Source organism: Paenibacillus dendritiformis (assembly GCF_015845845.1).
GTDB classification, from domain to species: Bacteria; Bacillota; Bacilli; order Paenibacillales; family Paenibacillaceae; genus Paenibacillus_B; species Paenibacillus_B dendritiformis_C.
Genome location: NZ_LDIG01000168.1, coordinates 1 through 56,897, shown reverse-complemented (window position 1 = coordinate 56,897; position 56,897 = coordinate 1). Strand labels below are relative to the sequence as shown.

Annotated in this window: 41 protein-coding genes, 2 pseudogenes and 1 riboswitch; of the genes and pseudogenes, 3 read left to right on the top strand and 40 right to left on the bottom strand. The window is 55.3% G+C overall.

Going from position 1 to position 56,897, the window contains the following annotated elements; translation table 11 throughout:
- Window positions 1-166: 166 nt before the first annotated feature.
- From ABD76_RS17195 to ABD76_RS17095, 21 genes and pseudogenes are all read right to left on the bottom strand, one after another.
- Window positions 167-1,489, bottom strand: coding sequence for an IS4 family transposase (locus ABD76_RS17195; protein ID WP_197257525.1), 1,323 nt, complete (start codon window positions 1,487-1,489; stop codon window positions 167-169).
- A gap of 281 nt (window positions 1,490-1,770) precedes the next feature.
- Window positions 1,771-2,497 (bottom strand): annotated as a pseudogene (locus ABD76_RS17190) (ABC transporter ATP-binding protein); the annotation flags it as partial.
- A gap of 22 nt (window positions 2,498-2,519) precedes the next feature.
- A complete protein-coding gene (locus tag ABD76_RS17185) occupies window positions 2,520-3,311 on the bottom strand; it encodes an ABC transporter permease (RefSeq protein ID WP_197258448.1) in 792 nt (263 codons plus the stop codon).
- 5 nt (window positions 3,312-3,316) lie between these two features.
- A complete protein-coding gene (locus tag ABD76_RS17180; protein WP_197258447.1) occupies window positions 3,317-4,138 on the bottom strand; it encodes an ABC transporter permease in 822 nt (273 codons plus the stop codon).
- 100 nt (window positions 4,139-4,238) lie between these two features.
- A complete protein-coding gene (locus tag ABD76_RS17175) occupies window positions 4,239-5,291 on the bottom strand; it encodes an ABC transporter substrate-binding protein (protein WP_197258446.1) in 1,053 nt (350 codons plus the stop codon).
- Window positions 5,292-5,400: 109 nt separating this feature from the next.
- Complete coding sequence (locus tag ABD76_RS17170) at window positions 5,401-6,798, bottom strand: NCS2 family permease (protein ID WP_197258445.1); 1,398 nt, start codon at window positions 6,796-6,798, stop codon at window positions 5,401-5,403.
- A gap of 247 nt (window positions 6,799-7,045) precedes the next feature.
- Window positions 7,046-7,146: riboswitch (purine riboswitch) on the bottom strand.
- Between the two features lie 199 nt (window positions 7,147-7,345).
- Complete coding sequence (locus ABD76_RS17165) at window positions 7,346-8,026, bottom strand: stalk domain-containing protein (RefSeq protein ID WP_197258444.1); 681 nt, start codon at window positions 8,024-8,026, stop codon at window positions 7,346-7,348.
- A 282-nt stretch (window positions 8,027-8,308) separates the two neighbouring features.
- Window positions 8,309-9,847, bottom strand: a complete 1,539-nt coding sequence (gene guaA, locus ABD76_RS17160) for a glutamine-hydrolyzing GMP synthase (protein WP_197258443.1) — start codon at window positions 9,845-9,847, stop codon at window positions 8,309-8,311.
- Window positions 9,848-9,903: 56 nt separating this feature from the next.
- Window positions 9,904-10,185, bottom strand: coding sequence for a helix-turn-helix transcriptional regulator (locus ABD76_RS17155; RefSeq protein ID WP_242069616.1), 282 nt, complete (start codon window positions 10,183-10,185; stop codon window positions 9,904-9,906).
- A 103-nt stretch (window positions 10,186-10,288) separates the two neighbouring features.
- Window positions 10,289-11,535: pseudogene (locus tag ABD76_RS17150) on the bottom strand (extracellular solute-binding protein); the annotation flags it as partial.
- Window positions 11,536-11,660: 125 nt separating this feature from the next.
- Window positions 11,661-12,551, bottom strand: a complete 891-nt coding sequence (locus ABD76_RS17145; RefSeq protein ID WP_197258441.1) for a carbohydrate ABC transporter permease — start codon at window positions 12,549-12,551, stop codon at window positions 11,661-11,663.
- A gap of 35 nt (window positions 12,552-12,586) precedes the next feature.
- Window positions 12,587-13,510, bottom strand: a complete 924-nt coding sequence (locus ABD76_RS17140; RefSeq protein ID WP_338125129.1) for an ABC transporter permease — start codon at window positions 13,508-13,510, stop codon at window positions 12,587-12,589.
- Between the two features lie 259 nt (window positions 13,511-13,769).
- The gene (locus tag ABD76_RS17135; RefSeq protein ID WP_197258440.1) at window positions 13,770-14,042 is read right to left on the bottom strand and encodes a hypothetical protein; all 273 of its coding nucleotides are present in this window, start codon (window positions 14,040-14,042) and stop codon (window positions 13,770-13,772) included.
- 186 nt (window positions 14,043-14,228) lie between these two features.
- Complete coding sequence (locus ABD76_RS17130) at window positions 14,229-14,402, bottom strand: hypothetical protein (protein ID WP_197258439.1); 174 nt, start codon at window positions 14,400-14,402, stop codon at window positions 14,229-14,231.
- A complete protein-coding gene (locus ABD76_RS17125; RefSeq protein WP_197258438.1) occupies window positions 14,402-14,932 on the bottom strand; it encodes a hypothetical protein in 531 nt (176 codons plus the stop codon). Before ABD76_RS17125 ends, ABD76_RS17130 begins: the two co-directional genes overlap by 1 nt.
- Window positions 14,933-15,125: 193 nt before the next feature.
- Window positions 15,126-16,091, bottom strand: coding sequence for a substrate-binding domain-containing protein (locus ABD76_RS17120; protein ID WP_197258437.1), 966 nt, complete (start codon window positions 16,089-16,091; stop codon window positions 15,126-15,128).
- Window positions 16,092-16,183: 92 nt separating this feature from the next.
- The gene (locus ABD76_RS17115; protein ID WP_197258436.1) at window positions 16,184-19,546 is read right to left on the bottom strand and encodes a GH36-type glycosyl hydrolase domain-containing protein; all 3,363 of its coding nucleotides are present in this window, start codon (window positions 19,544-19,546) and stop codon (window positions 16,184-16,186) included.
- 111 nt (window positions 19,547-19,657) lie between these two features.
- Complete coding sequence (locus ABD76_RS17110; protein WP_197258435.1) at window positions 19,658-21,604, bottom strand: glycoside hydrolase family 3 N-terminal domain-containing protein; 1,947 nt, start codon at window positions 21,602-21,604, stop codon at window positions 19,658-19,660.
- A 338-nt stretch (window positions 21,605-21,942) separates the two neighbouring features.
- The gene (locus ABD76_RS17105; protein WP_197258434.1) at window positions 21,943-23,535 is read right to left on the bottom strand and encodes an extracellular solute-binding protein; all 1,593 of its coding nucleotides are present in this window, start codon (window positions 23,533-23,535) and stop codon (window positions 21,943-21,945) included.
- A 63-nt stretch (window positions 23,536-23,598) separates the two neighbouring features.
- Complete coding sequence (locus ABD76_RS17100; protein ID WP_197258433.1) at window positions 23,599-24,504, bottom strand: carbohydrate ABC transporter permease; 906 nt, start codon at window positions 24,502-24,504, stop codon at window positions 23,599-23,601.
- Between the two features lie 16 nt (window positions 24,505-24,520).
- On the bottom strand, window positions 24,521-25,393 hold the full coding sequence (locus ABD76_RS17095; protein WP_242069615.1) for an ABC transporter permease: 873 nt from the start codon (window positions 25,391-25,393) through the stop codon (window positions 24,521-24,523).
- A gap of 579 nt (window positions 25,394-25,972) precedes the next feature.
- Between ABD76_RS17095 and ABD76_RS17090 the strand changes: the two genes are divergently transcribed.
- Window positions 25,973-26,884, top strand: coding sequence for a serine hydrolase domain-containing protein (locus tag ABD76_RS17090; RefSeq protein ID WP_197258431.1), 912 nt, complete (start codon window positions 25,973-25,975; stop codon window positions 26,882-26,884).
- Window positions 26,885-26,970: 86 nt separating this feature from the next.
- On the opposite strand, the gene ABD76_RS17085 is transcribed toward ABD76_RS17090, so the two are convergent.
- The 10 genes from ABD76_RS17085 to tdh all read right to left on the bottom strand — a co-directional run bounded on the left by ABD76_RS17085 (window position 26,971) and on the right by tdh (window position 38,488).
- Window positions 26,971-28,602 carry an extracellular solute-binding protein gene (locus ABD76_RS17085; RefSeq protein WP_197258430.1) on the bottom strand — a complete coding sequence of 544 codons (1,632 nt, stop codon included), beginning with the start codon at window positions 28,600-28,602 and terminating at the stop codon, window positions 26,971-26,973.
- Window positions 28,603-28,644: 42 nt separating this feature from the next.
- Window positions 28,645-29,529, bottom strand: a complete 885-nt coding sequence (locus ABD76_RS17080; protein ID WP_197258429.1) for a carbohydrate ABC transporter permease — start codon at window positions 29,527-29,529, stop codon at window positions 28,645-28,647.
- 13 nt (window positions 29,530-29,542) lie between these two features.
- Window positions 29,543-30,532, bottom strand: coding sequence for an ABC transporter permease (locus ABD76_RS17075; RefSeq protein WP_242069614.1), 990 nt, complete (start codon window positions 30,530-30,532; stop codon window positions 29,543-29,545).
- Window positions 30,533-30,695: 163 nt separating this feature from the next.
- Window positions 30,696-31,862: a Gfo/Idh/MocA family protein gene (locus ABD76_RS17070; RefSeq protein ID WP_197258427.1), complete on the bottom strand. Its 1,167-nt coding sequence runs from the start codon at window positions 31,860-31,862 to the stop codon at window positions 30,696-30,698.
- Window positions 31,863-32,528: 666 nt separating this feature from the next.
- Window positions 32,529-33,014, bottom strand: a complete 486-nt coding sequence (locus tag ABD76_RS17065) for an isochorismatase family protein (protein WP_242069613.1) — start codon at window positions 33,012-33,014, stop codon at window positions 32,529-32,531.
- 48 nt (window positions 33,015-33,062) lie between these two features.
- Window positions 33,063-33,674 carry a helix-turn-helix domain-containing protein gene (locus tag ABD76_RS17060; protein WP_197258426.1) on the bottom strand — a complete coding sequence of 204 codons (612 nt, stop codon included), beginning with the start codon at window positions 33,672-33,674 and terminating at the stop codon, window positions 33,063-33,065.
- Window positions 33,675-34,046: 372 nt separating this feature from the next.
- The gene (locus tag ABD76_RS17055; protein WP_197258425.1) at window positions 34,047-35,252 is read right to left on the bottom strand and encodes an MFS transporter; all 1,206 of its coding nucleotides are present in this window, start codon (window positions 35,250-35,252) and stop codon (window positions 34,047-34,049) included.
- Window positions 35,245-36,021 (bottom strand): DeoR/GlpR family DNA-binding transcription regulator, encoded by a 777-nt coding sequence (locus ABD76_RS17050; RefSeq protein WP_197258424.1) that lies wholly within the window; start codon window positions 36,019-36,021, stop codon window positions 35,245-35,247. The genes ABD76_RS17055 and ABD76_RS17050 overlap by 8 nt, the downstream gene beginning before the upstream one ends.
- 214 nt (window positions 36,022-36,235) lie before the next feature.
- On the bottom strand, window positions 36,236-37,414 hold the full coding sequence (locus ABD76_RS17045; protein WP_197258423.1) for a glycine C-acetyltransferase: 1,179 nt from the start codon (window positions 37,412-37,414) through the stop codon (window positions 36,236-36,238).
- Between the two features lie 27 nt (window positions 37,415-37,441).
- Window positions 37,442-38,488: an L-threonine 3-dehydrogenase gene (tdh, locus tag ABD76_RS17040; RefSeq protein WP_197258422.1), complete on the bottom strand. Its 1,047-nt coding sequence runs from the start codon at window positions 38,486-38,488 to the stop codon at window positions 37,442-37,444.
- Between the two features lie 162 nt (window positions 38,489-38,650).
- On the opposite strand from tdh, the gene ABD76_RS17035 reads away from it, so the two are divergent.
- Window positions 38,651-39,217 (top strand): helix-turn-helix domain-containing protein, encoded by a 567-nt coding sequence (locus ABD76_RS17035; RefSeq protein ID WP_197258421.1) that lies wholly within the window; start codon window positions 38,651-38,653, stop codon window positions 39,215-39,217.
- 759 nt (window positions 39,218-39,976) lie between these two features.
- Here ABD76_RS17035 and ABD76_RS17030 read toward each other — a convergent pair.
- From ABD76_RS17030 to ABD76_RS16985, 9 genes are all read right to left on the bottom strand, one after another.
- On the bottom strand, window positions 39,977-41,035 hold the full coding sequence (locus ABD76_RS17030) for a LacI family DNA-binding transcriptional regulator (protein ID WP_197258420.1): 1,059 nt from the start codon (window positions 41,033-41,035) through the stop codon (window positions 39,977-39,979).
- A gap of 231 nt (window positions 41,036-41,266) precedes the next feature.
- The gene (locus ABD76_RS17020) at window positions 41,267-43,891 is read right to left on the bottom strand and encodes a transglutaminase TgpA family protein (protein WP_197258418.1); all 2,625 of its coding nucleotides are present in this window, start codon (window positions 43,889-43,891) and stop codon (window positions 41,267-41,269) included.
- On the bottom strand, window positions 43,854-45,173 hold the full coding sequence (locus ABD76_RS17015; protein ID WP_197258417.1) for a DUF58 domain-containing protein: 1,320 nt from the start codon (window positions 45,171-45,173) through the stop codon (window positions 43,854-43,856). Before ABD76_RS17015 ends, ABD76_RS17020 begins: the two co-directional genes overlap by 38 nt.
- On the bottom strand, window positions 45,170-46,324 hold the full coding sequence (locus tag ABD76_RS17010) for an AAA family ATPase (protein ID WP_197258416.1): 1,155 nt from the start codon (window positions 46,322-46,324) through the stop codon (window positions 45,170-45,172). The genes ABD76_RS17015 and ABD76_RS17010 overlap by 4 nt, the downstream gene beginning before the upstream one ends.
- Window positions 46,325-46,521: 197 nt before the next feature.
- Window positions 46,522-47,955, bottom strand: a complete 1,434-nt coding sequence (locus ABD76_RS17005) for a polysaccharide deacetylase family protein (protein WP_197258415.1) — start codon at window positions 47,953-47,955, stop codon at window positions 46,522-46,524.
- A gap of 342 nt (window positions 47,956-48,297) precedes the next feature.
- Window positions 48,298-49,641, bottom strand: coding sequence for an FtsW/RodA/SpoVE family cell cycle protein (locus tag ABD76_RS17000; RefSeq protein ID WP_197258414.1), 1,344 nt, complete (start codon window positions 49,639-49,641; stop codon window positions 48,298-48,300).
- Between the two features lie 5 nt (window positions 49,642-49,646).
- Window positions 49,647-49,979, bottom strand: a complete 333-nt coding sequence (locus tag ABD76_RS16995; RefSeq protein WP_168181677.1) for a PadR family transcriptional regulator — start codon at window positions 49,977-49,979, stop codon at window positions 49,647-49,649.
- Window positions 49,980-50,552: 573 nt separating this feature from the next.
- Complete coding sequence (locus ABD76_RS16990; protein ID WP_242069612.1) at window positions 50,553-52,829, bottom strand: DUF5704 domain-containing protein; 2,277 nt, start codon at window positions 52,827-52,829, stop codon at window positions 50,553-50,555.
- Between the two features lie 1,045 nt (window positions 52,830-53,874).
- A complete protein-coding gene (locus ABD76_RS16985; RefSeq protein WP_197258413.1) occupies window positions 53,875-55,092 on the bottom strand; it encodes an S-layer homology domain-containing protein in 1,218 nt (405 codons plus the stop codon).
- 401 nt (window positions 55,093-55,493) lie between these two features.
- On the opposite strand from ABD76_RS16985, the gene ABD76_RS16980 reads away from it, so the two are divergent.
- Entirely contained in the window at window positions 55,494-56,792 is a 1,299-nt protein-coding gene (locus tag ABD76_RS16980) for an IS1380 family transposase (protein ID WP_197253375.1), read from the top strand.
- The last annotated feature ends 105 nt before the right edge of the window (window positions 56,793-56,897 follow it).

Here is a 56,897-nt window from a genome sequence, read left to right as displayed (position 1 = left end):
CAATGTCATTAAGTTAAGCTCAAAGACAAGAGCGGAAATAAAAATGGAATCCGAAACGGCATGGGAAAAAGCCCTGTGCCGTTTGTTTTTGGTGCAAGCAAGGAAAAAGCGTACAGCAAACAAAGCGGACGGAAGATCCGCTTAAAAAATGTTCATATGAAACGAATTATGCTACTCTATAGACGAAGCTAACAACTGATTTGTAGCGTATTTTGCGCGTATTCTGCTGCCCTGGGCGAACGGGGCGAATCGGCAAAATGTTTTTGCGGATCAGTGCTTCAACATCGGGCGGGGGTTCATCGTGCCGTGAGCGCAGGAAATGTCTAGAAACGTGAACGGCAACCGTGAAGTTGACTTGGTATGAGTGCCGTTTATCCATTTGGGAAATGACGACGTGTGAGGTCATCATTTCAGCGAAATTGTACATGATCATTCTTGCGAAAATCTCTTGGGTGATGGACTCTCGTCTCTTTGCGTGAAAATTCGTCAGACCGACAGTGTACTTTAATGCCCTGAAAGAGGTTTCAATGCCCCATCGCCTGTTATACATAGACTTGATTTCATCGGGTGGGAAATCAGCGGCAGAAAGATTCGTAATGACGGTCTCATAAGCGCCATGAGGCAGGACGAAACGAACAACCCGAAAGGTAATCGGGTAAAACAAGTTCTCATGCAAATCCAAAAAATCAAATGTAGACGTGGAAGGAACGAACTTGTACATCTCGGGATTAGCCTTGACCTCTTTGGTTTGTTTTTTGGTGAGTGTCAGATGAACGTCCCTATCAAACTCTCCGCTAGAGGGCAAACGCAAGCCCGAAAGAATACCATTGGAATCCAAATCCTTTACCCGTATGACATAGTTCCACCCTTTGCGTTCAAGGTGCGCGAAATTGTTGTAACTTTCATAACCTCTATCGGCAATAACAATGGTTTTGCCCTTGATGGGAGAACGGTCAACCATAGCAGCCAGCGCCCTTCCCTCGTTGCACAACCTTCGTGGTTGAACAATGGCATCCACGTACAGTCTGTTGCACAAGTCATAGGCAGCGTTCAAATGCAGAAGGCTATAGCCTTTCGTGTTCGGTTGACTTTGAAAATAGGTGTCCGTGTCCGCAGAGTCAGTTGCGATATGTAAATCCGAACCGTCAACGGCAAGTAATCGATACCCTCGGTAGTCCTTGATATCCGTATACGATTGCGTAAATGCGTGAAACAAGAATTCCACAGCAGACGGCAGGATTTTATTCCTCTGTTGGACAAAAGCGGAAGTGGTTGCGGTGTTTACGTTATAACCTTGGGATTCCAGGAGTTCCTTATATATGCTGTTGCCCCCCATGGAGATCAGGAGTTGCATCACCGTTTCAAAGGATAGCTTTTTCTTTCGGGTAAAATCTTTTTCAGGGTTTTTGACATAAGGTGCTGGTGCGGCTGCCATTTCTCGTATGAGGGATGTCAGCGTTTCTTTTAGCGAATTCGCGTACTCATTCATTGGCGTAACCTCCTCGTTTTTTCAAGGGGCTTCGCCACACATATCCATCTACCTGTTAAGTCTTGATTTTCTTTTGAAACAAAAAAAAGAGCGGGCTATCTTTTTGATAACCTGCTCTTGTGCTTGATTATGGTTTCCGCGCCTTATCTTAATGACATTGTCGGGCCGGAGGGCGCCTTTCATCGCATCGGTGATCGGGTGTCCCGAGCGGTGGATGACCTGGAGCCGCACATTCCCTTCCCCTTCGAGGGTGATGACGTTGCCGTCCTGCTTCATGCTTCCGAATTCGATGAAGTTGTTGAACCCGATGAAGCGGGCGACGAATTCGGTGGCCGGGTATTTGTAGATGTTGGCCGGGGCGTCCAATTGCTCGATGATGCCTTTGTTCATGATCGCCACCTTGTCCGAGATCGAGAAGCATTCCTCCTGATCATGCGAGACATAGACGGTCGTAATGCCAAGCTGCTTCTGAATGCGCCGGATCTCGACGCGCATGTTGACGCGCAGATTGGCGTCCAGGTTGCTGAGCGGCTCATCGAACAGCAGCAGATCCGGCTCGATGACGAGCGCGCGCGCAATCGCGACGCGCTGGCGCTGGCCGCCGGAGAGCTCGCCCGGGAATCGCTTCTCGAAGCCCTTCAGATTGACGATCTCCAGCATGGCGAGGACGCGCTTCCCGATCTCCGCCTTGTCGACCTTCCGCAGGCGCAGTCCGTAAGCGACATTGTCGAACACGGTCATATGCGGGAACAGCGCGTAGCTCTGGAAGACGAAGCCGAAGTTCCGCTTGTTCACCGGCATCTTCGTGTAATCCTTGCCCTTGAACATGAACTTGCCGTCCTTCGCCTCCAGGAAGCCGGCGATGAGACGGAGCGTCGTTGTCTTGCCGCAGCCCGAAGGGCCGAGCAGGGAGATAAGCTCCCCTTCCTGAATATTGAGCGAGAAATCTTTCAAAATCGTATTTTTTTCATAAGCTACCGCTATATGTTGCAGGGATAGGTATTCCATGGTCGTCAGGCCTCCGTTTATGCTAGTTATTTTTCGTGAAGTAGGAGAGTCCCATCAGGCGCTCGATCAAGAACATCAGCAGGGCCGTCACGACCATCAGCAGCACCGAGATGGCGGCAATGGTCGGATCGAAATAGTTCTCGACATAGGTCAGCATCTGGATCGGCAGCGTGCTGACCCCCGGTCCGGTCATGAACACCGAGATGTCGACGTTGTTGAACGATTCGAGGAAGGCGAGCAGCACGCCCGCGATCAGTCCCGAGCGGATATTCGGCAGCACGACCGTGAAGAAGGTCTTCAGGCGGCTGGCGCCCAGACTCATGGACGCTTCCTCGACCGCATAATCGAAGTTCGACAAGCTCGATGCGATGACGCGAATGATGAACGGCAGCATCAGCACGATATGCCCGATTAACAGGCTGGTGTAGATCGGCAGTTGGAACTGGACGACCAAATATTTCAGCATCGTGAAGCCGAGCACGACGCCCGGTATCAGGATGGGCGAGATGAAAATCGAATTCAGCAGCCCTTTGCCCCGGAAATGGAAGCGGCTGAGGGCATAAGCGGCGGGAACGCCGATGAGAAGCGCAATCAGGTTCCCCGCCAGGGCGACGACAATCGTCACCTTGAATGTCGTCATGAACATCTCGACGTCGAAAATATTGCGATACCAGCGGAAGGAGAACCCCTCCGGCGGAAATCTGAGCACGGAGCTGTCTCCGAACGACGTAGCCATAATGATAAGCAGCGGCCCAAGCAAAAAGAGAAAGACGAGAGCCGTAAACAGGGCGAGTCCGCGATGTGTGTCCTTCATGTTCGTTACCCCTTCGGATTCAATTTGCGCGCCAGTTGGTTCATCAATCCGATGATGATGAACGTGACGACAATCATCACTGTGGCGATAATGGATGCCATCGTCCAATCATTGAGCGTCATCGCGTTCTGATAGAGGAACGTGGCGATGACGCGCTGCTTTCCGCCGAGCAACTGAGGCGTCGTATAGGCCGTCAGGCTGCCGACAAAGACGAGAATGCTGCCGACGATGAGCCCGGGCACGCACAGCGGTACGATGATGCTCATGAAGCCTTTGAGGCGCGAGGCGCCCAGACTCTCGGAGGCGCGCAGCAGATCGCCGTCGATGTTCTCCATCACTCCGACGAGCGAGATGATCATGAGCGGCAAGAACAGATGGATCAGGCCAACCATCATGGCCGTCGGGGTGTACAATATTTTCAAGGGCTCATCAACAAGGCCGATGCCGGTAAGCAGGTTGTTGACGATCCCGTTTTTGCCGAGAATAACCATCCAACTGAACGAACGGACAATCGCGCTCGTCAGCATTGGGAACAGCGCCAGGGCCAGCAGGATGCCTTTGACCCGGGCCTTCTTTTTGGAAATGTAATAGGCCGTCGGGAACCCGATAAGGATGCAGGCGGCGGTTGTTACGAGGCTGACTTCCAGGGTCGTCAGCAAGATTTTCAAAATATACGGATCACCGAGCAGCTTGACATAGCCTTGAATCGTGAATTGCCCTTCATTGAAAAAGGTGGACCCGATCGTCAGAAAGATCGGAATAATCATAAAAACGGTAAGGAACAGAAGTCCCGGCAGCAGCAGCGGCCACAAAAATCGTTTTTTCATAGGTCGTGTTCTCCTGTTGTCTTGGCTTGTAATCCGCTAGGGGGCATAAAAAAGAGGGTGCGTATTCCAGCAGCCCTCCCTACCTTCTATACATCCCGGCCTACTCGATCTCCCGGTTCCAGCGGTCGATCCATTCGGCCATCTCCTGATTCACCTTGCGCAAATCCAATGTCTTCAGGTTCTCGACGACGTCTGCGCCATAGGTCAGGCCTGCGGCTTGCTCTTCCGTCAAGGTGACGAGCTTGTTGGTCGGGGAATCGACCCGATCGAGCGCATTGGCTTGCTGCACCTCCTGGCTCAGATGCCAGTCGATGAATTTCTCGGCCAATTCCTTATTTTTCGATCCTTTGACAATGTTGACCGTGTTGAGCAGCGCATACGCGCCTTCCTTCGGCGTCACGAACTTGGCCGACGGCACGGCCTCCGACACGCTGCCGTAGAACGTATCCTGCATCGGCGCGATCACGACCTCGCCCTGCGCGAACATGTTCACGAGATCGGCCGACTTGGAGTAATATTTCACGACGCCCGGATTAATCTCTTTCAGTGCCTTGAACGCCGCGTCGGCGGCCATATCCATGCTGCCTCCATGCTTGGCGGCCATATCGATCAGCATCGGGCCGGTCGTAATCGTAATATTCGGCAGCGCGAGCTTGTTCTGGAACGCCGGCTTCCACAAATCCTCCCAGGATTCCACCGGCTCCTTCACCTCATCCGCGTTATAGGCGAGGCCGAGCTGCGCGACCGTGTGGGCCGGGCCGTAGTCTTGGCCAAGCGGGGCCTTGGCGATATCGTACAGGTTGTCGATATTCGGGATGTTCTTGCGATCGATTTTCTCGAATAGCCCTTCCTCGATGCCCTGCAGCGCGTAATAGTCGGACAAGTAGATCAGGTCGACCTTCGAGCTGCCTTGGCGGATTTTGTTGAGGCGGTCAGTGTTATTGCCAATCTCGGTGACGATCTTGACATTGTATTTCTTCTCGAACGGCTCATACAGGTTCTTCTTCATTGCATCTTCGGCAAATCCCCATGTCGAGATGACCAATTCCGTCGGCTTGTCCTTGCCTCCTTCGGCATTGTCGCTGCCGGAGCAGGCTGCGAGCAGCGTGCCCAGGGCAAGTAGCATAGCGAGAGTCGTTGCGAGTTTTTTCATGAAGTCAGTTCCTCCTGGATGCGAGTCTTGGATGAAGCCGATGATCGGCTGGTATAACGTCTGCTGCACGGACGGTGCCGCAAGCATGCCGCCGGTGCGCTGAATCTATTTAGTGTCCGCCCATGAACACGTAGCGGAGAATGACGAGGACGAACAAAATCCACATCAGCCAATGAATTTTATATTTCTGCTCGCCTTTGCCGAATACGTTCGCGACGAAGGCCAGCAGCACGTAGCCGAGAATGCCGAAGGAGATTCCGTTCGCGATGCTGTACGTGAACGGCATGAACGTAATCGTCATGAACGCCGGAATGCCGATAACGAGGTCATTGAAGTTGATCTCGCGCACGGCTTGCATCATCAGGACGCCGACGACAATCAGCGCCGCCGCCGTGGCCGGTCCCGGAATGAGGGCGATGGCCGGCGCCAGGAACAGCGAGAACAGGAAGCAGATGCCCGTCGTGACCGAAGTCAACCCGGTGCGTCCGCCGGCCGCTACCCCGGCCGAGCTCTCGACGAAGGCCGTCACGGTGCTTGTGCCGAGGACGGCGCCGCCGCCGACCGCGATGGAATCGACGAACATGGCCTTGCCGACGCGCTTGTTGCCTTCTTCGCGGTTCTTCATGAAGCCCGCGCGGTTCGCCGTGCCGACCAATGTTCCGAACGTATCGAACAATTCAACGAAGGTAAAGGTCAAAATAATCGATACAATGCCGACGCCCATAATGCCGGCGAAGTCGAATTCGAACACCGTCATTTGCGTCAAGTCAGGCACCCATTGAGCGCCCTGCAGCGAGCTGAAATCAATCAATCCCATCGGAATGGCAATCAAGGCCGTCCCGATGATGCCGAACAAAATCGCGCCCGGCACGTTCAAAATCATCAATACCGAAATGAGCGCCAGCCCGATAATCGTGAGCAGCACGTTCGGGTCGGTGAAGCTTCCGAGTCCGAAGACGGTCTCGAAGCCTTGCAGCGGCGTAAATACGCCCTTGGGCACGTCGTTCACCGCTTCGACGGATACCGACAGCAGGCCGCTGTTCTTCAAGCCGACAATCGTAATGAACAATCCGATACCGACGGTAATCGCATGCTTCAACGCGTCAGGCACGGCTTCCAGCAGCTTCTGCCGAATATGCGTAACCGTCAGCAGGAAGAACACGATCCCGGAAATGAAGACGGCGGTCAAGGCCATCTGCCATGTAATCGGGTGGTCCGAGCCGGCTGTCGATACGATAACCGTGGCGAAATAGGCGTTAAGCCCCATCCCCGGCGCCAGCGCGACCGGAAAGTTGACGAAAATCCCCATCGCAATCGTGAAAATTCCAGCGGCAATCGCAGTCGCGAGAAAGACTGGATACCATTCCATGCCCGTCTTGCCGAAAGCGGTCAATATGTTCGGATTGACGGCCAAAATATATGCCATCGTCATGAAGGTCGTAATCCCTGCCATTATTTCCGTTCTTACCGTCGACCCTTGCTCCTTAATTTTGAAGAAGCGATCCATGCGTTTACATCCTCCCCATGAACTGAATAATCTCTCTGTTCCGAGTAACCTGATCCCGCACTTCCCGCTTCCGCAGCACCTTCCCTCGAAAGGGACAAAAAAAGAACTCAGGAGATTCTCCCGAGTTCCGGCTGTAAGGTCGGCAAACTGCACCCGTTATTCGCCTGATCGCTGCGCCCATCCCTTGTCAATGGGAAAGCGCGCTGCGGGCAGGCAGGGCAGATCGTTCGGACAGACGCATGCGCAGTCCGGTGCCAAAATCCTTCGTAGCCAGATCATTTACGGTGATCTCGTAGAAACTCCCGGGCCAATTCCCGGGATTATACGAAAAAGAGCACGTATGAGGTTACGTACTCATTGTAAAGCTTGCACTCGAATTTTGTCAACGGTAAATCCGAACATTAATATGCCAACAATATAATTTGTTCGTGTTTTTATGTGAACGGGTGTAAATAAAAACGCCCTTGCCGCCACCGCGACAAGAACGTTCGCTTCCGCTAAAAGCACGCCCCTGGCAAGAAGCCCTGGGGAGCCGTTCATAATAAGCTTATCGATAAGTTCCCGTTACAAAAATTTTGCCTTTGTCGAATACAGGCGTCTTGCCTTCGATCCGGATGCTCTTCATTCCGCCGATATCCACGGAGATATCCTGGACTTTGTCCTGTCCCGACAGCTTGACATGCTTGAGCACCGTATCGTTGTCGTCGTATACTTTGACATTGATTTCGCCTTCTACATCGAGCACGAATACTTTCAAGTCCAGCTTCTGATATTTATTCTGCGGCTGGAGCTCGAACGACTTCTCCGCCGAGTTCAGATCATCGAGCACGACGCCCGAACCGTAATCGACTCCGCCCTGTACCGTATATTGCTTGTCTTTCGTCGACATCGCGGAGTAGCTGAGCTTGATCTTTTCGGAAATGATCGGTACCGTGGTTGATTTCTCACCCAGATAAATCATCTGGTTCTTGGCATCATACTCGACGGCCGTGCCCAGCGCATCGGCTACCGCCCTCACCGGAAGATAGGTGGTTCCGCCGTACATAATCGGCGCCAGCTTATTGCCGGCGCTGTCCTGGGCCTTCCATTCCTTGCCGTTCACCTGGAACTTGATGGACCAGTTGAGCTGCGCGCTAATCTTCTCCAATACCGGTGCGGCGCTGACGCCGGCGACAACGCCGAACGCCATCGCAGCCGCCGTAATCGTCACTATTGCTGTCTTTTTCATAACATGAGGCCTCCCTTGTCAATTCGTTTTCCGAATTCCCTTTTTGTTATCCATATGTATCCTTCTCAGCATATCGTTGGGCGCAATTTGCTTCAATTCTTAGCTAATAATCTGGTTCCGCAGTCATAGGAAAATGCTCCAATCGGCGGTGCGCGCCATCTCTGACTCCAACCTCTGAAGCATTCTTCTCGAACCAGGAAGCATCCCATTTCCGCACGAAAATGGAAAAAAAGCCTTCGTTCCACATGGAACGAAGGCGTATGCCATTGCCTTGCCTGCCTCTTACTCCCACTCGATAGTCGCCGGCGGCTTCGACGTGATGTCGTAGACAATCCGGTTGACGTTGTCGACCTCGTTCACGATCCGGACCGAGATTTTCTCGAGAATATCCCACGGAATGCGCGCCCAATCGGCGGTCATGCCGTCAATGGACGTAACCGCACGAATGCCGACCGTGTACGAATACGTACGGGCGTCACCCATGACGCCGACGCTCTTCATGTCCGGCAACGCGGTGAAATATTGCCAAATCTCGTTATCGAGTCCCGCCTTGGCAATCTCGTCACGCAGAATCGCATCCGATTCGCGAACGATCTTCAGCTTCTCCTCCGTCACTTCGCCAAGCACGCGAATCGCGAGCCCCGGTCCCGGGAACGGCTGGCGCCATACGATGGCGCGCGGCAGGCCCAACTCTTCGCCGACCTTGCGCACTTCGTCCTTGAACAACGCGTTCAACGGCTCGATCAGCTTGAACTTCATATCTTCCGGCAAGCCGCCCACATTGTGGTGAGACTTGATCGTCTGCGCGGTCGCCGTTCCGCTCTCTACGATATCGGTGTACAGCGTGCCCTGCGCCAGGAAATCGAACTCGCCCAGCTTCGCCGACTCTTCATCGAAGCAATAGATGAACTCATTGCCGATAATCTTCCGCTTCCGCTCCGGATCGGATACGCCGGCCAGCTTGCCCAAGAAGCGCTCGCGCGCGTCGATCTTGACCACATGCATGTCGAACTTGCCGACGAACGTCTCCATGACGCCTTCGGCTTCATCCTTGCGGAGCAGGCCGTGATCGATGAACATGCACGTCAGCTGATCGCCGATGGCGCGGTGAATCAGAGCCGCGACGACAGAGGAATCGACCCCGCCGCTCAAGGCGCACAGCACCTTCTTGTCGCCGACCGTCTCGCGAATCTCGCGAACCTTCTCCTCGATGAACGATTCCATTGTCCAGTCGCCGTGACAGCCGCACACCTCATACAGGAAGTTTTTGATCATCTCGTTGCCATGTACCGAATGGCGCACTTCCGGATGGAATTGCACCGCATAGAAGCGCTTCTCCGGGTGGCTCATGGCCGCAATCGGCGCATGCTCCGTGCCGGCATCGACGCGGAAGCCTTCCGGCAGCTCGACGACCAGATCCGTATGGCTCATCCATACCGTCTGGTTCGGCTCGAGGTTGCCGACAAGGCCGCATCCCGGCTGGAAGACGACTTCGGCCTTGCCGTATTCGCGCTTGCCTGCGCGTTCGACCTTGCCTTTCAATTGATGGGACATCATCTGCATTCCATAGCATATGCCGAGAATCGGAACGCCCAATTCATAGACGCCCTCATCCACCAGCGGCGAGTTCTCCTCGTATACGCTGGCAGGGCCGCCGGAGAACACGATCCCTTTCGGGTTCAGTTCCTTGATCTTGTCCACGGGGGTATTGTAAGGAATGAGCTCGCTGTATACCCCCAAGTCCCGAATACGGCGCGCGATAAGCTGGTTGTACTGTCCTCCGAAATCAAGGACGACGATCATTTCATGTGGCTTTGTCATTGCCGTGCCTCCCAAACCATATTGCTCATAATTATAACGAACCGACAAAAGCCGAGTCAATCCGCAATGCCGCCGCGAAAGCGCTCACTTTTTTGTTTCGCGCGATATTCGTGCGGAGTAATTCCTTCCAACTCCTTAAAAACGCGGGTAAATTGCTTGACATGCTCGTATCCGACGCGGCGGCTGATGTCCGCAATTTTGCGGTCCGTCTCCGCCAGCATCCGCTTCGCTTCCTCCAGCCGCACCTTTTTGACATAGTTCACGAAGCTGTCTCCGGTATGCAGTTTGAACGCCTCGCTGAAATACGTATAGCTGAGCGAGACATGATTCGACACCATCGCCATCGTCAGCGGCTGGCCGTAGTGTTCCCGAATATAGCGGATCGCCTCCTTCATCTCTTCCCGCTCCGAATGCGCCCGGCGCACGTCGGACACATAGCGGCTCCTTGCCGTCAATCGTATCGTAGGTGACGCCCTTCTCGCCCAGGAACATATCCTTCTGCCCTTCCTCGCTGATGAGATAGCTGAGAAAGCGGATGGCGCGTGCCTTATCCTTCACATCCTTCGAGATGAGCGTCACCGTCCATCCGGAGATGGCCGGGCCGGACAAGGTCGGCGGATCCAGCTTGGAATTGGCCGGGCCGTCGATCGCGATATAGACCGAGTCCGGATCCTTCTCGTACAAGGCCGCTTCCTGCGCGGCGAAGTCAGAGCGCTGGTACATCATCGCGAAGTAGCGGCCCTGCGCGATCTTCTCTTCCATCTGCGGCCGCTTGTCGATGAAGATATCCTTCGCGAGCAGCCCCATCTCGTTCGCCTGGCGGAACGTCTTCAGCCAGGCCGTATATTCCGGATCGGAGGTGCGGTCGTACAGCTTGCCGTCCTTCTCCATCGGAATGGCCAGGAAGTTCTGCAAATACCCTTCGAACGTGTAATTGCCGAATTCCGTGAATTCATGAACCCCGATCGGAATCAGCGGCTGTCCGTTGACTTCCGGGAACTTCTCCTTCGCCGCCTTCAGGGCGTTCAGGAAGCCTTCCGGCGTCCGCATGTCCGGCTTGCCGAGCGCTTCATACATGTCTTTGCGCACGACGAAGGTCTGGTTCGATACATATTGATCCCCGAACTTCTGGAAGTCCTTCGGCGAGGATGACGCGTTCGGATAGACGTATGTCTTGCCGTCCGGCTGGCGGTACCAGGACAGCTTCGCCGGGTCGGCCGCCTTCAGGAAGTACGGATCATACTGCTCCGCCAGTTCGTCCAGCGGCAGGACAAGGCCGCCATCGACCATCAGCTTGACGGCATCCTCCCACCAGCCGAGCGTGATGAAGTCGGGAAGCTTGCCGGAGGCGATCATCGTGTTCAGCTTCTCGTTCTCATTGCCTGCCGGCACGATGAAGTTGATGTCGACCCCGGTTTTTTTCGTAATATATTGAGATGTCGGATCAACCCCCCATTTGTTCGGGAACCAGGAGAAGTTCAAGTACCAGTCGAACGTAATCGGCGAAGTGTCCGCCTCCAGCCCGGTTCATCCGGAGACAGCTTCTGATCCGCCGCCTGCCCCTCCTTCGGCGCGCCGCTGCCCTGATCGGCCGTGTCCGGCCCCTTGGAGGCGCAGCCGCCCAGAACCGTCAGCGCCATCGCCAGGATGCTCACCCATAACAGAAGTCGACTGCCGCGCTTGCGCATTGTATCTACCCCTTTTTTTCAAAATATCGTACTTGTTCAAAAAACCGGGTCCTGCACGGCCTCTGCCTATTGGTTGATTCAGCTTTCATCGTTGATTAGTCGTTGATTCAGCTCTAGCCGCCGGTTCAGCCCTTAATCGAGCCGATCATGAACCCCTTGACGAAATACTTCTGCAGGAACGGATACACGATGACGATCGGCAGCGTCGTCACGACCATCGTCGCCAGCTTCAGCGATTGCGAGGTGACCGTCTTCGTGATGCCGCTCGGAGCCGCCGCCAGCATCTGGTTCGAGGAGGCTTGGGCGACGACGCGGTACAGGAAGGTCTGAATCGGCTGCAGATCGGTATGGTTCATGTAGATCATGCCGGTGAAGTAATCATTCCATTGATAGACGCCCTGAAAGAGCGCGATCGTCGCGATGACCGGCATCGAGACCGTGAGGACGACGCGAACGAAGATCGAGAAATCGCCCGCCCCGTCTATCTTGGCCGCTTCTTGAAGCCCGGCCGGAATCTCCCGGAAGAACGTCATGAAGATAATCAGATGAAAAAAATTGAACATCGCCGGAATGATATAGACCAGGAAGTTGTCCAGCAGCCCGATGTCGCGAATCCATAAGTAGTAAGGAATCAGCCCGCTGCTGAAAAACATGGTGAACGTCCCGAGCAAAATATAGATCTTGCCGCCGATCAGATCTTTGCGGGAGAACGCATAGGCGACCATCGCCGTAAAAAAGACATGCGTGGCCGTGCCGATGACCGTCTTGGCCACCGTTATGAGCATCGCCTGCATAATGCCGGGATTCGAGAAGACGGCGGCATAGTTCGAGACGCTGAATTGGCGCGGCCACCAATAGATGCCGCCCCGCATCGCATCGGTGCCGTCATTGAACGAATTGACGAGCACATACCAGATCGGATACAGCGTCAGGAAGCAGATGAACAGCATCATGACGATATTGACCGCGTCGAACGCCTTCTCGCCGGCCCGCCGCGGCGCGCGTGGAGATGACATGGATTTTCACCGCCTTCTGTCACGGGAATGTGTCGCTAGAATAAAGAAGTGTCATTGATTTTGCGCGAAGCATAATTCGCCAGCAGCAGCAGGAAGAAGGCAACAACCGACTTCATCAGATTGACCGCTGTCGCATAGGAGTACCGCCCGGACACGATGCCGGTCTGGTAGACGAAAATGTCGATCACATTGCTGGCGCTCTCGTTCAGCGAGTTGCGCAGCACCAGAATCTGCTCGAAGTTGGAATTGAGCACGCCGCTGACGGCGAGAATAAGCAGGATCGCAATCGTTGCTTTGATGCCCGGCAGAGTGACGTACCGCATCTTCTGAAAGCGCCCCGCGCCGTCGATGGTCGCGGCCTCATACAATTCCGGCGAGACGCCGGAAATGGCCGCCAAATAAATAATCGCGGACCAGCCGAGCTCCTTCCAAATGTCGGAGGCGATAAGAATCGACCAGAAATAATCCGGCTCCGCCAGGAAGTTCGCTGGCTCCCGGATTAGCTTCAACCCGAGCAAAATGTTGTTGATCACCCCGACATCGGACAGCCAGGTCGCCAGGATGCCCCCCAAAATGACCCACGACAGGAAATGGGGCAAATAAGAGATCGTCTGCACGGCCCGCTTGAAACGGAACGAGCGCAGCTCGTTCAGGAACAAGGCGAATAGAATCGGCAGCGGGAAGCCGATCAGCAGCTTGAGCAAGCTGATGCCGAGCGTGTTGGATAGGACATTCCACAGATCGTCGTTCTCCAGGAACTCCCGGAAATGATCCAGTCCGACCCAGGGCGCTTCGGCGATCGGCCGAACGATGTTAAAATTTTTGAAGGCAATGATAATGCCGTACATCGGGATATAGTTGAACACAATCATCCATGCCACGCCCAGGAGCGCCATCAACTGCAGTGTTCTCTGGGCCCCAAGCTTTTTCAGCCATTGGCGCCAACGTGAGGGGGGAATCTCGGGTGCGAGATGCCTTTCCGTCCCCGAAGCGGGCGATTCAACGAAAGCACGCGTTTCTATGATGTCGACCTCCTCTCTTTGGCCTCAGGCCTGTTTGTTGTAAGCACTTTCAACCCTCAATTGCTATTGTAAATCGGATTCCTATCGTCCATAAGGGCTCATATTTCGTATTGAGGGGCTGGTTTTTCGGATCTGGGGAAGGGGAAAAGAAAAAAGCAGGCCGCGAACGAAATCGCAACCTGCCTCCGGGGCATAATCAAAACCCGTGTAAGAGGTCGAGCAAAATAAGCCATGCAACAACAAATGCAAATGTGCCAGCAATGTAACATGAGATTTCCCTTGCTTTGTTTTCTTTCTTGAGCCGCAGAATAATTCCCTCATTGATAACGCCGAGAGAGATGCAGTTCAGCATCATGCCCATATACATCGATTTGTTCTCTTTGCTAAAAATCGCTGCCCCTCCTAAGAGAATAACCCCGACAATAATCAGATATTTGACAATGACATATCTATTTCGCGCAGCAGGCAAGATCCTGCCTCCCCCCTGATTCAAACTTTTCACCGGACAGTTGCAGCAGTCATTTACAATGATACCAAAATGAAGAATATAGAGGAATGCAGCATATCCTTATACCCATATTAAAAAGATCCGGCACGAATGCCGGACCTCCCATGTACCATGCAGGGGCAATATTTTTTATCTGATCCAAAGTGATTACTTCCGCTGGGCTATGATTTTGTCCGAAATCCGTCTACGAAGATACTCTTGCATGAGTCGATCGCGCTCTTTACGCTCCTCTTTGTTTTGCGGGGGGATTGCGAGAACTCCATTTCCCGCCTCAGACAGTTTTTCAAAAACATCCACCATTTCTTTGCTATCACTGGTCATTATGAATCACCCTCCCCGAAGTATTGGTTTACCAATTTTTTGGCCGCGCTAGTCTCTATGGTCATCAAATGCCCATCAATCCTTGCTGCTCCCAACTTCTCTTGATAGTGTTTAAACAGTTTAGTCTTTGAGGTAAACGCGATTACTCCCTCAAATCCACGTTCAAAACTGACCTTACAAGCAAAAGCGAATAAATGAGCCCCTACCCCAATAAAAACCTGGGAAGCAGACCCAATATTCCATGGAGCACTTTCGACAAGGAAAACGTCGATATAACCCTGTGCAACCTCTAAGCTGACAAGTCCCTGAATTTCATCGGAACCAACAACCATCAGCTTGTAAACAAGGCGGTTCGGTGCACAGTATTCCTTCTTCCAATCGAAATTAACCCAACCTTGCTTCTCCGTCAATTGCTTGAGGTCGGAATACTTCAACGGTTCAATGTTCGTCTTATATTCCTCGCCAGTTTCCCTGTGAATTAAACATGGGGTCAGTTCGTCAATGAGCGCTTCAATTTTCTCACGATTCATTTTCGCGGTTCCTCCCTTTAGTATAACATAAAAAGGAAGCACCTGATGATAAGCCAAGAGCTTATCATCAGGTGCTTCCTCGTTTCTCCCTACTTGATTCGGGTTCAAATCTACCAATTTGAATCAGAAAACATCTTTTTCGTAACAATCCTTTTCATCGTATCTTTGCCTGCCTCACACTCACAGAACCCCATCATCCCCTGCCGACGGACTCCCCTTCCACAAGCGTCACGTAAATCCGTTCATGCTCGACCTTTTCCCCGGAAATAATTTTGATGAGCTGCTCCGCGGCCAGCGCGCCCCATTTATGCTTGGAATAATCGATCGTGGCGAGACGCGGCTGCATGTAACGCGTCAGCTCGATATTGTCGAAGCCGATGACATGGATATGCTCGCCGATCCGGTACTCGGTATCGGCCAGCCGGTCGCACAGTCCGATCGCCATGTCGTCATTGAGGCAGAAGACGGCGGCCGGCCCCGTATATTCCTGGATAATTTGCTCTGCGGCACGCTCCCCGCCGCTTTTCTTGAAATTGCCCGGAATCTCGATCCATTCCACATCCTCGGCCCGGTTCGCGACCAGCTTCACGGCCTTCATCCGCTGATTGGAATCGTACGAGCCCTCGGGGCCTGTCACGACATAAATTTTCTTATGACCCCGCTCAACCAAATATTCCGTCGCCAGCGTCGCTCCCGCCTTGTTGTCCAGCAGCACCTGATTGATATTCGGATGATCCAGCTCCCGGTCCAGCACGACGATGCGGTGATTGCGGTCCGCGTATTGAATCAGTTCTTCGCTTGAGAATGTCTGGTCCAAAATAATGGCGCCGTCGATCATCCGCTCGGGGAGCATGCGATGGGACTGCTTGCCGCTGCACACGATCAGATCATAGCCCTGCGCGTTGCAGACTTCCTTCATTCCGTCGAGAAGCTCTCCGTATACATCCCCCTTGAAGTCCGTTAAGAACACGCCTACAATCCTGGACTCCCTCTTCTTCAATGTTCTTGCGGCAGCATTGGGCACATAGTTCAGTTCTCTGGCAATCGCCAAAATTTTAGCGCTTGTCTCGTCCGTCACTTTACTGCTGCCGTTAAGAGCATAAGATACCGTTGAAATCGAAACTCCGGCTTTTTTAGCGATATCCTTGATACTAACCACTTGTCCTCGCTCCTCCGTTGGTTCACCAGTCCTTCAATGCATCAATAATGAACGGTAATGTTAAACCTATTGTAGCATCGGCAGCGCCGCCACTACATAAAGATCTCGACTACGTTCCGATCCGGCTTCATCTCGGCCTCAAAGACATCCTTCGCCACGCGCAGGCCGCCCTGGCGATACGGATTGGATACCCGATCGGCATTCAGCGGCTTCCCGTTCATCACGACACGGCTGACCGCTCCATCCGCAATGCGATAAATAAAGGTCACCTTCGCCCCGGCGAAGCGGAAGTCGAACCGCATCCCGTCCAACCCGGCCGGAAGCACCGGATCGATCACGAGATCGCCGTTGTCCTGCCGGATGCCAAGCGCGTTGGAGATGAGCTGGTTCATATAGATTCCCGGTCCGCTGGAGTAGATTCTCCAGCCTCCCTTCACCGGAATCTCCCCTCCGCGCAGCGCGTCGATACGGGCCTGCGCCTCGTATCTCGTATTGAATTTGCCGTCGGAGCTGCTGAAGTAGGCATTGCTCTGGCGGAGCTCCGCGTTCGGCACGACCTCATGAATGCCGACCGGATTAATCATCTCCAATCCGTTCCATACATCGTCCGCATGTCCCAGCTTCGCCATCGCTTCCACATAGCGGATATGTGCATGCACATATTGCAGCCCGACCTCGCGTCCGAAGTTGGCCGCCTGTTCCGCCCGCTTGAAATGCGTGCTCACGCCGCCCGCGTATTGGGCCGGACGGTTCATCAGACGGACGCCGTCCGGGAAGAACAGCTTGTCCTTAATGAGGCGGTAATTGGCCTCGGCCTGCTCCGGCTCGACCAATTCCGCGATAATGCTGCGCGTCATCGGCAGCAGCCGGAATTGGATGCCGGTGTCCGTATCCGTCGGATGCAGCATCCGCTTCACATGCTCCGGATCCTCCATATAGAGGAAGCCCGGAATCACCTTCGTGTCCAGCATATACCGGTTGTAGTCCCGCTCGATGCCGGACGCCATCTCCCGCAGCTCGGCCGCAAGCGCTTGATCCGCCGGAAGCAGCGCGCGAGAGAGCTGGTTCAGCGCCTGGTACGTCAGCGCGACGGTCCAGCTGCTGACCATATACTTCTTCAGCTGCGCATTCGCCGGCTGGAGCGTGTCGTCCCAGTCCCCGTCTCCGTACGAGGACAGGTACGTATCATGCAAGAAATGAGTGCGGATATAATCGATTTCCTTGGCCGCATGCTCCAGTATCGTCGCCGTCCGCTCGGTGAAATCGAACCGGCGCTTGATGGTATAGGGAACCTTTTCCTCCAAAATACTGTAATCCCGGGTAGCCGTCAAATAATCTCCCAAAACTTTCAGCGGCCAGACAATAATGTCGCCGTGGCTCTCCTCCTGCTGGATGGCGAAATAGTTGTCGAACATGAACCATTGCGGCCAGTTGCCGTCGTCTTCATATTGATGGGAATAGACCATCTTCAAAATATCCCGCACCTGCTCGTATTTCTGCGTCGCCATGAAATATTCGACCGGTCCCTGACACACGTCCCGGGTTCCCCAGGCCGCGCCGCCATACTGCTCCAGCCCATGCGGAACCGCATAGTGGACAAGCATGTTATGCGTGTACCACCAAGCGAGGGCGTTCACCTTGAAAAGCTCCTCCGCGCTCTCGCCGCCGCGCGACAGCCGGAATCCGTTCATCGTCTCTCTGAAAAATTCGCGGTAGTCCGCAATCTCTTCCTCCATGCCGCGCGAAGCCCGGGCAGGCTCCTCTCCGTCCAGCCGCCCTTGAATCGTCAGCGTCCATTCCGGGCTCGCGCCCAGCTCCAGCGTCACGAGGGAAGCGTCGCCGGGACGGATGCCGTCGGCCAGCGCCGTCTCGTCGCCGACAGCGACATCCGCGCCATCCACCCACATGCGGTACTGCAGCTTCGGGTAGACGCCCGCGCTAAGCGAAGCGGGATCCGCGGAGAAAATCAGCTTGCCCTGGTCATTGGCCATCTGCACCGGCAGTTCATACTCATTGACATGCATCGTGACCTGATTGGTCACGAGATAACGGTACGGCTTGCCGCTCTCCGCGCGCACATGCAGGCGCACCTCCGGCGAATCCGCCGCCGTGAAGTTCGTAATGATAAACATGTCGTCTTCCGTCTTGTAATACCACCGTGCATAGTTGAATCCGAGTTCGAACAGCGATGGCATCGTCAGCAGCCGGTATGTGCCTTCCCGTTCCACGTAAATGCGCTGCCCGGCCGTCTTCGGCACGTTGAGGGGATTGCGGGCGTTGCTCATCATTTTGTTGAAATTCGTGTTCCCGACCACCACATGGGAATTGAACAGCCCGTACATATAGGAAGTGGTCGTCAGGACTTCGGCGCCCAGCTTCACGCTGCGGCCGCTCATCAAAATATGCCCGTGCGGGCGCTCGACAAGCAGTTCCTTCTCCTTTAGCACGATATGCTCATACGTGTCCGTGAAGAAGGCCAGCAGCCGCCCTTGCCCGTCGCGCTCCTCCTGGCGAGTTCGGGGGAACCGCGCCTTCACTTCCTCCTCCTTCAAGGAGAGGGTGCGAAGCGGCTCGCCAATCGCCGGCTTCAGGCGGACCGGAGGCAGCTCGCGCAGCGGCGACGCCGCGTCTGCGGCGGCAAGATAGACCTCCCAGGCCGCTTGTACCTCATCGCCATATTCCAGCTCCGTCACGGCGGCCGCATGATCCGGCTTGAAGAGGCCATAGAATACGAAGCGGGCTTCCCCGCTGAGCCGCACCGGCTGCGATTGAAGCGCCGTATAAGCGAATTCGTACTGATAGATAGCATTGGCCAGCTTGGCTTGGCTTAGGGCTGCCGGGACATTGGTCTCCTTATAGGAGCGGCCGAAAAATTGGAACCCGTCCGTCGAAAATCCGGCCGCGCCGGTCAGCGCGCCCTGCTGAACGTACGGGAACGCCCCGCCCTGCGGCTGGTTCTGGCGCGAGCAGACGACATACCCCTTCGCCTCGTCCTCGAATACGACGTGGTCGATATATTGCGACAGATACGCTTCATTGTTGCGCACGGCGCCGGGATCGGCGACGCCGATATCCTGGCCGTAGATGACGTCGATCACTACGCCGTCACCGCGCGCCTCGACGTCCCAGAACCAGACGCCCTGCTTCGTCGGCGCGAACGTCACCCGATACGCGACGCCTTCGGCCGCGCCCTCCCAGACGAGACGGCCTTCGCCGGCGCGAACCGAGCTCCCGGAATGAACGCCGAGCAGCGGGCAGGACCGGATGCCGGATTCCCCATGAATCCGGAGATACAGGTTGTTCAAGGACCCGTCAAGCGGGCTTGCCATCAGTTGATTGATCATTGTCCGGCCGCTTACGGCCTGGTACAGATCCCCGCTCTCCCAAAAGGTAAAGCGCAGATCGCCGGCTAGAACCTCAAGTTTGGACGTCTTGGATGCCGCTATCGTTGTCATGTGTGTGTCATTCCTCCCAGCTCTTGCATCGTCAATTGCGTTTCATCTATTGCGAATATTGCGAAAATATCTAATTCTCCATTAAATATGGAAAGCGGACGGCAGGCTCCGTCAGTTGGACCGGACCAGCTTGAACGTCTGCTCCGCCGTGTCCCGGCTGTTCGGCCCGACATAGACGCGGAACGTCCCCGGATCGCTGGCGCAGCGGAGATCGGAATGATGGTACCGCAGCTGCTCCTCGGTCACGGTAAAGGTCACGGTCTCGCTCTCGCCCGGCGCCAGCTCCACCTTCGCATAGCCCTTCAGCTCGCGAACCGGACGAACGACGTCGCCGGCGACATCGCGGATATAGAGCTGCACCGTCTCCACCCCGTCTCTTGTGCCCGTGTTCGTCACCCGGACGCTCACGCGGAGCGGCTGCTCCGGCGTCATCTCGCTGCCGGAGAGCGTTACCTCGCCGTATTCGAACGTCGTATAGGACAAGCCGAAGCCGAACGGAAGCAGCGGCTCATTCGGGCAGTCGATATACTTCGACACATAGCGTTCTTCCGTCTTGGCCGGATCGATAGGCCGTCCGGTATTCACCCGCTTCACCAGCTCAAGCTGCGCTTCCGGCAGACGAATGTCCGTCCGGGAGCCGCCTTCTCCGCTCATGGCGGATTCCTCGCCGAGAGCCAGCACGACGATATCGGCGCCCCGGGCCGCGGCCAGCGCCGCCTCGCATTGCTCCGGCGTCATGCGGCCGATGCCGCAGCCGGGCACGATCTCCAGCAGCCCGTCCTGCATCCGCTCGGCCAGGGCGTCGCCCAGCTTGACGGCGTCTTCCTTCACGCCGACGCAGGACCACCAGCCCAGAATATCTTCGCTGTTGGCGAACGGCCCGATAAGCGCCGCCTTGGCCCCCGGCCGCAGCGGAAGCACGCCGTCGTTTTTGAGCAGCACGCATGATTTGGCCGCCAGCTCGTAGGACACCTGTCGATGCTCTTCGCAGAAGAGCACCTCGCGTTCCCGCTCCGGATCCGCCCCGCGCAGCGGATTGTCGAACAGCCCCAGCTTCTCCTTCAACCGCAAAATCCGGAGCACGGCTTCGTCAATGAGCCCTTCGTCGACCAGACCGCTCCGCACGAGCTCCGGCAGATGCCGGACATAGCACGGGGTCATCATCTCGATATCGACGCCCGCGCGAATGGCCCGGTACGCCGCTTCGCGATCATCCTCGGCCGCGCCGTGGGCGATCATTTCCCGAATCGACGCCCAGTCGGAGATGACGACGCCGTCGAAGCCCCATTCCTCGCGCAGGATGCCGCGCATCAGCTTCTCATTTCCGGTGGCCGGAATGCCGTCGACGGTGTTGAAGGAGGTCATCACCATTTCGCAGCCCTCGTCCAGTGCCGCTTGGTAGGCCGGCAAATATGATTCGCGCAGCTGGCGCTCCGACATGTCGACTGTATTGTAGTCGCGTCCGCCCTCCGGCGCGCCGTAAGCGGCGAAATGCTTGACGCAGGCCGCGAGGCGGCCGGTGTCCTCCTTCAGATTGCCGCCCTGGTAGCCGCGAACGAATGCGCGCGCGAAGAGGCTGTTCAGATACGGATCTTCCCCGGTCGTCTCCATCACTCTTCCCCAACGCGGATCGCGCACGAGATCCACCATCGGCGCGAAGGTGACATGGATGCCCGCCGCCGCCGATTCTTTGGCGGCCACCGCCGCGCTCTTCTCCGCCAGGTCCACGTCCCAGGAGCAGCCGATCGCGAGCGGAATCGGAAATATCGTCTTGAACCCGTGCACGACATCCGCCATGAACAGCAGCGGAATGCCGAGCCGGCTTTTGCTTAAATAGGATCTCTGCACGTCAATGACCGCTTGCGCGCCCGACAGTCCGAGCACGGATCCGCTGGCGGTGACCATCGATTCCGTGATTCCCATCTCTTCCATTGGACCGGTAACTTGTCCTTCACTCGCTGCGCCTTCATGAAAATGAGCCGTAAGCTGCAGCAATTGCGCGACTTTCTCTTCCAACGTCATTTGCCGCAGCAGGGCGGTTAACTGCTGATTGTCCATATTCGTTCCTCCATTGCTTCCTTATATAAGGACGTGTTCATTTTTGCTTCCAGAGTGTAATCGGTGTTCAACCTTGAATCACTGGCAGATTCCTTCTCCTTTCTCAGGAACATGCATAACCGGAATGATAGAGATACGATCATCGGCGTCCAGCGATCCCGTTCATGCGGCGAGGGGAACCCTCCGCCGCGGAGTTATGCACATTCCTCATTCAGAAGAGCTGGACGGTGAAGCGAAGAACCCGGCTGCATGGGACTATCCTGCATACCGGGTTCCATCGACTCGGACCGCTGGCGAACGCCTCAGGCCAACTTCACTTGCAGCTACATGCGTATTTCTTATTGTTTGTTCAGTTCATCCAGAACCGGTTGGACAAGCGGCATTTTGCTGTCCACCCATTTCTTCCAGTTCGCTTCCAGATCGCCGTTTTGCAGAATCAGGTTCGTGTATTCCGACTCATAGTTGAAGGTCGCCTGATTTTTCGCTTTGGAATCGTACAGTTGAACCGTCCGATCGTACTCGGCCAGCTTGCCGCCTTCTTTGCCGAGCTTGGCTTTGTTCTGATAGTGAAGGATCGCTCTGTCGCGGTACTCCTTCTTGATCGCCGGGTTGATCATGCTGAAGTCGTCGCCCAAAAGGTACAGCCCCTCGAAGCGGCTTGGATATTTGTCTTCCAGAGACGTGCCTTCCGGCAGCAGGCTGACGAGTTCTTGGTTGTCGCCATACTTCCAATCCTTGCCTTCGAAGCCCATGTTGAGCAGCATTTGTCCTTCTTTGGACGTCGAATAGTCGAGCAGGTCCATGATGCGCTCGAATTTCTCCTCGCTAATGTTCGGCGAGAAAATAAGCGCGGACCAGAAATTGACTTGCTCCAGGTTGCGGTATTTGCCGTCGTCGCCAAGCACGATCGCGGTGTGAACGACATCGTCGCTCTCCACGCCGAGATTTTTCTTCATGGCCTTATCCACGTCTTGTCTGTACGATGCCAGACCGCCAAGGCTCGTAATCGCGGCGGTGCCCTTCACCCGGAAATTGTCGCTGCCTTCGCTGTTCTTCCACGTATAGAACTCCGGATTAAGCAGCCCTTCTTTGTATGCCTTCTGCATCAGCTTCAGACCGGTCAGCGTTTCCGGATCGGCAGGCCCCCAATGGTATTTGCCGTCCTCGCCTTTGTAGAACGCGGACTCGACGCGGGAGTGCTCGCTGTTCGGCATGATGATATTCGTCAGCGCATCGCCGGCGTTATAAGAGATCGGCACCAGGTTCGATCCGACCTTGCCCGGATCCTTCTCCTTCACCAGCTTGGCGAACTCCATCAGCTCGCTGGTCGTGTATACGTCCTTCAATTCGAAGCCGACCGCTTCCGCCCAGTCCTTGCGCATCGCGATAACGCCGATCTGGTTGACGAGGGGATCGGCAGGCTTATTCTCGTAGTAGACCGGCCGCGGCAGGATATAGGTGCCGCCTGTCAGCTCTTCCAGCTTCTCGCCCAGGCCCGTCAGCTTGTAAGCCGCGGCCACGTTCGGCCAGCGTTCCTTCCAGTCATCCGGGAACTTGTAGAGAAGCCCTTGGTCGATATAGTTCATCGCATCGCCGTGAATGTAGTTCCAGGTCGCGACGTCAGGCAGGTCGCCGGAGTTGATCCACAGCCGCAGCTTCTCGCCCCAGGAATCCCATTCGATGAAGTTGTAGTCCCAGTCGATGTTGAACTTGTCCATCCAGAACTTGTGGAACTCATTGTCGAGCTGGCCGTCTTTGAGCTGAATCGTGCTCGCCACGGAAATGGTCAGCTTGTCCTTGTAGCTTCCGTCGCCATCCTTCTCATTGCCGCCTTGCGCCTCCTGCTTCGAGCAAGCAGTCACCATCAGCATGACCACGCATAAGGCGATGGCCAGAACAGATTTTACCGACAGCTTTTTGTTCGTTTCCATTTCATGTCTCCCCCGTGATTTTAGATTTTTATTGAAAAATCCAGCTACCTCTATACGTATGAATCAGGTCTTGATAGCCCCTGTTAACACCCCTTTTGCGAAATGCTTTTGCAGCATCGGGAAGAAGCACATAATCGGCACCATCGTCACGAAGACCGCAGCCATTTTCATCCCCGTTGAAAAAGCTTGCTTGCCGACCGCATCGACGCTGGAAGCGTTCGAGGCGTTGGTTTGCGATTCGACAATGATCGTTCGCAATACGTTCTGCAGCGGGAGCTGATCCGCCTTGCGCAGGAAAATCATCGCGTCGTACCAGCTGTTCCAGTAGGCGACGCCGTAGAAGAGCGTAATGGTCGCCATAATCGGCGCCGCCAGCGGCAGGACGACGGAGAACAGGATTCTCCATTCGCCCGCTCCGTCCAATCTTGCCGATTCCATCAGCGATTCAGGCAGGCTCTGGAAGTAGTTCATCATCAATATCATGTTGAAGGCGCTGAAGCTGCCTGCCAGGATGACGGACCACAGCGTGCCTGTCAGATGGAGCGATTTCATAATCAGATAGAGCGGCACGATGCCGCCGTTGAAGATCATCGTGAACAGCACGAGGAAGAAGATAATCTTCTTGCCCGGGAACTTGCTTCTGCTGAGCGCGTAGGCCATGCTGCTCGTCAGGAACAGGCTGAGCGGCAAGCCTACGATAAGCAGCTTAAGCGTATTCCAGTACCCCGTCAAAATGCTTCCGTCCTCGAACAAAGCCTTGTAGGAAGCCAAGGTCGGATTTCTCGGGAACATCATCAGCGGATTATCGGCATATTCCTTCGGCGTCGAGAAGGAAATCATAATCACATTCCAGAACGGAATCAAAATCAATAAGGCGAATATCAGCAGCAGGAAGAAAATCACGTAATCGAGCGCCGTCATTTTTCCTATGCGGAACTTATGCTGCTTCTTGGCAGCTGTCTTGCTCATCCCTTGCACCCCTCTCTTATCGGAACAGACCGTCTCCGCCCAGCATTTTGGCCACCCTGTCCGCCAGAAGCAGCAGAATCATATTAATGAGAGAACGGAACAGGCTGACCGCGGTGGAAAACGAGAAGTCCGTCGAAGACTGGAACGTAATGCGGTAAATATACACATCCAATACTTCCGACACGTTCTTCGTCGCCGCGTTCGCCAGATTGAAAATCTGATCGAAGCCCGACGACATCAGGCCGCCCACCGACAAAATGAACATGATGGTGACGGTAGGCAAAATGTTCGGCAGCGTAATCCGGAACATCTGCTGCATGCGCGACGCGCCGTCGATCTGGGCCGACTCGTATTGATCCTGGTCGATCCCGGATATCGCGGCCAAATAGATGATTGCGCCCCATCCGGTCGACTTCCAAATGTCCGTAAGCAGCAGCATCGGAACGAACATCTCCACCGAGCCGAGGAAGTTGATCGTCGGCAGGCCAAGCAGCGCCAGGGCGCTGTTCACGAGCCCGTCATACGCCAGCACATTGATGACGACCCCGGATACGATAATCCAGGACAGGAAATGAGGGAACGTAAAGACCGTCTGGAAGATTTTTTTCGTCCGCCGCATCCGCAGCTCGTTCAGCATCAGAGCGAGCAAAATCGGGAACGGGAACTGAATGACCAGCTTAATAATATTGATGTACAGCGTTCTCCATAAGGCATCGATGAACGCCGGATCGCGAAACACGTACTTGAAATTTTCGAACCCGACCCACGGGCTGCCCCAGATTCCGAGATTCGCCTTGTAATCCTTGAAGGCGAGCGAGAGGCCGCCCATCGGCAAGTAGGCGAACAGCAGCAGCCAGATCAACCCGGGAAGAAGCAGCGTATATACCATTCTGTTCTTCCATATTTGCGTAAGCAGGCTTCCGAATTTCGAATGTCCTTTCCCATGTCCGTCTGGATCTAAAGCGGTGGCTTTCAAATTGCATCTCCTCTCTCTCCCTCGTTCTTGTCCTCACACAGGTGTTCGTTGTCATTCGCAATGTCGTTGAGCCGGTGTCTATCGTTACATGCGCCATATGTAATCCCTTTCATTTTCAAAAGTTTAAAAACATAGAATTCGCCTCTTGCAGCGGGTTCGCGCCTGGGAATCAGGCTGCCATTGGGGCGCCTTGCCCCTGTGAAAGCGATTTTTCGAATCGTTTCGACTAAATCATAGATCAAAAGTTGAAGTATAATCATTCTTGTTCCATTTTATCTATATATCTCCTTATATTGATGTAATAGGTCGCAAGAAAGCGCTTACCCCCTGCTCGTTGACATGGTATGAAAGCGATTGTAATATGATAAATAACAGCTTAGCGCTTTATTACGGAAACGTTTCTATTACGATTTACATAAGGAGACACCGCTCTTCCTGCTGGCGTTCCTCTCTGCATCATTTCGAAATCCAAAGGGAAAGAAGGACTGGATAATGTCTCATATCTTAACCGGTTTCGTACAGCGGGTAACCGAAAAAAAATTAAACGTGCTCTCGGCGCGGGTGCGGCAAGGCGGCCGTCTGGCCGCGCACTGGGATGCGGGCGAAGATATCCGCCGCGTACAGCATTCGGTCAGCAAATCATTCACCTGCATGGCGGTCGGACTGGCAATCGAGGAAGGGAAGCTGACATTGGAGACGACGCTGGGGGATGTGTTTCCGCAGCATGTGCGGGAAGGAATGGCGGACGCTCCTGCCCTTGAGCCCGGCCGCATCCGGTTGTACGATCTGCTGCGGATGTCCTCCGGCCATGACGCTCCGCCGCTGTGGGCCGACGAGAGAAAGTCGCTGCAGGAGAAGGACTGGGCCAAATATTATATGTCGCTGCCGCTGGACCGCCCGCCCGGCGAGCGGTTCACCTACAGCAGCGGCGACACCTTCATGATTTCGGCGATGGTGCAAGCCGCCGTAGGCGAGACGGTCCATCAATTTCTGACTCCGCGCTTGTTCGAGCCGCTCGGGATGGAGCGCGTCGAATGGGACACGTCCCCGCTCGGCGTCACGCTCGGATGCGCGGGGCTGCGCATCAGCAACGAGGAGCTGAGCCGCTTCGGACAGCTGCTGCTGCAGCGGGGCGCCTGGGAAGGCGAACAGCTCATCCCCGCGGAATGGATTGCGTTCGCCACGCGCAAGCATATCGACAATGAGGGCAGCATCGACTGGAGCCAGGGCTATGGCTGCCAGTTCTGGATGTGCACGCATGACGCTTATCGGGCCGACGGCGCGCACGGGCAGTTCTGCATCGTAATCCCCGGCCGCGATGCGGCGATCGCCATCAACAGCAACGAGGGGGATATGCAAAGCATCCTCGATGCGGTCTGGGACGAGATTCTGCCGCTGCTGTAATCGTCACCGTTTCATCACCGCTTCCTGCAACAGCAAGCCCCGTGCCGGACTGATCGGCACGGGGCTTCGATTCGGAATCAAGGCAATTATTTCGCTTTCACATAACGCTCATAGGCCGCCTGGTAAATCTCCAGATAACGCTTCAGATTCATCTTCTCCAGCTGCTGCACATAATTGTCCCATTGGTCGAATCCGACCGCGCCTGAAGCGAACTTATCGCGCATCTCATCGACATACGTATGAATATCCGTCTGAATGGTCGTCAGCTCATCCTGCTCCTCCGGCGTGAAGTTGAAGGCCGGCCAGACCTCGCTCATCGGAATCGAGCGCGGCTCCGCCTCCTCGGCGTTCTTGACCGACGATGGCAGCCCTTCCGCCCCCTTGAAGTACTTCTGCATCACCATGCCCGGATAATATCCGCCCGGCCAGGTAAGATATTGGCTGACCGCCTGATCCAGGTTCAAGCCGTCCGGATGGTTCGTAATCGCATCCAGATACTCGTATTCGCCCTTGTCATTCACTTTGTACGTCACGCCTTCGAAGCCCATGAAGAACATTTTGACCCCTTCATCGCTGTAGAAATGATCCATCCAGCGTATGGCGGCCTCCGGATTTTTCGCTTTGTCCGTCAGCACGAACATGCCGATATTGCCCAGCGGCGATCCGATGTTGGTCGCGGTCTTGTCGCCGTAAGGGCCTTCCAGCACCGGCATGCCGACATAGCCCTCCTGATTGTAAACGGCCTCCGGATTGACGCCGTCCAGGAACCCGTACACGCCGGCCGTCGCCTTGGACGTAAGGTCGGTGTCCTTCATCGTGAACGTCTCCGGATCGAACAGCCCGTCGGCGTGCAGCTTCGCGACATATTCCAGCAGCTCCTTGTACTGCTTCGTCGCCGGCACGAACCGGAGCTTGCCGGTCTCCGGATCGAGGTCGACGTTCGGATTCGCCGTCCCGTTCTTGTTCAGCCCGAACGAGCCCTTCAGGAAGTTGATCATAATCCAGACGCCCCGGGACCCCCACGGGATTTCATCCTTTTTCCCGTTGCCGTTCGGGTCGCCGTCCTTGATCGCCTTCAGCACCGCATGCAGCTCCTCCAGATTGGTCGGCGGCTTCAGCCCCAGCTTGTCGAGCCATTCCTTCTTCATCCACGGCGTCCCGTAGAAGAGCGACTTGAAGTCCGGGTCGAACACGGTCGGCAGTCCGTAAATGCTGCCGTCCGGCATCGTAATGCCCTGCTTCACAATCGGGTATTTCTCCATCAACGCCTTGAAATTCGGGGCATACTCGTCGATCAGCTCGTTCAGCCGCAGGAAGGTGCCCTGGCTTCCGTACTTGATCAGATCGCTCTTGCCGAAGGCGGAGGCGAAGAAAATCTCGGGATAGTCGCCGCCGGCCAGCTTGATGTTGCGCTTCTCCTTCAAGCTGTCGACCTGCACGGTCTCCCAGTCGATATGAATATTGGTCATCTTCTCGTATTCTTCCCAGAGCATCAGCTTGCTCCAGTCCGCCGAAGCATAGAACTTTGCGGCGAAGCCGGACATCGTCATCTTTTCCTTGGCGATCGGCATCCCTTCCATGTTCATCTTGGCGAGCCGCTCGTCGAGATTGCCGGCATCGGCTCCTCCTCTGCCGCCGCTTCCCCCGCATGCCGTAATCACCAGCGAGAAGCTCAGCAGCAGGCTCATCGTCGTCATCAGCCATTTTTTAGATTTCACCGCATTTCCCCCTTTTGCTATTGGTCTATCATTTTTGGCCGCTTACCCTTTCAGTGCTCCAATCATGATGCCTTTGACAAAATAACGCTGCAGGAACGGATACAGGACGAGCATCGGCAAATTCGCCACGACCAGCACCGCATATTTCAATCCCTCCACACTCATCTTCATCTTCACGGCCGATTCCGACGTCAGCTTGATCATGTCGCCCGAATCGCTCTGAATCAGAATCTCGCGCAGGATGAGCTGCAGCGGGAATTTGTCCTTGCTGGACAAGTAAATCAGCGCGTTGAAATAGGAATTCCAGTGGCCTACCGCGTAGAACAGCACCATGACGGCGATAATCGGCATCGACAGCGGCAGGACGATGCGCAGCAGCGTCTGCATATGGCTGCATCCGTCAATCATGGCCGCCTCCTGAATCTCGCCCGGTATCGATTGCTGGAAGAAGGTGCGCATAATGATGATGTTCCAGACCGCGACGGCGTTCGGAATCACCATCACCCAGAGCGTGTCGAGCATATTCAAGTTTTTGATGAGCAAGTACGTAGGAATGAGCCCGCCGCCGAAGAACATGGTGAATACGATCATGCCGGTAATCAGCCCCCGGCCGAGGAAGTCTTTGCGGGCGAGCGGATACGCCGCGCATATCGTCATGATGAGATTGATGGCCGTGCCGAGAAGGGTGTATAGAATCGTGTTGCCGTAACCAAGGAGAATGTCTTTATTCTGAAAAATTTTGGCGTAGGCGTCGAAGTTGATCTGCTTCGGCATCAGCCACATCTCGCCGCGCAGCACCGTCTCCGGGTTGCTGATGGAGGCGCTCAGGACAAAGAGAAGCGGATAGAGCACAATGAGCATGACCAGCGTTAACAAGACGTAATTGACGACATCGAAGATGCGGTCTCCGATGGAGCGTTCGATCATGGCAACCCCCTCCTTACCATAGGCTCGTCGTGCTTACGCGTCTTGCGATCGAGTTCACGATAATCAAGAGCGCGAAGTTTACGACCGAATTGAATAATCCGACAGCGGCGGAGAAGCTGTACTGCGCATCCAGTATCCCGCTGCGGTACACATAGGTGGAGATGACATCCGAGCTGGCAAGATTCAGGTTGTTCTGCATCAGGAAAATTTTCTCGAAGCCGACCGCCATGACCGTCCCGAGATTGAGGATCAGCAAAATAATAATCGTCGGGGCAATCGTCGGAATATTGATGTGCCAGATGCGCTGCAGCTTGCTTGCCCCGTCAATCGTCGCCGCTTCATGAAGCTGATGATCGACCCCGGACAAGGCCGCCAAATAAATGATCGAGCTCCAGCCCATCGTCTGCCACACATCCGACAGCACATACAGCGTCTTGAACCACTTCGCATCCGTCATGAAGGCGATCGGCTCTCCTCCCAACGCTACGATCAGATGGTTGACGATGCCTGTGCTCGGGTTCAAGAAAATAAACAGCATGCCGACCACGACGACGACGGACAAAAAATGCGGCGCGTACGTAATCGTCTGTACGGTCTTCTTGAACCATTGCGCCTTCGCTTCATTCAGCATCAAGGCCAGCAATATCGGAATCGGAAAGCTGACCAGCAGCGTATACAAACTGATTGTAAGCGTATTCACAATAAGCCGTTCAAAGAAATAGCTGCTGAAAAACCGTTCGAAGTGCTTGAAGCCCACCCAAGGACTGTCCCAGATTCCTTTGGAAGCGATGAAGTCTTTGAACGCGATCTGCACGCCGTACATCGGCAAATAATGAAAGATGATATAGTAGACAACGACCGGCGTAATGAGCGCATACAACTGCCAGTTGCGCTTAACCGAGCGCCAGACCCGGGAGGCTCTGCGCGCCCGAACCGCGGGGAAGCTTTCCGTTGTAACCTCCGCTTTGCTCAACTCTTCATTCACTCTCCTTTTACTCGCCATTCACCGAAAGACCTTCTCTTGCCGGTTTATTTTCAAGTTAAATACATCAATTATACATTTTGTAAATTTTTAACAAGATCAAAGATGGGGTGTGGGTTCCCGTATCCCCATGCTGCAAAACTCCGTCGCAGGAGAGGCGAGAACCCTCTTCCTTCTAAGGTTATCAATTGCCGCTTCCCTGGAGAACGGCCGCATCCGGCGCCGGAGAGACCTGCACCACGCCTCCGCCGCTGCGAATCGATTCCGTCGCCGCACAGCCTACAGCCACGCTCATGCGGCCCGCCAGCGGCGTCGCGACCGGCATTTTGCCGTCGAGAATCATATCTACGAAGTCCTTGCAAATATTCGGATCGGCGCCGCCGTGGGAGCCCTTCGCTTCCTTAATCTCGTACACCCGGTTGGACAGCTCGCGCGGGCTGTTCGAGCGGCGGGTCCACACGTAGACCTTGTTCTCCAGCTCGTTGTTCTCCATCCGCCCTTCGGTTCCGATGAATGTATAATTGCGCTGATAGTCCGGCGTGAAATGACATTGCAAATACGATGCCTTAATGCCGCCTTCCAGCTCCATAATGACCATATTATTGTCTTCCACATTCACTTCCTCGCGGAAGGCGCATTCGATCAGGCAGCCCGGGCTGACCTCCGTGCACGTCTCCCGCTCATCGCATGCCGGGCAAGTCAGATCGTTCGGCTTGTCGCCGCCGTAGAAATCGAGACCGCCAAAGGCCGACACCTTCGTCGCATAGCGCCCGGTAATCCAATGAATGATGTCGATATCATGAGAGCCCTTTTGCAGAAGCAGTCCGGTCGAATTGGCGGAGTTCGCGTGCCAGTCATGGAAGTAAAAGTAGCCTCCCCAGCCGACGAAGTGGCGCACCCATACGGCCTTAATCTCGCCGATGACGCCGGAATCGACAATCTCCTTCATCGTCCGGTACATATTCATATACCGCATATTGAAGCCGACCATCAGCTTCTTGCCGGATTCCTGCCACGCCTTGAGGATGTTGTCGCAGCCGTCGACGGTGATCGCGAGCGGCTTCTCGCAAAAGACATGCTTGCCGGCCTTCAGCGCAGCCACCGCATGCTCTTCATGGCAAAAATCGGGCGAAGTGACTGCGATGGCGTCAATATCCTCCCGCGCAATGAGCTCGCGGTAATCGGTCGTCACGAAGGCATCCGGATTGATCTCTTTCCGGAATTCCTCCAGCTTCTCCGGATAAATATCCGCTGCGCCGACGACGACGGAACGGCCGTCCGGCTTGTGCCAATACTTCGCAATCCCGCCGCGCCCGCGGGCTCCGATCATTCCTATGCGTACTTGCTGCATGATTCTGTCCCCTTTTCACCTTGGAGTATTCAACCTCTGGAAAATAAGATTTCGTGCATTAGCGCAATGAAGCCGATCAATGACAGGCCATGACTCGAGGCTGCGTTCTTATCGTGTTTGCGCACAATACCCTTGCGCAAATTTGCGCAAATAACTTGCGGACAACTCGATTGCCAGCGTCCGGCAATCGCCAATGTAAGGGTTTTCTTTTATGCTTGTGGACATTATATATCGGGTGATTCGCCAACGTCAACCTGTTTTGTTCAAAAAAACGTAAAAATTTATTTCGTAATTTGGGGCAAATTGTCGTGTGTTGTGTTATGACTTAAACACGCTAGCTAGATGTGCAAAAACGAGCGAGAAAGTAAGTGACGAATAGATCAAAATGTGTCTGGATACAAACTCCTAGCCCAATGTCTTCGGCTTTGTAAAGAGCTAGGTATTTTCAAAAACAACGTGAAAAAACAGGCAAGTATCCACGGAGGCTGCGGAACAATCGGGTAGTGATCGACTAAAACCGGACTCATCATTTTACAAAGGAGTCCGGTTTATTGTTAGGACGCATTCAAGTAACTTTCACGATAGAGTAATAATAAATATCTCAAATTGTCGTTCTACTTAAGGGCCAGGAGTTATCCCTCTCATCTTTTTTAATCAGTCTGGATTCTAAAACTGGACTTCACTTGAGTGAACAATTGTAGCAAATTGAGCAAGAATGCTATTATGATGGTTTATGATTTGTACTGCTGTTAATCCATCGGAATCATAGGTGCTGTGACAGTCTTTTACCAATTCTACTTTGTAGCCGCGCGAATAACCACTTTTCACAGTCGTATCGACGCAATACTCGGTTTGAATTCCGCACATTACTAATGTGTCAATACCGTAATCTTGCAATTGGGTATTGAGCTCAGATTCAAGAAATGAGTCCGCATAATGTTTAATAATAATATGATCATGTGCAGCAGGAGCGATCTGTTCATGTACTTGCCATAGCGGTTGATTCTCAGATCTTGGGGAACCCTCCGGCTCCGTAAACATGATATAGAAAACGGGTGAATTTCTCTTTCGAGCTTTATTAATCAAGCACTTTGTATTTTCAAGCAAAATTTTTCTTCTTGATAGAGAGGTTTTCCACCGTAATTCTTCCATACAAAAGGCATAACCTGCATGTCAATAATAAGTAGTGCCTTTCCCACCTCAGATAACCCTCCTTGTTCCATGCTTCATTTTGTCAGTTTTCCACAATCCGTGTCGGTTGCAATATGCATATAACGTTCCGCCGTGCATTTTGGGGAAACGCAATTCTGCGTTTTGTTCCGGGTACAATTTTATGAACAGTAACCTGTCATAAGAGATATAAGCAACAAAGGATATATAATGCTCTCTGTCCATCTCATGTTGAATTGTAACGAAGTAATCATCTTCAATCTCATGAACGACTATTTCGTGCTCATCGTCCTCTGGCTTTGAAAGCAATGGTTCCAATACCCTACCGCAACATGAAACGTTTATTGCCCCCGTACTGGTCATGACATTGTCACAGCATTGACATGCGTAAAATTTAATGTGCTTCATATTCCCTCTATCTTTTTCATTCGGATTTAACTCCCCCGATAAAATCTTCTCAATATTTACCCCTAATATTTTGGATAGCTCACCAAGCAAGGACACATCCGGACACCCTAAACCACGTTCCCATTTTGAAATCGTCTTGTCGCTTATATTCATAAGATGGGCTAAATCCTTCTGCGTCATGCTTTTCTCTTTACGAAGACTCAGAATGAGCTTTCCCACTTTCTTGCAATCCATATTGTCCACCTCCCGTAATTCAAGAATATCGGTTATGCCTATCTTACTCAATAAACGCTCCGTAGAGTGTCACTATCATGTTTGTTAGTCATCCGGGCCAAAACCCTTTTTGGTTGTTACACAATCCTCAATTTTTGTTTGTCGTAGAGAGGTGAATGTGAGTTATGCGAGGTGGTCTCCGCTTCGTCCCCCAATATTGGGTCAGCCCCATGAGATTAAATTTCAGAAAAATCAAAAAAACGAGCCGCCGGACATGCCGAGACTCGCTTTTTAACCTGTTTGACGCTTGCAATAGATCCATGCTCTCCTCGCAGCTCATTTAACCCTGACGATGCTATCCCCCTCCCTCCGGCAAGAAAACCGCAGCAAGCCTTACTCCTCACAAACGGCAACCGTATGCGGGGTTTCCGCTATCATCAGGTCCTTGCGGCGCCGGGACCCGAAGACGAGGAGCAGCATCGTCAGCATAACCCCGAAGAAAAGCCACATGACCGCCTGAACCGGCCAGATATCCATCATCCTGCCCACGGCAATCGGCATCAGCGATCCGCCGAGTCCGTTGGCCGCCAGCAAAATGCTGGTCGTACGCTCCGTCATGCCGGGCAGCGCCTGATTCGCGTAGATAAGCATAATGGCGAACATGCCCGCCATCCCGAGCCCGAGCAGAAAGCTGATCACGAAGCCCGCCCATGCCTGCGGACTGAAGGGCAGCAGCAGCAGCACGATTACGCTTCCTGAAGTGGTCAGCCACAAGAAGCGATAGTAGGTCAGCTTCTCGGTGAGAACGCCGCAGAGCGCCCGTCCGATTACCATTGCCGTCCAGTAGGTGGTTACGGTCAAGGTCGCCTGGGAACTGGCAATGCCCCATTTTTCAATGAATATCGACGGGAAAAAATGCACGACCGATACTTCGCTGCCCCCATAAAGCATGAAAAAAACGGCGCACAGCACGAGAAACGGCAGAGCCTTGCCGGAATAAGCCCCCGATGGCGCCGCCCGTCCGCCCCGCTCCACCGTCCGGGTCAGCATCCCATCAACGGCGCCGAACGATAATTTATGCCAGGCCAGGGCCGTGATCAGCGCGCTAATTCCCAGCAGCAAGAACGAATAAGTCCATATGCCGCGCGCGATCAGGAAGCTGGCTACGAACGGAATCGCCAGAGCCCCGATGCCGAAGGTGACTTCCAGCTTGCTCATGGCAATGGCCTGCTTCTCCTTGACGGCGACCAGTATAATCGTGCCGATGCATGATTCCAGCAGCCCCGCGCCGGCGCCCGCCAACCCGGCCAATGCGATGACAACAGGCCAGGGCGGAAGGAAAAACAGAAGCAGCTCGGAGCTGATGAATAACAGCCCGAGAATGACGCCCCGCTTCCGGCTTAAGCGGCGCGAAATCGCCGGCATGCAGAGCACGCCCGTAAGCATGCCAAGAAATTGCACGAAAATGAGCAGCCCGCCATCGGTATAGTTCAGGCCGTAGCTAGTCAGCAGCTCGGGAAGCACGGCGCCCATAATAACCAGCGTCACGCCGGTCACGACATACGAGAGACATCCCATCCAGATGAGCCTTTTAATCACGCTGTACTCCCCCGTCCGTCACGAGCAGCTCCACGCCTGCCTCGCGGAGCTGCCGTGTCCATGCTTCACTCAGCTCCCGATCCGTAATGATGCAGTCGATGTCATCCAGACCCGCTACACGGTGGAACATCTGCTTGTCGAATTTGGAATGATCGGCCAGCACAATCACTTGATCGGCCCTCCGCAGCACTTGACGGATGAGATAGCTCTCTTCCTCGAAATCCGTCGTCAAGCCTTCCAGCGATAAGCCGCAGGTGCCGATAAACGCTTTATCAAGATGATAATCGCCCATCATCTCAATGGCGCGCGGGCCGTATATCATGCGCTGTCCGTTGTATAACAGGCCGCCGAGCAGGTGAATCCGCGCCTCGTCCTTCGCCGCCAGCATGCCGGCCATGTCAATGGAGTTGGTGACGACGACATTCCGCTTCGTTGTCATATATTCCCCCATATAACGAACCGTCGTGGACGAATCGACATACAAGTAATCTTCGTCGCGCAGCAGCGAGGCGGCCAAGCGGCCAATCCCTTGCTTGGACGCCGTTGCCTTCTGCAGACGCTGCTCGTACGTCGGCATCTCCTTCGATAACGTGGGCAGAATGGCGCCGCCGCGCGTGCGGATGATGCAGCCCCGCTCTTCCAGCTTGATGATGTCTCGCCTGGCCGTATCGCGCGACACATTCAGCAAATCGCATATTTCTTCGACTTCGATGCGCTTATTGAGCCGCAAATGTTCCATAATGGCGGCAAGCCGTTCCTCTTGAAACATGCTGTTCTCTCCCGTCGTTTAAGTGATATTAAGTGAAATTAAGTTAATCCAAGTGTTAATAAGTGATGTTAATGATTATAAGAGAGATCCAGATGCTGTCAAGAAGCAAATCCATCCGATTTCTCTGCCAACAAAAAAAGCCGCTCTGCTTCCAACATCGAAAGCGAGCGGCGAACATGGAGCGTACCAGCTTCTGTAAAAGTAAAAAGGAAAATTAAATCAGTCCGAACTCTTTGCCGACCTTCGTCAGCACTTCCCGGGCGAATACGAGGTCCTGATCCGTATGCTGCGCCGTCACGATGAGACGGACGCGTCCTTTGTCCATGGCGACCGTCGGATAGACGATGCCCTGGGCGCAGATCCCCTCCTCCATCAGGCGGCGGGAAAATTGATTCGTGCGGGCCGGATCGCCCACGATAATCGGAATGATCGGCGTCTCGCTCGCGCCGGTGTCGAAGCCTTCCGCCTGCAGCATGCTGCGGAACGAGTTTGCATTGCGCCACAGCCGCTCGGTCAATTCCGGCTCCGACTTGAGCACCTCGATCGCGGCAAGGCAGGTGGCCGCTACCGAAGGCGGCAGCGACGTGCTGAACAGGAACGAGCGCGCCACATTGGTCAAGTAGTCCTTCAAGGAATGCGAGCTGGCCACATAGCCGCCGACGGCGCCGATCGCCTTCGACAGCGTGCCGACCTGGATATGCACCCGGCCATGCAGGCCGAAATGATCGGTGGAGCCTTTGCCATGCTTGCCGAGCACGCCGCTGGCATGGGCGTCATCGACATAGACGATCGCGTCATACCGTTCCGCCAGCTCGACGATATGCGGCAGCGGGGCGATGTCGCCGTCCATGCTGAATACCCCGTCGGTGACGACGACCCGCTGGCGGAAGCCGCCGCTCTCCTTGAGCGCCGCTTCGAGCTGATCCATGTCCTTATGCGCATAAATGCGCTTGTTCGTCTTCGTCAGGCGAATTCCGTCGATGATGCTGGCATGGTTCAATTCATCGCTGATGACGACATCGTCCGGTCCGAGAATCGAGGCCAGCACCCCCTGGTTCGTCGTAAAGCCCGACTGGAATACCAGCGTCGCCTCCGTGCCCTTGAATTCGGCCAGCCGGCGCTCCAGCTCGTCATGGATGTCGAGCGTGCCCGTAATCGTCCGCACGGAACCGGCGCCGGCGCCGTACTTCGCAATCGCGTCCGCTGCCGCCTGCTTCAATGCGGGATGCTGCGTCAGCCCCAAATAGTTGTTCGACGACATTTGCAGGACCCGCTTGCCTCCCTGCAGCGTCATCCAGGAATCCGATCCGCCTTCCCATACGGTAAGCGGACGATAACGGCCCGACTCCTTCAATTCCTTCAATTGCTGCTCAATCACATCAAATCCGGCCATGCTGCCGCACCTCCGTCTCTGTATTTGTTACTGCTGGTGGATAAATACAATTTTGCCGCAATTGCCCGAAGACATCAAGTCGAACGCTTCCTCATACCGGTCGAGCGTAAGCCGGTGCGTAATGATCGGCGTCAGATCGATTCGGCCCCCTTCCAGCAGACCTTTAAGCTGATACCACGTATCATACATGCGGCGCCCGGTAATGCCTACCAGTTGCAGTCCTTTGAAAATGACATCCTCCGCGAGATCAAAGGCCACCTCCTTGCTCGGAATGCCCAGAAGCGAGACGCGGCCGGCTTGGGCCGCCGCCTTCAACGCGTCGCGGATCGCATCGGGGTGGCCGGACATCTCCAGCACCGCTTCCGCGCCTTCCCCGTTCGTCGCCTCCCGGATCGCCTGCACCGAATTCACTTCCTTGCTGTTGATGATGACATCCGCCCCCATCGTCTTCGCCATCTCCAGCCGGTACGGATTGATGTCCACCGCCATAATCGTTCCGCTGCCGCAAGCCTTCGCGACCGCAATCGCCATCAGCCCGATCGGGCCCACGCCGATGACCGCGACGCTCTTGCCGACAATGTCTCCGGCCAGCACCGTCTGCACGGCATTGCCGAGCGGATCCTGCAAGCAAGCGATTTCAAACGGAAGCTGCGGATCGTTCTGAATGACATTGCTGGCCCGAAGAACGGCGTATTCGCCAAAGCAGCCGGGCAGCGTAATCCCGAAGCTGCGCGTATGCGGGCAGACATGGGCGTTGCCGGTGCGGCACGCTTTGCATACGCCGCAGACGACATGGCCTTCCCCCGATACGTGATCGCCTACTTTTACGTTCGTCACCCGATCGCCGACAGCCTCCACGATGCCGGCAAATTCATGCCCGAACACATTCGGAGTAACGACCGTGCGGGCCGCCCAATCATCCCATTTATAGATATGAACGTCCGTTCCGCAGATGGAGGACGCCTTGACGCGAACCAACACTTCATCCGGGCCGTACGCCGGAACCGGAACTTCCTTCAAGACGGCTCCAGGCTTGCGTTCTGCCTTGACCAAACCGATCATCGTCGCTGTCATTTACGGATTGCCCCTCCCATATTTTTTACATACAATAGAAAGAAAACGGATACCAATACTTCATGCTGTTGTATAATATACTACACAAATGTGCATTATATTGTACATGGTCTTTTGTATTGTTTTCAGAAATCCGGTACAGAGTGGGAGAGGAGAACCGCCATGCAAGAACCGATCCACAAAAAAATCGGGAAAAACCTTCAAGAGATCCGCAAATCGCGGGGACTGAGCCTGGACCAGGTGTCGGACATGTCCGGCGTCAGCAAAGGCATGCTCGGGCAAATCGAGCGAGGGGAATCGAATCCGACCATTTCAGTATTATGGAAAATTGTGAATGGCCTGCGCATCTCCTTCGCAACCCTGATGGAAGAATCGACGCCGAGCGTGTCGATCGTCAAGGTAGAGGATATTACCCCGCTCGTGGAGGAAGATGGGGCATACCGGACGTTTCCTATCTTTCCTTTCGAGCAGGACAAGGGGTTCGAGGTGTACAGCGTGGAGGTGGACCCGGGCTGCTCCCACGTGTCGGAAGCCCACTACGACGGCGTCGAAGAGTTCATCATGGTGATTGACGGCGTGCTTCACGTCTCGCTGGGCGGCGACGAATACGTCCTGGAGCCGAAGACCACGATGCGCTTCACCGCCGACCAGGTTCATACGTACACGAACCGCACCGACCGCACCATTCGCTACATGACCCTGCTGCACTACCCGTCCGCGAACAAATAACTATGGATTATGAAAATAGATAGCTTGGATAGCGGTAACATACCGTCCGCTCTCCGAACAATAGAGAAGGCGCTCCAGTGAAAGTGAATGGAGCGCCTTCGTGACGTTGCCTGGGATCGCGCTCCAAGTGAGATAGCCTCTGCCTTCCTCCTTCCTTTCATGCACTATCCCATTGGGTCAGGGGGCACCTGCGATGCCACCTTCCATTCGGTCAGGTAGATCGCCTTTTTCTCCACTCTCCCATCCGGTCAGGTAGCTCGCCTTATCTTCATTCTCCCATCCAGTCAGGTAATTCGCCTTTTTCTCCATTCTCCCGTCCGGTCAGGTAACTCGCTTTTTTCTCCATTCTCCCATCCGGTCAGGTAACTCCGCTCTTTCCTTCCATATCCCTTCCCTATCAGGAAAAACAATATTCCAATACGCCCCGGGTGACGTTAAGACAAAAAAAGAAAGGAGGAGCGGAAACCTGGGCATCCTCGGTCGTTCCCACAAATCGCTAGGAATTGTTCTGCCTGCGAGTGCCGCTCCTGAACGAAGGGGAGAGCGAAGCTAAGGAGGCTGGAGAGGGTGGTGATAATATATCAAATCCGGCAGCCTCGAACAAAAAAGGCACGGTCTTGAACACACTGACTACCGAGAATAAAGAAATGCTCCAACATGATTGGAACGCATCAAAAAAACCTCCAACAAAAGCCTGGCTTTATTGAAGGTTCTAGGATTGAAAGCGGGATTGGACGGGAAATGAGGGCATCGTCCCGTCTAACCTCCCGCAGGCGCTCTTCGTTCCGGCGGCCGGCTCGACTCTCGGATTTGCAAATGGAACGGCAGCAGCATCCGGAACGGGTAAGGATATGGCTGATGCAGACTGTCCAGCAATATTTTGGCGGCCGTGTAGCCCATCTCGTACTTCGGGATGTGAACAGAGGAGAGCGGCGGCGAGCTGTACTTCGAAAATTCGATGTCGTCGATGCCGATAAAGGCGATATCGCGTGGAATCGACAGCCCCAACTCCGTAGCGGCGCGCATGGCCGCAATCGCCATCATGTCGCTGGCGCAGAACATCGCCGTCGGCCGCTCTTGCCGCTCCAGCAGGCGCTTCATGCCTTGATAGCTCTTGTCGGCATCCCATTGGGCATCGATGACCCAATCGGAACGGAAGGGGCAATTCGCTTCGTTCAACGCCATTTTATAGCCCCGGTACCGCTTCTCCCGCTCCATCCGCCCGAGCAGCCCCGCGCCCCCGATGAAGCCGATGTCGGTATGCCCGAGCTCCAGCAAATGGCGCACTGCGATGCGGGCCGCATCCAACCGGTCATAGGAAATGATCGGAATGTCCGGATCCGCCACGTCGATGCCGATGATGACCGGAACCCGCTCCTTGAGCCAGCGGTACATACCGGGCTCCATCCCTTCGATGCAGATGACGCCGTTCAACGCCCGATCGTGCAGAAGCGCTTCCCGCACCGCGCCGCTCTTCAGCTCCGCCTGAGTATGGAGGAACGCCAGCGAGATCCCTTCCTCCATCAGCTTCGCTTCGATGCCCTGGATAATGGGGGAAAAATAAGGATGATTGTATTTATTATCCGGCAAGGATAAAATGCAGCCGATCGTCAATGGCGCGGAATGCTTCGGCAGCCGTTTCGCCCCTGCGGATGATTTCTGGGCAGGCTTCGCGCGGTAATTCAACTGCTTGGCAGCCTGCCATATTTTCTGCTTCGTCTCGTCGCTAATCCGGCGGCTGTCATCCCCATTCACCACCCGTGATACGGTGGAGATGGAGACGCCGACCCGCTCAGCAATATCTTTTAATGTAGCCATGCTCCGCCTCCCCATGTCTAACTCCATTCGAGTTCACTGCCTTAGAATCATATGGTAAATTATACTGCCCGTCTCTGTGGTTGAAAAGGGACCTTGTCATACAACACCCGTCTTGTGCTGAGCAGGAACGTACCGACGCGAAAACGCCCCAAGACGAACAGGGCGGCCGAATCCCGGTCGCCGCCCTTCCGTCTCCCGCCGCCCTCTCTATTCCATTCCCGCATCCCTGACTCATGTACACTGGCGCAGCACGAACGCGCAGCCTTCCAGGAAGCGCTGACGCACAGCCCGCTCCACATGCCGGCCGGCGAACAGCAGCGCATTGCAATCGCGGATGAACTGCTGCAGCACCGGATCAGCCGCCGACGGCAGCAGCTCGGGATCGTCGCGCTTCTCGGAAAGATACTCGCTCCAGGTCATGCCGCTCGGGCGCAGCCCGTATTTCCGCTCAAGCAGTTGCCAGGCAATCCGGCCCATCTCCTGCAGCCGTTCACTTTCGAAGCTGCGCTGCTGCAGCCGGAGGAGCCGCCGCAGCTTGCGCTCCGGAGCCAGGCGCCGCCAATGCTTCCGCATGAGCCAGGCCGCCAGCAGAGCCAGCCACATCGCACCGATCGTCAGAACCGGCAGCCGGAGGGCCACATATCGAAGCAGTTCTAACAGCCCTTCCCCTGCTTCTGCCTGTTCGCCGCTGCGAAGCGTCCCGATTCGGGTCAAAGCCTCCCATTCCGCAGCGAGATGCTGCCTGATGGCGTTCAGACCCTGCTTCCCGGCATGAAGCGCCGTCTCCCCCCAACGCTGCATCCGCTCCCAGCCCGACGCCGGAGCCTTCGACTGAAGCGATTGCTCCAGCAGCTCGCGCACCTGCGCTGAAGGAGTGAATGCCGCATCGCCGTCCTCATTCGGGGCGGATGCGCCATCGGCCGGGGCCGCCTGGCCGGGTACGGACGCTATCACCGCGTCCGCCGGAACCTCTGCCGCTGCGGCCATTCCCGCCGGCGGGGTCGCCTCGAACGGCACCCAGCCGACCGTCGGGAAATACACCTCCACCCAGGCATGCGCATCGGATGCCCGGACCCTATACTGACCGGGCCCGGTCAGCTCGCCGGGCGCGAAGCCCTTCACCCAGCGCGCCGGAATGCCCTGGGTGCGCAGCAGAACCGCCATCGCGCTCGAGAAGTGATTGCAATAGCCCTGCCTCGCCTCGAACAGAAAATAATCCACGAAGTCCCGGCCCGCCGGCGGCACCTCGGTATCGCTCTTCGTATAGGCGTACTCCTGGAGCAAAAACGCCTGCACGCGCCGCACGGTCTCATACGGGCCCGCCGATCCTTCGGCCAGCCGATCGCCGAGTTCCCGTACCCGTTGCGGGAGCGAGTCCGGGAGCTGAAGCTCCTCGCTCCATCTCGCCCTCTCTACAGATGACAGCTTAGGCACCTCTCGCAGCATCGCCGCATCCGCCCGCAGCACGCGGGTCTCGTATTGATAGGCGAGCCGGGATGCGGCTGGCGAACTCGCGCCGGGGGCATAGCGTTCGCCTGATGGATCGTAGCGGAGCGTCGTCCCCTCTTGGTCCGGAACCTCCGTCTCCCCGTCCGGCATCCAAGACGCCAGCCGCTCCGGCCGCCCGCCGAGGACAAGCGGCAGATGCGGCGCATAGGCCTGCCAGCGAACCGTCTGCGTCAACGGCTCTGACCATCCCGGCCCCGAAGATTCGGAAATCTGCAGCCGCCCGGATCCATCCACCGTTTCCTCTTGTTCCGCGCCCGTTGACGTCCAGCCTCGGCCGGTATAGCGCGATTTGCTTTCTCCCCGCCAATACGTCGGCTCCGGCGATTCCGCCGTGAAGAGGATGCGGGGATTATCACGAAGCGCGCCGCCCAGTTCCGTGTCGTCCATACTGTATCCGGTCGTGCCTATCGTTGCCGCCGGCAAGGACGCGTTCTCCGCTGTCGGACGGGCCGCGCCCCATTCGTTCGCCGAGACGGCCAGCGATTGCGTCCACTGGCGCAGCGAAGGCAGACTCTCGGGCGGCGTCCAGTCAGGCATCCGGGACAGGCCGAAACCGAGGCCTACGATGAGCAGGGTTGCCATCGCCGCTTGTCCCAGCCATTGAACAGGCCGGATGCCGGGTATTTTCATCCGCTCGGTATCCTCCGCCAGCCGCCGGTCAAGATGGAGGCAGGCGGAGAGCAGCAGGCCCCAGCCTGCCGCGCGAATGACGGCATCTGTCACATCGAGGCCATACCCCCATTGGAATCCGAAAAGATAGCACATCGTGGCCACGCTGAAAAACAACACCGTCCGCCGGGTCAGCATTTGCGCCTGAATGGAGGCCGTCAGCATCGCCCAACCGGCGAGCAGCAGCAAGGTGCGGACTTCGCCGCTCGTCTGGAGCCATTCTCCCTCCATCCACCGTTCCGCATCGGCAGCCAACGCAGAACCGAGCATCGAGGCGCCTGTCGCAACCGATTCGCGGATCTCACGCAGGAGGCCGCCGTCGGCCGCGGCCGCATCGTGGAGGGAGGGGGCTCTGAACATCCACGCGGTTACCGCGATCGCCGTAACGCTCCGCAGCGCGATCGACAGGGTTCGGCTCCGGACAATCAGACCCACGGCGAGAAAGATAGCGATTGCCCACAAAAACGGACGGATATCATGCATATCGATATGCGGGCCGAGCCGCTTCAACGGATAGAACCATTCGGCGAACATGGCGAACAGCAGCCCGGTGAAGGCGGCCTGCTTCGCCCATTCGGCCGCGGTTCGCCTTCCGGCCGGTTCGCTGCAGCTGACCAACGGGCGCTGTATCACTTGGCCGTCACGCTTGGCGGATCGGCCGATATAACGGAAGCGCATCGCTCTCCCTCCTTCCTATGCTGGCGCCGGGTACAGACTGTTCCATCCAAAGGAAGGCCCCCGGCGAAGCCGGCGCTGCCGCGGCGCTTGATTGCGGCCAGCGCGCGGCCGTCAGCCAGCCGTCTATGCGTGTCTCTCCCGCCGCGTCCTGCAGCCGGTCGAGCACAGCGGGTTCCTCCCGGTAGCTGATCAGCGTTACCGCGCGGATCGGCGGCGATGGCTCAGCGGCGTGACCGCGTGCCGCGCCGATTGGCCCGGCGACCGGAGGCGGCGGCGCAGGGCCGGGCCGTTCCGCCGCCAGGGCGGACAACGCTTGCCGGGCTCCGGCGACGACGGCCCCGTCGCTCAGCCGGAGCAGGCGAACGGGCCGCCCGGCCTCTGCAGCGGCGCGCACGGCCGCGGCGGCCGCGGACAGCACCGCCTCCATAGGCGCGTGCTGTCCGGGCTGCGCCTCCGACCGCCAGGGAACGTCGTCCATGGCGATGTCGGCCGGGGCGCAGCCGTCCGCTTCCGGCACGCGGACCGCCAGCACGCGCCGCTTGGCGTACGTGCGCCAGTCGATGGCGCGCAAGGGCGTGCCCGGCCGGTACGCCTGCAGCTCGACGCCGCGCGCCCCTCCTGCAGACGGGGCAGGCACGCCTCCGTCTGCCGCATCGGCGGCCCCGGCCAGCGGCGGCGGGCCAGCCTCATGTGCGGCTGCCGGCACAGCGGCCGGCAGCGCGGCGGCGCGCACCGGGGGCGGCGGAATGACCAGCACCGGCTGCGGCGCTTCCGCCGCCGACGGGAGGTCCAGCCGCACCCGGCCGCCGAACCAGCCGAACAGGTCGCCATAGGCAAGTTCGGTACGCGACAGGCGGTACACGCCGCGCGGCGCGCCCTCGAAGGAGACGCTGTAGCGCGTCTCCTCGCCCTGGCGCAGGTACAGCAGGCGGCGACATATCCAGACGCCGCCGTCTCCCCCCGTGCGTGTCCACGCCTCCTCCACTGTCAGCCAGCGCACGGGCCAGCGCGTCACGCCGCTTAACGCCACGCGGAAGGCGAGGCTGCCGGGAGCGGCCCCAACTCCGGCATGCTCCTCCGGCTGCAGCTCATGAACAAGGCGGAGGCCTGCGAGCTTCCGGCCGATAACATGCAAGCGGACGCCGTTCAGCAGCATGACGCCCAGCAAGGCCGCCACAAAAAGCTCCGCCGGGCTGTTCCGCGCCCAGCCAGCCGCAGCCAGCACGGCGCAACCGGCGGCGGTGAGCAGGAAGCGGCCGGCCGGGATGGAGAGCCGCTTCACCGGAACCACCCGCCGAGCCGGAACCGCCCGGCGGCCGGCTGCGCCGCTCCATCCCCGGCCAGGGGCACCTGCACCATCGGCGCGGCACCGGCGGCCGGGATCCCCCGCTTGTCCCGGCGGGAAGACTTCGCCGCAGATCTGCCGCCTCCGGTCTGTGCCGCCGGGAAGACCGGAACCGAGGTCGAGCGCAATACCTCGGCGACGACATCCGCTTCCGTCGTGCCGGCAAGCAGCGCCTCGCGCTGCAGATGAAGGCGGTGCGCCAGCACCGGATGGGCCACCGCCTTCACGTCCTCCGGAAGCGCATAGGTGCGCCCCTCCGTCCAGGCGTGAGCCTGGGCCACCCGCATGAGCGACAGCGTCGCCCGCGGACTGATGCCCAGCTTCACCGCCGGGTGCGCCCGGGTCGCATGCGCGATGTCCGCCATGTACTTGCATAGCGCCGCATCGAGATGCACTTCGTGGATCCGGCGGACGAGCCACTGCCATTCCTCCGGCGTCCAGAGCGGCTTTACGCGCGCGAGCGGCGACTCCTCCCGCTGATGGAGGAGCATGTCCGCTTCCTGCTCCGCTGCCGGATAGCCGAGCGACAGCCGCATCGCGAAGCGGTCCATCTCCGCCTCCGGAATTCGGTATGTGCCTTCGAAGGCCAACGGATTCTGCGTCGCAATGACGAAAAAGGGCTGCGGCAAGGCGCGCGTCGTCCCGTCCACCGTCACCGTCCCTTCCTCCATCGCTTCGAGCAGCGCCGATTGAGTTCGCGCCGGAGCGCGGTTCAGCTCGTCGGCCAGCACGACATTGCCGAACAACGCTCCCTCGCTATACCGCAGCCCGCCCGAGGCGGGCTCCCACACCATGCTGCCCGTAATATCGGCCGGCATCATGTCCGGCGTCATCTGAATGCGCCGGAAGCTTCCGCCTGCCGTCCGCGCGAGCGCCCGGGCCAGCAGCGTCTTGCCGACGCCCGGCACATCCTCCATCAATATATGCCCGCCGGACAGCATCGCCAAGCCGGCCAGGCGAATGACCTCCTTTTTCCCGACGACGACTTGCTCCAACCGGTCCAGGAACGCCGGCCATCCCCGCTCCGCGAACGACGCCAGCCATACATCCTGCTCCACGGTGCGATCCTGATGTCCACTCATTTCCATTCGTAGATTCCCTCCCTCTTAACCTAGCAGCATCCATTTTTTACAAAACGATAACAAGACACAAAAAACCCGGAACGAGTCCCTCGCGTGCATGCACGTTCGATGAACCGTCCCGGGCCGTTCTATGAATCAGTATCGCCCGAACTGCTAGATTATAAACCTGCGAGAGGCTGCTTTCCCCAGATGATAGAACAGAGTCACACCTCCTCCTGCAAAGGAGTTAGCTCGTATGCGGTCAATTGGACGCCGAACGCATTCAGCACATCCCGCAGCGGCACCCAGGTGAGCGACCGCTCGGTTATCGCATTCAACGGCACAGCCGCTTCGGCCTCATCGGCAAATACGATTTGCGCGCCTGCCAGATCGAAGCCTGCGCCCTTCCCGTTCCAATCGACATCCACCCGGTTCGCCTTCGCGTTCCAGCGCACCGTTCCGCCCAACTGCTGGACCAGCATCCGCAGCGGCACATACGTCGTCTCCTCATGGCTCAGGAACTGATCCGGCTCCAAATGAAGGCTTCCTTGATCGGTATGCACATCCATCGCCATCTTCGGTTGGGGCTTCACAGGCCCGGATACGTTGACCGCCTGCACGTTCGCTTCGATCCAGGCGCTGCTGACCGGGGAGCGGGCCCACCGCTTCGTGGAAGCGACATGGAATTGAACCGGCTCCACCTCCGGCGACAGCACGCCGAACGTATAGCCTTTGTCCTTATAATAGCGGATGATCTCCGGCAGCGCCTTCACCGTCTCCCCGTGCCCGGCTCCGTCATGCATCAGCACGACCGTCTCCTTCAACAGCGCCCCTTGCTTCACCGACGATGATATCTCCTTCGCTGGCACGCCCCGCCGTTTGGAATCGCCGCTGTCGACATGCCAGTCATAGACCAAGTACCCAGCCTGCTGCATCAGTTCGAAATACTGTTTATCGAAATTCATTGCCGTTCCGCCTGGCGCCCGGACGAGCCGGGGCTCATAGCCCAGAATGTCCTCCAGCACCTTGCCGGTCTCGCGAATCTGGCGCCAAAAGTCACGGAAGCTGCCGTACAGCTCCTTATATTCATGATTATAGCTATGATTGCCGATGGCATGTCCCGCTTCCGCAATCGTTTTGACCATCTCTTTGTCTCGCTTCGCATTTTGCCCCAACACGAAGAAGGTGGCCTTCACTTGCTCCCTGGCCAAAATATCAAGCACATCCTTCGTATGTACGCTCGGGCCGTCATCGAACGTCAAATAAACGACCTTGTCCGGCTTCTTCTCTTCCACGCCCGGCGACGGCTTCCCGGTGTCCGGCATCTTCGCCGCAGCCAATTGTATGGCGGCCTTTCCGGTTTCAGAGCCATTGCCTGGAGCGGATAGCGCGGCGACCGCCTCTTCCTTCTCTCCGCTTATTGGCATGGACACGGCCACCCTGGAATCCGCACGCGCGGCTGCCGCCTCCGCGTTATATGCCATCGGCACCGCCTGATGAGAAGCAGGAGATGCGGCGTATGCGATTGGCTCCGGCGCTTCCTTTGTTCCCCAAGCCGCCCACAGCGCAGCGATCATCAGCAAGGCACAGACGGCCGTTGACAGCCGCCCTATCCAGTTTTTCGCATCCTTCCACAATCCCGGTGCTTCCTTTTTCATCCGAACGTCCCCCCTCTTTTCGTGACTATTCATGAAAGCCCCCTGCAAGCGCAGATGAGGGACAGCCTGTCCCTTCTACACCGAAGCATTCTCGAATCCAGGTCCAGGCGCCGTCCAGTCAGAATGACCTCCCCTGTCCGCGATTCTTTTGCCTGCTCGAGAGCGTATGCGTTCTCCATCGTTCTCATAGATTATATGAGCCTTGCGAGAAAAGATGACACCTCCTGCCGCGTCTATCATCATACGCCGCACCTGGCCTTGTTGACAACGTTTTCCTTGGAAAAATAAGAAATTTGCCATAAAAAGAGCCCTCCCGCCGAACGGAAGAGCCGCAATAGCAAATTATGACGTTTGCGGAAGCATGTCTTTGCGCCGGTAGATGCCGGAGAAGAGTCCGAAAAGTGTCATCCACAACACCATTTGTGTACCTCCATAGCCAAACAAAGGCAACTCCAGGCCGTACACTGGCACCAGCCCGAAAAGGCCTCCCAACGCAAGCAGAAAATGTGCCCCTGCCAGCAACGCGATAAGGTTGGCTAGCCCCCGGCCAAAGGTATGGCGAATGCTGCATGCCGCCTTGTACACGCTGTATAGAAGAACTCCCATGGAGCCCAACAACAGCAGGCCTGCGAACCACCCCGCCGTATGGATGAGGTAGACACTCAAATAATCACTGTAAAGATAAGGAAGGGTGAGCGTCTGACCGCTCCCTTGCCCGAACCATCCCGCATGCTGCACCGCTCTGTGAATCTCCCGGATGACAAAGCCACCATCAGAATCAGGCTCGACCACACCTACAAGATATGTAATCCATTCCTGCATACGGCGTCCGAATACGAAGCGTACCCTATCGGATGTCATCCATAGCAGTGCTCCGCCTCCCGCGGCACAAGCGGCCAGCTTCCACCATACTGCCGGGCGGCAGCGAATCTGCATGAGCACCACGATCATGCCAAGACTGTAGATGATCAACTGCGGGAAGCGGCCGTCCATCACATACAGCAGCACAGGCAGCGTAATAAGCGCATACGGCATTAGGTTCGAGTACGTCTTGGCACGGGACGGCCGCTCGCTTAGCATCGCATAGATCGCAAGCAGGAACAGAATCGGACTTATCAAATATACATCAATGGTCATGGGGCCTAACATCAAAAAACGCATCCCGTTGACGGTAACCCCCATGTCCAATCCCATCCCAACCAGCAGGATCACCATTACCCCATACAACCATGGAGCGATCCGGAGAAGCCGGCGGTAGTCGATGATCACCCCAGTTGCGAAGCAAAGTATGCCAAGCAGGACATAGATAACAGATTTGGTGCCTAGTCCAACTGAATTGTTTCCACCTGCTTCATTCTGCAGCAGAAAAAGACCGAATAGACTAAGCCCGATCCATACCCCCAAGCTGACCCATAGCAGCCAAGGGATATGTGGGCGATGAATCCGGTTCATTTGCTCGGCCACAATGGAGGATGCCCCCATTTGCCGGACCGCTTCACGCGCCGCTTCGTCCTCATCCATCCCGCGGTCCGTATGCTCTTCCATTCGGGACAGGAGATGATCCCTCAGCTCCGCCTCGATCTCTGGCTTCATCTCCTTCGCTTTGATGCGTCCCAGCACATCCTGCACGAACCGTTCGCCTGCCTCCGGCATGCCGCACGGGATGTCTCTGTCTGTATCTTTCATTCGACTTACACCTCCCCCAGCACACGGTTCATCGTCCCGCTGAACAAACGCCATTCCTCCGTCTTCTCTTGCAGCAGGCTGCGACCGGCATCCGTAATGCGGTAATACTTTCGCGCCCGCCCCGCCGCCTCGCTCCAGTAGGCCTCCACCTGCCCGCCGCTCTCCAGCCCGTGAAGAATCGGATAAAGCGTGCCTTCCTTCAAGGCGAACAAGCCGGAGGAGGCCGTCTCGAGCCGCTTTGTCAGCTCGTAACCATACAACTCTTCCTTCTCCAGCATCGACAATACAAGCAGCGCGGTGCTGCCCTTCAACAGTTCCTTGCTTACCTTCGGGTTCATCGCTTCCTCCTTCGCAATCTCTTTTACCAGTTGCTTCGTGTTCCGAGCCTTTTGATCGCTCTCCCTTTCACTCAGGGTGGCCGTTGCCTAGCCTCTATGCTTCGCTGTCTTTATCATCGCTCTCCCAATCAGTCAGGATTATCTTTTCCATAGCTGCTGTTCACTTGCCACCAAAGCTGAACACTTTCTTCCCTGAGAACTTTCTGCAGTTAGTCATTTTCCGCTGTCGTCTTGCGTTACATCTTCCCGCTTCCGCCCTCTCCCTCACGCTTTCTTTTCGTGAATATCCCATCCAGTCAGGAGCAAAAAATCTCAAATTTATTTCCACATCATCTCTTGGCTACCGGGATAATCGGCGTTCCTGAACCAAGGGGATATTCAAAATAAGCCGCTAGGATACTTGTTCTTCCTGACGACGGGGATATCGATCATAAGCGGCAAAGACTCACATGTTACGGCTTCGAGCGGCCAGTTCGAGACGGCGCCTCTCATCCCGAATCCTATCCCCAGCGCTATTAAAAAAAAGCGGAAGCAACGCTTCCACCCCAAGGTATTACAATCCAAATCTAAAGGTTAATGCGGCACCATCGCCCCGAAATCATCCCGGCTCGACAGGTTCCCGTGGTAGAACAATACATCCCCGTCCTGCAAAGTGAAAGTATGGCCGAACGAATCCCGAATCGTTCGCTCAAATCCTTCAAGCCGCCACTGGTTCATCAACGGCGCGCGAATATATTGCAAATGCGGAACTGCAGCCCGGCCTTCCCGTATCGTCTCAATAGTAAAGTTCACGATCAGGTAGCCGTCCCTCAGAAAGATAGGCGACTTGTCAAGCAAACCTCCATGCGTGCGGCCGTACTCGGCGATATCCGTCCCCGCCCTCACGATATAGACCTCGGCCGGCAAACTATACTCGCCATACCACTGCTGAATCGATACATTCGCCCGCTGGGCGTCGACCGTATCCGGAAGATTCGACTTCGGTCCGATGAACGTGCGCACCGCTTCCGGCAGCAGCAGCCCGCCATAACCGCCGACCGGCGTCTTCCGCTTCGTCCATTTCTCGATGTACTGCTCGATATAGGCTTGACGGCTCAAGGACGCTCCTTGTCCCTCGCGGTCGTACTTGTAACTGGCCGTATCGATCAACTGTTCCATCGGCACGTTGCGCAGCCGCTCATTCAGAATGACATATCGTCCGACCTGATCCTCCTGCGATCCGATGCGAATGAAGTAGCGATCATTGCTGTGGTAATACAAATCAACCGGAAAGCGAGCCTTGCCATCCTTGCTTACGTAGTAGAAGCTTGGCGTAATCCGGATGCTGTCCTTTGGACCGAACATATTGCCCTTCGTTTTCAGATCGAATTTGAAATGATATCCCGTCTTCACCGCCACATTGCGGTAGCCCTGCAGCGGATGACTGCCGGGCCGAATCGGCAGCGTATACGGCGCCTTGTTTCCTCTCGGCTCCCCGTCAATGCCTTTCTTCCCGACCCAGTAGGAGGCACCGGTAGGTTCATGGCTGCCAGCCCGCTTGCGGAACACCTTCTCCCAGTTGTAATCTACGATGTCACTCACCCGGAAGTCATACAGCCGGCCAATGACTTCCACCTCGGCCACGTCAGTGGAGACATGATTCCCTAGTTCGGTATTCGCATTCGGTTGCGTATCGAATTGCGCGGGCGCGTTCTCGGCAATCGTGCGGAACAGGACGGAATAATTGCCTTCATCGACCCATACCGGCAGGAAGAATGTCGTATCCAATTGATGCACCGGGAGGTCGATCCAGGTCCGCTTTGGAATGAAGCGGCTCCGATCCCTGGAGTACACATCGAACGGGAACCACACCTGCTTCTTGCGGATATATTTCGCATAATCACGGTTGCCGTATCCCGGGTAGGTGACATGCGGCCCGCTCGTCGGCAAGCGCACCGTAAATGGCCGCTCCAGAATGAGCGCCGCCCGGTTCAGGCTCGGCTTCGTCTTCTGGTTATGCGTCCGGTCATCCGACACGGAAGGATACGTCACAACCGGGGTATGTATAGTGACCGGGTTGATGCCCGGAATCGGGAATTCCTGATCCGTGCCGCCATTAATCTGTTCCGGAAGCAGCTTATAAGAAATCGTACCGCTGCTCGGCACATTTTTTGCGTTCACTTTATCGCTATGTATGAAGAGGCGATTTTTATATAAGATGTTTTTACCTATCGTGGCGGGAGACGGAATAGTTCCAGGAGATGAGCCATTCTCATCCACCGTTTGCCCTGACATAATCGTCTTTCCCTGAAAGACAAGCAAATCATTTTGGACACGAACTTTACCGATCGTCTTCTCGGCAGCAGCTTTGAACTCTCCTGAATAGTTCGGTATGTCTTTGCCTGCGGTTTGCGAAGGAAGAACGACGCTCTGCGCTTCCGGTTCCTTTACGATTCCGCCCTGCTGCTTGAAACGATAATCTGGCGGCGTATAATTTTGTGGCTCTAAGATAACCCCTCCGCCTGGCAATGCTGCATTTTGCAGCTTTGCTTCTTGGATTTTGTAAACTTCCAGATTGTCAATTACCCAAAAAGAATATGAACGCTCAACGGTCACGACATCACTGACGGTCTCCTCTTCCTCCATGTCTTCTTGCGTGGGCTTCCCCTCCGCGTCTGTCCCTGGCTCTTTCCATTTCTTAATAAATGTCTTTTCCACAGGAACATCGTACGTACATTTCCCGCTCATCTGCACGAACGAGCTCTTGAATAAGTAATTGTAGGCAAAGGCATTGGCGTATAAATATTCAGAAGTCGGGATGCCGAGAAGCACATCGAACTGCTCACTTCCCCGGTTATCCGCTTTAATCATTGCGCTCGCCTTTGGATCCATCACCTTGTTAGGGATTTTCGTCCCAGGTTCGGGAACCGTGCATGAACCTGAAGGAGCTGGTGGATCGGTAGGATCCGGTTTGCCAGGCACATCACCAACGGTGATCGTGACAGAATCATAAATATAATAGGGATAGCTCTTCCATTTGGCTGTTATCTTGGCAGTCCCTTTGCCGACAGCCTTTACCTTCCCGTCGGGTCCTACCGTCGCTACCGCTGATCGATCCGAACTCCATTCCAGTTGTTCCGTTCGACGAGTAATATCCAGCCAATTCGTAAAACCCGTCATGTCATATTCCTGGGTTCTGACTTCTGCCTTTAAGTTCTTGGTCTCTCCGATGTTCATATTTGCATTAGATGAGACTCGCAGTTCTTTCGTTTCCGTGATATAACCTTCGAAGACAGCTTTAAGATCGACATAGTAATGGGCTTGATATTTAGGTTGACCTTGGTGCCCTACTTCGTATTGGCGATAATATGAGACTATATGGCTATGACCGGTAATTGTATTAAGCTTGGCATAGAGTTGTCCCTTGGTGAATTGTGGGTTACCGAACGGGGTAAAAGATTTTGTAGACTTGTACTCTAAACTAGCTATCCCAAGCCCCTTAACACGCTCCATTTTGAATGGATTTTCTTTTGTATCCTGTAGACTTGCTGGAGCATAGTTATACATATTTATCCTATCTTTAACAGCAGTATCCCGGGGATACTTGTTTCCATCAGCGCCAACAGCCGTGACTGTTTCGACACGTTCATTATCTTGGGTAACTGCAACCCATTGGCCTCTATCCCCTTCGGTCCATACCGTTTTGGGATTAGGGTAATCTGTACCCGATACGGTTACCTTGATTGTTTGAGTCTTATAAGCTACACCGTTTGGTTTTACTTCAATTCCCTTTCCTTCATCTGGATATCCTTTTGGAAAACTCGCCGCAACAGCAAGGCTAGGACTACTATTAAGGGAAATTAACATTAATGACAGGAGTAGAATAACTGTAAGTTCCTTTTTCATGTAATCTCCTCTATTTTTTAGTATTTGATAATATCAGAATTGATCCATCATCAAATACAGCACTACCGATGTTACCTTCCTCCAAATTGTAGTAACTAACAATCCATAGTTTTGCACCTGAAGAACGCTTGGCAAAGAATTCTTTATCATCAATTACAGGAAGAGTTTCATACCCGTACTTTTTATATTGACCGTTATGTGTCGCCGAGCCTCCCATCAAATTTGTTATTCCATTCCGATAATGGTCCATGCCAAATTCCTTTGTTATTGGATAGATCGTAAGCTCTGTAAAAATAGGAAACAAACCCTTGTGCTTTTTAAAAAACTCCTTATCGGATTCATCCAAAAACAGGTCACCATAAAAGCTTTTTTCGCTCCAATTTTCTACATTTACAGCAATCATGCGATGAAAAACTAACTTCCCAGCCTTATTTTTAAACGTTCTCGTCTTTCCTGATGAGTTGGCCACACCCACCGCTTTAAACGGCGTCACAACCTCCAAATTATTCTTCTCCGTCCCCACTGCCCGGAGCTCATTGAGAGCAGGGAAGGAATCTGCCTTCTTGTTTGCAACCTTCACGAACCGCAACAAAATAGCCGATGTCTCGGCGCGGGTCGTGGTGTTTTTCATGCCGAAGGAGCCGTCGGGGTAGCCGCTCATCAGTTTGGTTCCCATCGCAACCGCAATATGTCCGGCTTTGGACGCCGGAATGCCCGGTTTGAAGTATTCTTTGACCGGGATCAGCGTCTCCTTGGTCTCCAATAGCGCCTGCTTGTAATCTTCATCCAGGGCAGCCAAGCCGGAGCTTAGCCAGACGGCCATCTCTTCACGGGTTAGCGCCGTATTGGGTTTAAAGCCGTTTGGGTAATTGCTCGGATCGATGAAGCCCAGAGCGACCGCCCGCTCGACCTCCTTCTTGCTCCAATGGTTGTCCAAATCGCTAAAGACCTCTTCTATTTCTGCAGAAGGTTCCGCTTTCGATATACGCGACAGCAAGGAAGCGAATTCTGCCCTTGTAATGGTCGCGTCCGGTTTAAATGTTCCATTGCTATAGCCCTTGAAATAGCCTGCACTTACGGCGGCATAAATAGAGTCCTTGGCCCAGTGCGTTGCCGATACATCCTTGAAGCTCATCCCTTTGGCCTCTGCGTGCACAATACCGAGCAATGCAGGAAGCGCCAAACAACCGATGATAAATAACAGAATTACCCTTTTCATTGTCTTCATGAATGATCACTCCCACGATAATAGTGTTTTAACGCCATTCCCGAGCGGCCCCGAAAAACACAAAAAACCCTCAGCCAATAGAATTAGCGTCGGGTTCTTCCCACCATGTCCTATGTATTCTCATCAAATCCTGAATTGCTTATATTATACAATATTTTCATCTTGTTGGCGAGTCTTATTTTTTTGACGTAAGCATAATCGAGTAGGAGGGGGCGCCTAGCCCCCGACCTCTCACACCACCGTACATACCGTTCGGTATACGGCGGTTCATGTTATATTCCGCAATAGATTATCCTGAATTTCGAAAGTAACTGTGCCTGAAAAATGAAAAAAGGGCCCAAATCTTTGGTAGAATAGTGTTTGCGAAAACAACATCACCCAAAGAGAGGAGCACCTTTTAGGTGAAGTCTACCACACCCGTCAGCAAAATCAAGACTGAATTTTCCTTGCGTCACGCTTCCAGCGTTGGTGGAAGCAAAGTATTCCTGGAGTATCTCGAAAAAATCGAACTGGACAAAGCATTGCAGAACTTGAGCAACATCAAACACAGGCACTCCCTGTTCCCTGTTTTTCGCATCCTGCTCTACCTCATAATCGGCTGGACACTCGGTTGTGAACGCCTTTTTCATTTTCGAGCGTTGCAACAGGATGCACTTGTGCAACGTTTCCTCGGTGGACGCTGTCCACACCACACCTTGCTGTATAAAGAATTGAATCGGTTTGGTAAGCAACCAACTTTCACACTCGACTTGAGAAAGTTGAATCAGCAGGTCATCGCGCCTGGTTTGCCCGATGAACTCATCATGGATCTGGATTCCACCGTGGAAACCGTTTTTGGTCACCAAAAAGGCGCGGCCGTTGGCACGAATCCCCACAAACCGGGACGTAAAAGCTACCATCCGCTGTTGGCTTATGAAGGCCAATCTCGTTTGTGTTTAAACGCTGTTCTTCGTGCTGGAAATACGCATTCATCCACGAATGCCGCTGACTTCCTCCGCCAGACGTTCGAATTGCTTGGTGATCGTCCGGTGAAGTATGCCCGATTTGACAAAGGATTTGGCGGTGAGGACTTTTACGGCTTATGGGAATCCAAAGGAATCGGGTATGTAGGAAAATTGAAATGGACCCAGCGACTTCAAGCGGAAGTGCAACGCTGCTCCGTTTGGAAGCGATTTGTCGATGAGGAGTGGATCATCGAGGGCATTGTACTGGTCTACAAAGCCACCTCCTGGAAGAAAGCACGCCGTGTTGCCGTCATCCGCAAAGCACAGGTGTACGATGGGGATCAATCTCGGCTTCTTCTTGATACAGATTGGCAGTATGAAGCGATCGTCACAAGCCTTGAGTGGGAGCCGATTGACCTGTGGCATTTCTACAACCAGCGTTGCTGCATGGAAAACCACATCAAGGAAGCCAAGCGTGGCTTTTCCATCAACCGCATTTCGACAAGCCGCTTCACCGCGAATGAAATCGACTTGCTAATCAAGCTGTTAGCATACAACCTCTACGAACGGTTTAAACGCGACTGCTGTGAACCGGTTCATCACGGGTATACGATTGCCCGGTTTCGTCAGGAGTTTTTCCTCTGTGCCGCGACCATCATCCAGCATAGTCGGCAGGTGATTCTCAAGTTGGCGAGAGATTTCCCGAACCGCTACACTTGGCTACGGATCGCGACAAAAGTTGCTGCGCTGGAATGACCGCTTCCAAAAATAAACATGGAAATGCAATGCCTCTGTGGGATGGGGAGGGGGAAAATATGCCCTTCTTTTCGAATTAGCGCTCATGGGACTGGATATTTTCTT

What these genes read in the sequence shown, in the direction of transcription:
- ABD76_RS17195 (WP_197257525.1), bottom strand. Translation starts at nt 1,489, where the DNA reads ATGAATGAGTACGCGAATTCGCTAAAAGAAACGCTGACATCCCTCATA.
- ABD76_RS17185 (WP_197258448.1), bottom strand. Translation starts at nt 3,311, where the DNA reads ATGAAGGACACACATCGCGGACTCGCCCTGTTTACGGCTCTCGTCTTT.
- ABD76_RS17180 (WP_197258447.1), bottom strand. Translation starts at nt 4,138, where the DNA reads ATGAAAAAACGATTTTTGTGGCCGCTGCTGCTGCCGGGACTTCTGTTC.
- ABD76_RS17175 (WP_197258446.1), bottom strand. Translation starts at nt 5,291, where the DNA reads ATGAAAAAACTCGCAACGACTCTCGCTATGCTACTTGCCCTGGGCACG.
- ABD76_RS17170 (WP_197258445.1), bottom strand. Translation starts at nt 6,798, where the DNA reads ATGGATCGCTTCTTCAAAATTAAGGAGCAAGGGTCGACGGTAAGAACG.
- ABD76_RS17165 (WP_197258444.1), bottom strand. Translation starts at nt 8,026, where the DNA reads ATGAAAAAGACAGCAATAGTGACGATTACGGCGGCTGCGATGGCGTTC.
- guaA (WP_197258443.1), bottom strand. Translation starts at nt 9,847, where the DNA reads ATGACAAAGCCACATGAAATGATCGTCGTCCTTGATTTCGGAGGACAG.
- ABD76_RS17155 (WP_242069616.1), bottom strand. Translation starts at nt 10,185, where the DNA reads ATGGTGTCGAATCATGTCTCGCTCAGCTATACGTATTTCAGCGAGGCG.
- ABD76_RS17145 (WP_197258441.1), bottom strand. Translation starts at nt 12,551, where the DNA reads ATGTCATCTCCACGCGCGCCGCGGCGGGCCGGCGAGAAGGCGTTCGAC.
- ABD76_RS17130 (WP_197258439.1), bottom strand. Translation starts at nt 14,402, where the DNA reads ATGACCAGTGATAGCAAAGAAATGGTGGATGTTTTTGAAAAACTGTCT.
- ABD76_RS17125 (WP_197258438.1), bottom strand. Translation starts at nt 14,932, where the DNA reads ATGAATCGTGAGAAAATTGAAGCGCTCATTGACGAACTGACCCCATGT.
- ABD76_RS17115 (WP_197258436.1), bottom strand. Translation starts at nt 19,546, where the DNA reads ATGACAACGATAGCGGCATCCAAGACGTCCAAACTTGAGGTTCTAGCC.
- ABD76_RS17110 (WP_197258435.1), bottom strand. Translation starts at nt 21,604, where the DNA reads ATGGACAATCAGCAGTTAACCGCCCTGCTGCGGCAAATGACGTTGGAA.
- ABD76_RS17105 (WP_197258434.1), bottom strand. Translation starts at nt 23,535, where the DNA reads ATGGAAACGAACAAAAAGCTGTCGGTAAAATCTGTTCTGGCCATCGCC.
- ABD76_RS17100 (WP_197258433.1), bottom strand. Translation starts at nt 24,504, where the DNA reads ATGAGCAAGACAGCTGCCAAGAAGCAGCATAAGTTCCGCATAGGAAAA.
- ABD76_RS17095 (WP_242069615.1), bottom strand. Translation starts at nt 25,393, where the DNA reads ATGGTATATACGCTGCTTCTTCCCGGGTTGATCTGGCTGCTGCTGTTC.
- ABD76_RS17090 (WP_197258431.1), top strand. Translation starts at nt 25,973, where the DNA reads ATGTCTCATATCTTAACCGGTTTCGTACAGCGGGTAACCGAAAAAAAA.
- ABD76_RS17080 (WP_197258429.1), bottom strand. Translation starts at nt 29,529, where the DNA reads ATGATCGAACGCTCCATCGGAGACCGCATCTTCGATGTCGTCAATTAC.
- ABD76_RS17075 (WP_242069614.1), bottom strand. Translation starts at nt 30,532, where the DNA reads ATGGCGAGTAAAAGGAGAGTGAATGAAGAGTTGAGCAAAGCGGAGGTT.
- ABD76_RS17070 (WP_197258427.1), bottom strand. Translation starts at nt 31,862, where the DNA reads ATGCAGCAAGTACGCATAGGAATGATCGGAGCCCGCGGGCGCGGCGGG.
- ABD76_RS17065 (WP_242069613.1), bottom strand. Translation starts at nt 33,014, where the DNA reads ATGGAAGAATTACGGTGGAAAACCTCTCTATCAAGAAGAAAAATTTTG.
- ABD76_RS17060 (WP_197258426.1), bottom strand. Translation starts at nt 33,674, where the DNA reads ATGGATTGCAAGAAAGTGGGAAAGCTCATTCTGAGTCTTCGTAAAGAG.
- ABD76_RS17050 (WP_197258424.1), bottom strand. Translation starts at nt 36,021, where the DNA reads ATGTTTCAAGAGGAACGGCTTGCCGCCATTATGGAACATTTGCGGCTC.
- ABD76_RS17045 (WP_197258423.1), bottom strand. Translation starts at nt 37,414, where the DNA reads ATGGCCGGATTTGATGTGATTGAGCAGCAATTGAAGGAATTGAAGGAG.
- tdh (WP_197258422.1), bottom strand. Translation starts at nt 38,488, where the DNA reads ATGACAGCGACGATGATCGGTTTGGTCAAGGCAGAACGCAAGCCTGGA.
- ABD76_RS17035 (WP_197258421.1), top strand. Translation starts at nt 38,651, where the DNA reads ATGCAAGAACCGATCCACAAAAAAATCGGGAAAAACCTTCAAGAGATC.
- ABD76_RS17030 (WP_197258420.1), bottom strand. Translation starts at nt 41,035, where the DNA reads ATGGCTACATTAAAAGATATTGCTGAGCGGGTCGGCGTCTCCATCTCC.
- ABD76_RS17020 (WP_197258418.1), bottom strand. Translation starts at nt 43,891, where the DNA reads ATGCGCTTCCGTTATATCGGCCGATCCGCCAAGCGTGACGGCCAAGTG.
- ABD76_RS17010 (WP_197258416.1), bottom strand. Translation starts at nt 46,324, where the DNA reads ATGGAAATGAGTGGACATCAGGATCGCACCGTGGAGCAGGATGTATGG.
- ABD76_RS17005 (WP_197258415.1), bottom strand. Translation starts at nt 47,955, where the DNA reads ATGAAAAAGGAAGCACCGGGATTGTGGAAGGATGCGAAAAACTGGATA.
- ABD76_RS17000 (WP_197258414.1), bottom strand. Translation starts at nt 49,641, where the DNA reads ATGAAAGATACAGACAGAGACATCCCGTGCGGCATGCCGGAGGCAGGC.
- ABD76_RS16995 (WP_168181677.1), bottom strand. Translation starts at nt 49,979, where the DNA reads ATGAACCCGAAGGTAAGCAAGGAACTGTTGAAGGGCAGCACCGCGCTG.
- ABD76_RS16990 (WP_242069612.1), bottom strand. Translation starts at nt 52,829, where the DNA reads ATGATTAAAGCGGATAACCGGGGAAGTGAGCAGTTCGATGTGCTTCTC.
- ABD76_RS16985 (WP_197258413.1), bottom strand. Translation starts at nt 55,092, where the DNA reads ATGAAGACAATGAAAAGGGTAATTCTGTTATTTATCATCGGTTGTTTG.